Here is a 57,671-nt window from a genome sequence, read left to right on the forward strand (position 1 = left end):
CTTTTACGTGCTTAATATAAAATTTCAAAGTACCAAGCTCACACAAAAGTAAATCTTTATTACCTTGTTCAAGTAGCTCTTTTACCCTTGCTATCTGCTCATCTATATTATCTATTTCCTGATGCTCTATCAACATCGCCCACTTTTTCTTATACCCTTCCCATTCTTTAATAGTATTACAAAAACTTGACTTTGCAAGTTTATAGTTGTTAATTTTTATATAATCGTATGCTTTTGTTAAATTATCTTCTATGTGGTGTGTAGCACCTATTATTATATTAGTAGAGACAATAGTTAAAGTAATAATCAAAACTATAAATCCAACTACAATATACCACACCTTCATTTAGTTTATCCCTCCTTTTTTTGAACAAACCAATTGCCTTCTGGATCGATGCAAGCAAAAAATACCTCCTCTGGAGTATCAATACCTCTTTTATTAAGTTCTACCAAAACCTCTTGTTCACTGAGGTTTGCATATTTTAAGACATCCTTTTTAACCTTGCCGTCCACAACTACACTTATAGGAAGGCCTTCGTATTTTGTCTGAATACCCAAATCTGCAGGCGTTACAGGCCTTTTTTGTGACTTTGGAATCACTGATATGTCTCCATCTGTCTCTAATATAGCGTATTCAATATCATGAATATTGAAATATCCTTTAATTCTCAGCTGCTCCATCAAATCGTTTAAGCTATATCGTGTTTTTCTAAGAGCATCTTCCAATACTCTTCCTTTAGCAATCAATATTGTAGGACTCCCGCACACTAATTTTTTCATCAGGTCAGATTTCAATGTGCCAAAGGTAATCAGGGTTTGTAAAAATAGTAATGTCAGAATAGGAACAATTCCGTTGAGAAGTGGAACACCTGTATTTTGCATGGGCACAGCAGCAAGTTCAGAAATCATTATTGTAATTACAAGTTCAAATGGTTGAAGCTCGCCCATCTGCCTTTTTCCCATTAGTCTCATAACTAATACAACTAATACATATAAGATAAGTGTTCTTGTAAAGACTGTGATAATCAAAAAAAGCCTCTCCTTTGGAGTTTTTCCTATTTACTATTTTTCCAAAGAATGAAGCATTTATTCTTATTTTCTTCCAGACAATCTTTTAAACCTCACATACTGAGAAAGTTTCTTGAGTTTACAGTTACCTGTTGCCACCATGTATTTTTTATACATTTTCTTTTTGTACTTTTCGCTACTTATCCCACTTTTCATTGTCGCTAAACATTTATAAAGGTAGAACATCTTCTTCGCTGTATCAGCATTATGATAAGAAGTATGTGTACCTCTTACAGTAAATTCTCCTGTCTTTACTAATTCCATGATTCCATTAAAAAGAATGTATCCAATATCGTACTTTTTATATTCTAATGTCAAAAGAAAAATATAAACAAACACCATTCTTGTAAAAGAAATTTTGTAACGTTTTGGTTTCTCAATTATCTTAAGAATGTATTCTTTAGCTTCTTTTTTTGGAAATTCATGTGTACTTTTTAACAAATAAATTGCAAAGGTATCAAATTCTTCCTTAACCTGAGAGTAGAAAATATGATCCTTTTCAAAAAAAGCAAATAAAATAATATAAAATTCTAAGATCGAAAGCAGCTCACTACTTTTTGCTGAATTTTCATGAAAGATTATATATGAAAGCCTATCTAAAATCCCAATCAAATCAGACTTTGATTTATCACTTATGTTTATTTGTTTTTTTAAAAGGGTTTCAAAAATCCTTTTCAAATGATTTACTATATGCAAAACCTGCTCATATTTTAACCTTTGAACATTGTGGAAGATAAAACTGTAATAACCTGTAATCAGCTTTTCAAAAATATAAATCGTTGTGTCCTGAACCTTATCAACAAAACTATCTAAAAAATCAACTGCTTCTTTAAATTTCTCTGCCCTTTCCGATGAGATAGCACTTTCCATATTCTTGAACAATATTTCCACTATCTCCTCTAAATAACCATTATTTTTCTTCTCTCCTTCAATGAAAAGTTGAAAAGCCTTCGGACTATTAAGTATAGAAATTAGTAGTTCTAAATCTAAAAACAGATTTGCTTTTTGAAAAAATTCCTTTATGAGCAAAAGCTGTTCATTAACTCGTTCTTTTTCACCTGCTTTTAAAAAGCTATTTAAGTCTTTTAGCATTTTTTTAAAAAGCTTCTTCGGTTGAGTTATTGCGTAAAAGATATAAAAATAGAGAGTTATTACCAAAATATTAGTAAATGAAATCACTATATCAAAGTTAATTCCCTTGATAATCCATTGAGAAGAATAATCAATTACATTTACTGAGGCAAGCATAAAGGCAGTATGAAGTACAGATACACTTGAAAAAACTGCCAAAACATCATTCCAGCAAAGACTTAAGATATAATTTGAGACCTTACGAGAATACCTCATACTCAAAAATCTGACCAGTAAAGAAATTGTAATTGCCGAAGAGAAAAAGATAAATATTTGATATAACAAAAGCCAGCTCAAAAGCCTATTTGCACTAAGCCTATCATGTGAAAAAATATTTGGCGCAGAATAATAAAGAGCTATTACAATTAAAATAGAGGAAAGCATTCGCCTTCCTCTTAAAAGCTTTGTCTTTACCATTATTCTATCATCCTCGCAAATCAAATATACGCTTTGTTTTCTTTTCACTTCGTGGAAGTTCACCAATTCTACATAATATTATCTCAGCAGACACTCCTATTTTATTCTTAAATTCATTAGAAATTAAGTCCTTCATTGAACTTGTATAAAATTCATCTTCAACTTCAACTTTCAGGGTCAATTTATCTCGAAAACCTATTCTTTCAATAACAACTTGATACTCGCTGCCAACACCCTTTATATCTTTTAAAAACGTATCTATCTGAGCAGGAAAAATATTAACGCCTTTTACTTTAACCATATCGTCAGTTCTGCCAACTATTCTATCAATTCTCGGATATGTAGACCCACATTGGCACATTCCTGGAAGTTTTCTTGTAATATCTCTTGTCCTGTATCTAATAAGAGGTGCACCTTCTTTTTGCAGGGTTGTTATGACAAGCTCGCCAAACTCACCATCTGGAACCTCTTGTCCTGTTTGCGGGTCGATTACCTCAAAATAAAGATAGTCATCAAAATAGTGAAGTCCATCATGGTACTTACAATCAATTGCAATACCAGGACCATAAATCTCTGTCAGACCATATATATCAAATGTCTCTATTCCTAAATACTCCTCAATTATCTTTCTCTGTTTTTCTCCCCATCTTTCAGACCCAAATATTCCAACTCTTAGGTGAATTTTGTCTTTAAGTCTTTTTTTTATTACTTCTTCTGCAAGCAAAAGACCATATGACGAGGTTGCAACAAGTACTGTGGATTTCAAATCCATCATCATTTGAAGCTGTTTTTCTGTATTGCCTGGACCCATTGGTATTACCATCGCACCTAAGTACTCAGCACCAAGCTGAAATCCAATTCCGGCTGTCCAAAGCCCATAAGCTGGTGTTATCTGCACCCTGTCAAGCTCAGTCACACCAGCAAATTGATAACATCTTTTCATCATCTCTTTCCAGTCATCTACATCCTTTTGTGTGTATGGAATTATCACTGGAACTCCTGTTGTACCTGAGGAAGAGTGAATTCTTACTATTTTCCTCTCATCAGTTGACGCAAGTCCGAGAGGATAAGCTTGTCGGAGTTCCTCTTTGGTTGTAAATGGAAGCTTTTTTATATCTGCCAAGCTTTTGATATCATCTACATCAATCCCTAACTCCTGGTATTTTCTTCTATAAAAAGGGCTATTCTCATAGGCATTTTTAATTTGCTGCAAAAAAAGCTCCTCTTTGACCTCTCTCATCTCAACTCTTTCCATTGCTTTTTTCTCCTCTCTTCTCTTCTTTCAAGTTATTTTTATTTTAATATTTTTCATAAATCTTTTCAACCAAAAATTTATTTATGCCAAACATCTTTTGCGGTAGCAGCTCACTCAAGGCTCTCAAAATCTCCTCTTTTGAAAAAGGCAATAAAGAACTTTTGCAAATCAAAGAGAGCATCGCAATGTTCTCTGCTTTCGGCACACCAAGCTCTATTGCTATGTTGTGTGCATCAAAATGATATACATGCTTAAAATTTTGCTTAAAAAACTCTACAATCTCTTCTTTCTTTATCTTTGTCTCTTTTGGTTTTATATACCTGTTATTCAAGATTATCTTTGAATGAACATTTAGTTTGTGCACATTTCTCAGCGCCTCACACATCTCAAGCCCTATTAGCACGTCACTTAAACCATCTGGGATGATAGGACCAACGTCACTACCTATCCTTACAAAACTTACAACAGACCCTCCCCTTTGGCTCATACCTATGTTCTCTGCTGTTTTGACACTATAGCCCCTGTTCATGTAAAGCTGACAAATTACCCTTGAGAGAAAAATATTTCCTTGACCACCTACTCCAGCTATAAGAATATTACTCATTTTCTCCCACCTTCTCAATTGCCATCCTTGGGCAAAAACTTGCACAAAGCCCACATCCACTGCAAAGAGTTTTGTCTATGAAGACATTTTTCTCTTCATCCTCACTAATTGCCGGACAGCCCGTAACATTTATACAAACTTTGCAATTTATACATTTTTCATTTATTCTATAATAACCATTATAACGCTCCAAATTTGCACATTTTCGTCTGAATACAATAACAGAAAGCTTATCTTTTTCTATAAATTCTCTCACCTTTTGAACACACAAATTAAAATCTTCATAAGGGTCAATTATCAAAACCTCTTTGATACCGATTCCCTTTACAACCTCAGCTATTTCAACTCTTTGACCCTCTTGCCCCGTCGCTTTTTGCCCAACACCAGGATGAGGTTGAAACCCCGTCATTCCAGTTGTTAAATTGTCCAGGATACAAACTGTTATGTTGTGTCTATTATAATATGCGTTTACAAGGCCTGTAATCCCACTGTGAAAGAATGTAGAATCTCCAATAAAAGCAACCACTTTCTTTTTTTCATCAGCAAGTTTTAATCCCTGTGCCATTGTAATACTTGCACCCATACAAAGGCAGGTGTCTGTTGTTGAGATTGGCTTTGCGTATCCAAGGGTATAGCAGCCTATATCTCCTGTATATATCACATCTTTACCTTTGCATGCATTTTTCACTATCAAAAATGAACTTCTATGAGGGCACCCCGAACAAAGCTGAGACTGTCTTCTTGGTATCTCAGGAGCATTTACAAAGCTTTTTTGCACTAAGAGTCCTTCCTTTTTTGTTACGTTGTATATTATTTGTTTTACTTTGTCAACATCAAGTTCTCCAGCAAATGGAACATAGCCATTTCGTTTACCATATGTTAGAATATGCATTCCATTTTCAAAAAGCACAAGTTTTGTCTCTTCTTCAATCACAGGGTCAAGTTCTTCTATAAATATTAACATTCTTTTCCCTGCGGCAAAATCTAAGATTGTTCTGTCATCTATAGGATGTGCTACAGTTACTTTCAGGATAGAAAATAAATCTTCAAATTCTCTTATTGCTTCTTTTACATAAAAATATGAGATTCCTGATGTAACAATCCCTATTTGTCCATGTCCTTCAATAATATTTAATCTTCCCAGTTCTGATCTCATTTTGGTGAGTTTTTCCTCAAGTTCAATGTGTTTTTTATAAGAAAGCCCTGGTAATATCACCCACTGAGGTCTTTTTTCAAAGCTTGAGAGCTTTCTCTTTTCTCTTTTGAATTCAAATTCCAATGTCTCGTTTGAATGGCAAACGCGAGTAGTCATTCTAAAGATAACAGGTAGTTTATACTTTTCTGATATCTCAAATGCTACTCTCACAAGAGAAAATGCTTCTTTCGGAGATGATGGGTCAAGAACTGGTAGATTGCAAAATCGAGCAAAATTTCTTGTGTCCTGCTCTGTCTGCGAAGAATGTGGTCCCGGGTCGTCTGCCACAAACACAATCATACCGCCTTCTATGCCGATAATTGATAGTGAAAGAAGTGGGTCTGCTGCAACATTAAGCCCGACCTGTTTCATTGTCGCAACACTTCTTGCACCAGAAAGACTCGCACCTGCTGCAACCTCAAGTGCAACTTTTTCATTAACAGACCATTCAACATAAAAGTCATCATCTGAGAACTTTTTGAGGGTTTCTATAACCTCTGTTGAAGGTGTTCCAGGATAACCAGTAGCAACATTTACACCGTTTATGAAGAGAGAATAAGCAACAGCTTCATTGCCCATTAACACCTTTTTCATTTTCTTTTCATCACCTTTTCAAAAGCATAGTCTTGTTTTTTATTATACAGCAATCTTGATAATCTGAAAAATGACTTTTTTGAATATTATTTAAGAGTAAAAATATATAGATTTGCAAAAAATACTAAGTAGAATATAAAAGAAGGTGAAAAGATGAGAGAAGATTTACATCTTAATAAACGCCGATTTTTACATTTAAAAAACCTTGTCGAAAATTATACAAGAACTCAACGCCATCTTGAAGAGTATAGCCAGTTTCTACCATATGAAAAAATTCAGCAGGTAGTTCAAAAACAGAGGAGAAGAGAAGAGCAGATAAACAATATTCAAAAAGCAATTTTAAAAGAACACGATAAAGAAGCTGAAGTGAGAAATCTTGTAAAAAATTATCTATACACAGAAGGATATTTGCAACATTACAAAGAAAAACTTCCAAAACACATCATAAACAATATCTTAAAGCGTCAACACTACAGAAAAATCCAGCTTGAAAATTTAATTAAAAAAGCTGACGACGAGTAATAAAGATTTTTTAAAGAATAACAAATAGGAGAATTATAAAAACTAATTATAGAAAATTTAAAAAGGAGTTGAAAGTAAAATGAAGGCAACAGGAATTGTAAGACGCATTGACGATTTAGGTCGAGTTGTAATTCCAAAAGAAATAAGAAGAACTCTTAAAATTCGAGAAGGTGACCCACTTGAGATATATACAGACAATGAAGGTGAGGTCATCTTAAAAAAGTATTCACCAATTGGTGAGATGGGAGCTTTTGCAAAAGAATACGCAGACACCTTGCATCAAGTAAGTGGGCACATTGTAATCATAACTGATAGAGACAAAGTTATTGCTTTGTCAGGCGCCTCAAAAAAGGATTATATGGATAAAGCCTTGAGCCAAGAACTTGAAAGGGTTATGGAAGAAAATACTATTGTGTTTGTAAAATCTGAAAATGACATGAGCAGCATCCCAATTGTTGAAGGAGACACAACAAGGTATACTGCTCAAATTGTCAGCCCAATTCTCTCTGAAGGCACCGTAATTGGAAGTGTTATTATGTGTTCAACCGAATCAAATGTCAAGATGGGAGACTCAGAGTACAAGCTTGTTCAAGCTGCAACATCATTCTTTGGCAAACAACTTGAACAATAGTTGTTTTGAACAAACTTTTGGGTTTTGACTGTAGGTTTTAATGCCTACAGTTTTTTTTAATGCAATAATAGAGTATAATAGACAATGTGACCTTTGCATCAGGTTTTGCAGCTATAGAACATTAAAGTACCAAATAATAAATTGGTTGGGGGTCATTAAATGTTTGGCTTAAACTCTGATTTGACATCAGACAGGTCTTTGCAAAGAAGCCTTAACTTTGTCATTCTTGGAATAACTTTTGGAATCGTATTCTTTAATGTTACAACAGGCTCACCAGTTGCTGGTTTTGCCAAAGCTATTGGTTTTGGAGATTTAATGTATGGAATCATGTTAGCATTACCCGTATTAGGTGGAGTTGCTCAAGTTTTTGCATCGTTTGTCTTAGAAAAATCAAAAAAGAGAAAATCTATATTTTTGATAAGTGGTTTTTTACATAGGCTGCCATGGGTGTTTATAGCAATTTTACCATTATTTTTAGGTAAAGGCTCTTATACATTGTTATTTTTACTGATTGCATTTATGACAATTTCTTCAATTTCAAACTCATTTACTAATGTCTCATTTTGGTCGTGGATGGGTGATTTAATACCAGAGCATATAAGAGGACGATTTTTCTCAAGAAGAGCTACTATTTCAACAATTGTTGGAATGCTAAGTGGCTTGGCTATTGGCAAATTCTTAGACTTACATAACAATTTGCCAGGTTTTTCTATAATATTTGTCTTTGCTGCAATAATGGGGATGTTGGATATTAGCTGTTTCTTTTTTGTAAAAGACCTACCAATGAAAAATGAGGAAACTCAATTAGATTTGAAAAAAATGTTTTTTTCCACACTCAATAATCATTACTTCAGAAGATTTATGATGTTCTTCGTAATATGGAATTTTGGACTTAACATTGCAGGTCCCTACTTCAACATGTACATGATAAAAGATTTGAAAATGAGCTATTTTGAGATAATATTGCTAACCCAAATTGTCAGCAACGTTGTCACCATAATAACACTACCGTATATTGGAAGAATAGTTGATAAAATTGGGAATAGACCAATGCTTCTTATAGCAACAGGCTTTATATCCTTGCTTCCTATAATATGGTGTTTTACTAGTGTAAACAATTACAAAGTTTTGGTCACAATTATTAGTATATTTGCAGGTCTTTTATGGCCAATAATTGATATGGGGAATAACAATCTCATTTTAAAGTTGTCTGACCAAAGCCAAACATCTATGTATGTAGCTGTAATTAATTTGTTCAATGCTATATTTGGAAGTGCTATTCCTATTATACTGGGAGGATATTTTATTGAAGATATAGCACCAGTTGTAGTAGCTTTTTTGAAAAACCATATAGGAATAAATGTTGCCACATACCATGTAGCTTTTTTTACATCGGGTTTGATTAGGTTTTTAGCCGTAATTTATCTGAAAAAGAATGTAAAAGAACCTGGTGCAAAGAGTCTGAAAAATGTAATAATCAACAAGATAAAAGTAAACTAAAAACACAAATAAAAATGCCCAGTTTTCTTTTCCAAGACTGGGCATTCTCGATTTTAGGTATATAAAAGTACGACCAGGTCTGTAAGCCGAGTTCTGTCGAGAACGGCTATTTCTCTTTTGGTCTGATGTTACCATCAGACTCATAAGCGACCAACCCGGGAACGCAGCGGGCCACTGCATTGTTCCCCTATTTGGTCTTGCTCCGGGTGGGGTTTGCACAGCCAGTTAGTCGCCTAACTGCTGGTGAGCTCTTACCTCACCTTTTCACCCTTACCACCCACCAAAAATGTGGATGGCGGTTCTTTTCTGTTGCACTTTCCTTGGAGTCGCCTCCACCGGGTGTTACCCGGCACCCTGCCCTGCGGAGCTCGGACTTTCCTCACAAGGTGAAAAACTTTCACCTTGCGCAGCCGTTCGACCTGCTCGCATACATTATTATAATTATTTTGCGTTTTATGTCAACCGTTATTTTTCTCTATTTATCAAATAATTTGTGAGCTCAATAAAAAGACCCATCCTGTCGTACTTTTCTACTATCTCAATGGCCTTCTTTGAAAAGCTCTCTACATAGTTCTGAGCCTTTTCAATTCCATAAAAAGTTACAAACGTATTTTTTTTCTCTTTTATATCCTTTCCAATGCTTTTGCCTACTTTTTTACTGTCACCTATAAAATCCAAGATATCATCTCTAATCTGAAAAGCAAGCCCTAAATTTTTTCCATACTCCTCAAAATCCAATATCACCTCTTCTTTTGCCCCTGCAACATATGCTCCACAAACACAAGAAGCTTGAATGAGCTTAGATGTCTTCTTAAGATGCATCTCATAAAGCAAATTCTCTTCTGTTATTTCTTTTCCTGAATTTACCACATCTATTACCTGTCCACCTATCATTCCTTCTGTCCCAGACGCTCTAAAAAGATATTCTGCTGCTTTTATAAAATTCTCTTTAGCTTTGTTTCTGAGTATCCAATTAAAGCATACTTCTGCTGCTTTGTTCAAAAGTGCATCTCCTGCCAGTATAGCTATTGCCTCGCCAAACACCACATGATTTGTAGGTTTACCACGGCGTAAAACATCATTATCCATTGCAGGAAGGTCATCATGAATCAAAGAATATGTGTGAATCAGCTCTATTGCACAAGCAATATCCAGTACCTTCTCATCAGCTTCTTTACCGCTCAAAAGTTCATAAGAAAGCAAACACAAAATGGGTCTTAGGCGTTTTCCACCTGCAAAAACACTATATCTCATCGCTTCATATATAACATCAGGAGAATTTTTTCCAAGCAAGCTGTCAAGGTGCTTGTCTATCTTTTCTTGAGCGTATTTCAAGTATTCTGTTAACCTCTCACTACTCATTCTTTTTGCCCTAAGCCTCCATATATATCATTCGTTATATCATTTTCCACATATTCGCCATTTAATTTTTCAATCAAAACAATCCTCTTTTCAACCGAACGCAAAATGTCATTGCATAGCCTTGAAAGTTTTATCCCTTCCTCATAAAGCTTTATTGCCTCATCTAAATCGAGATTTTCTTCTTCCAAACTCTTTACAATTTCTTCTAAACGCTTCATTGCATCTTCAAATTTAATTTCATTTCTTACCTCTTCACACACCTATTCATCCTCCCCTTCTTCTGTCCAAAACACCTTAGATTTGATAATCCCATCTGTGATGCGTGTAACTATCTCATCACCAATACTTACCACTCTTACAGTTGTAAGTACTTTTGAGTTATGTATCGTGACCGAGTAACCTCTTTTTAGAATATTAAGTGGATTTAAAGCAATCAATTTTTCCACCTTGATTTTAAACTCAAACTCTTTTTTCTGACAAAAGTTCTTAAAAGCTATATTTAGTCTTTTAAGGAGCATTTCATAGTCATTCTTTGCTTTTGCAAATCTTACATAAGGACCTGAAACTGACAATCTCTTTCCCAAAATCTTTAGGTTACTTGATATATGATGAAGTTTTTTATTAAGCAGAAACGTAAGTTTGCTTGAAAGTAAATCCGCATCTTGTGCAAGCTTGGTAAGTTTGTTTGATGGCGAGTTTTGATATAGTCGATAGAGCTGAAGTTTTAAATCTTCTCTGCTTGACTCTATCTTCTTAGAAATCAAATTTTTCATTTTTCGGCGATATTCATCCTGTTTTTCTAAAGCTTTGTTTTGAAAACTAACAACAATCTCGCCCGCATTTGTTGGAGTAATGGCACGAAGGTCAGCAACAAAATCTGTCAACACATAGTCTCTTTCATGTCCAACAGCTGATATTACAGGAATTTTTGATTCAAATATCTTTCTTACCACCATCTCATCATTAAAAGCCATCAAATCCTCAAACGCGCCGCCACCACGTCCTACAATTATAACCTCCACAGGCAAAATGTTATTAAAATACTCTATTCCCTCACATATCTCATAAGGAGCGTTTTGTCCTTGAACAGAACAGTTGAATATATAAACTTCTATATTTTCAAATTTTGAATAGATTGTATTGAGAATATCTCTCACAGCTGCACCATTTTTGGAAGTAACAATACCAATCTTTTTGGGATATCGAGGTATTTCTTTTTTATGTTTTTGATCAAAAAGCCCTTCTTGTTTTAACTTTTCCTCTAATTGTTTGAGTTTTACAAACAGCTCCCCAAGACCAATATCAGTTATTTCACTTACCTTTATTTCAATTATTCCTTCTTTTTCATAAAAGATAACACTACCTTTGACTAAAACTTTAGTACCATGTCTTACCTCAATCTTTTTGTCAAACCAAAAATAGACGCATTTTACTTTTGCGTCGTACTCTAAATCTTTAAGTTCAAAATACAAATGTTCACCCGACAAAGTGGGTCTAATAACCTCTCCTTTTAGGTATATGTTCTTTAGCAAGATGTCCATTTCAACTTTTTTTCGCAAATAGCTTGTTAGCTCATACACACTCCACTCTTTTTTAGAAACAATATTGTCAAAAAGCATCTTTTATTCTCTTTTCACCTCATTTGCAGCAATACTGCCAAGTATCCCATTTACAAAGCTTGGTGCCTTCTCTACACCAAATATACTTGACAAATCCACAGCTTCATCTATTGCAACAGATATGGGAATCTCCTCTTCAAACAAAAGTTCATAAATAGCAATCCGCATAAGTTCTAATTCCACCATTGGAATTCTGTTCAAAGGCCAATCCTTAGAGTATTTCTCAATAAGATTATCTATAAGTTGCTGATTCCGAATAACGCCTGTCAAGAGCTTTTTTAAATACTCTTCATCTATCTCTTTAAAATTCTCATCTGGATTTAATTCTTTGAATTTGTTTAGAAACTCGATGATATCATATTCATTATTTTGAAATCTATATGCATATAATATCTTCATACAAAGCTCTCTTGTTTTTCGTCTTTTATGCATCGTCCTTCTCTTCCAACCCCTTTTTTACCATGGTAAATGTTTGTCTAAAAACTCTAACAATTTCTTCTTTTCAAAATAGCGACCACCAATAAATACTCCTATTGCTATGCATAAAAATATAAATAATGTCTTCCAAAAACCAAATATTAGAACAAATATAGCAAAAACAAGTCCTATAATTCCGCCAACTGTTTCACCTATATGTTTTAAAACAAATTCTAATATTAATTTCATATCAACACCCCTACCTCAAATGAGTAATGGATGTTTGAGGGGCAACCATATCTTTAACATGCAAATTCACACTTTTAACCGGAATACCTATTGAGGTTTCAACATGATTCTTTATAGCATTTTGAACCTCTTTTGTCAACTCAGGTACATTTACATCATTTATCACAAGTGCATCAACATGGTATTCAACACCACTTTCATCAAACTCTATCTCAATGGTTACATCTTTAATCCCTTTTATATCCTTTATAGCACAGTAACCAGCAGACTCAAATGTCTTTGGTGATATGACAAGATTGCCAAGCTCGTTGGTATGAATTATTCCAAGTCTCACCTTTTTCTTTTTAATCCCAATAAACATTACAGCAAAGCCCATTACTACAATTACTAACGGTACAAGCCCATAAATGGGATTGTTTACATATTCATAAACTGCACTCTGTATTGTATCAATGCTAAATACATTAAGAGGTAATAATATTGCAAAAATTGCAGCCACAATAACTATTAATGTAAATATTGTTAATAATATTCTCTCACCAATCTTCATTTGTATAATTCCTCCTCGCAAAAATGAGAGTAAATCTCTAGATGACCAGAGATTTACTCTTCTGATCCTTCTTTTTGCTCTTCTTTTTCAAATTTTATTCCTTGAACGTGGATATTTACTTCAACAACCTTTAATCCCGTCATGCTCTCAACTGCATTTTTAACCTTTTCTTGTATCTCCCAGGCAACTTCAGGAATTCTGACACCATACTCTACTGTTATGTAGATGTCGATTGCCGCTTCCTTTTCTCCAACTTGCACTTTAACCCCTTTTGCCAAGTTCTTTTTTCCAAGCGCTTCAGTAATATTACCTGTCCATGAACCAACCATTGAGGCAACACCTTTTACCTCTGATGCTGCAACTGCCGCAATAATTGCCACAACCTCTTCAGCAATCTTTACAACTCCACCAGTGGTCTCATTAATAATATTTTCTGACATCTCAAATAGTACCTCCTTATTTGATAAAAGTTTTTTCTTTACTATTCATATTATACCCTACAGTTTTTTATTTTAACAGATTTTATTATTTTCATTGAGAGGCAGATGTTATCCTAATCTTATTCACCGCTACTTTAAAAACATTCATAACCACATTTTGTACTTGAATTGCTTGTTGTTTTGATAGTCTCTTTTGCGTTACCACATAAATAATATCACGAGAGGATAGTACTATACAATCACCTATACCTTTTGAGCTCAAGATACTTTCACATATCATCTCTTTATTGTTGTTGTCAACTATGTCGGAAATTTTCTTATCAATCAACTTTTGACTATCTTCATCCAACTTTTCACTAAGAAGACTTCTCAGAGTATTTACTTCTTTTGAACGCTCAACTTCACGCTTTAATTTTATCTCGCTCAGAACATTTTCACTACTCCTCTCAACTTCTTTACTTACCTCTATTACAGAGGGATTTAGCTTTTTCTTGTTACTATTTTCTATTCTTGAGTTGATAATGCCAACAACAATTACTAATATAACAAGCAAAACTAATGTTATCTGTCTTTTGTTATAAACCTTTATAAAAATCTTTTTATTCATTTTACAAACACCTCAACTTTATCAGGAGTTATTCCTAAAACCGTTGATGCAGCTTTTATAAGACCTATGTAAACCTTCTTCTCCCTTGCTCCTTCAGAGACAATTGCAACACCTCTCACTTTCGGATATATCTTTTTTACAATAAATGGTTTTGACTCATTTCCCTGTTGGACCAGCACCACTTTGCTATCAACCTCTTCCTCTGTTGAAATTTTGTTTTCATCCTGTTTTTCACTTCTGACATTTTTGCGTGTTTCAGTTGCAACAACATATTCATAGCAGTCATCAAATGTTATCATAACAGAGACATTCTTTGTAGGATCAATTTCTTTTAAAATCTTTTCGAGCTTTTTCTCTACTACTTCCTCATATTTTTCTTCTTGTTGATTTTTCTCGCTTTCTTTTACCATTTGCTTGGGGGCTGTGGAAAATGTTGCAGAAACTACAAGTATCAAAAGTCCACAAACTCCCAAGAATATTAATACATCTTTGTTCTTTAAGGTTTTTTCTATTACAGATTTTAACCTATCTGGATTGATTGTCATCTTTAACCTTCACCTCTTCAAATTCTATTTTATCTTTACTCATACCATATTGGTTCTTTAAAATGTTAACAATTTTCTCATTGTAATCACCTTTAATTTTTATTTTCTCTACTCTGCCAAACTTAGGCATATTCAAATCTTCACAGATTTTAAGCAAGACAATCTCAACATCCATACCTGTCTCAGCTTCTATTTTCTTTTTGATATCTTCTTTCAATCTATCCTTATACTCATCTACCAAGCTTTGCTTGTACAGGTCTTCAGAATATATCTTTTTTTCTTTCATTTCATCTTCAAGTTTATTTATGCTCTCCATAAATTGAAACTTTAGATTTTCTGATTTTTCTAAAATTGGGGTGAATATAATCAAGACTATACAAATGCCCAAAAAAATATCAATATACCTTCTATAATTTTCCGGAATCAAGACTTCAATAATTAAAATCACTATCACTATATAGAACAAGTTTGTTACAGTTTGATTTATAAAGTCTTGCACTATTTCACCTTCCAACCTGAATAATAAACAAAACTGTTGAAAATGTAACTACAAACACCAACAGAGAAGCAAATACAATTGAAAAAATCAAAAGGATATTGTCGGCATAATCATCCAAAAACTGGGCAAAACGCGAATCAGAAATAATTCCAACAAAGGCTGCAGTTAGCCTAAATAAAAGCGAAATAATTAAGATTTTGAGAAGTGGAACTCCAACAATGAACAGCAAAGTAAGAAGCCCTACTACACTTATTGTATTTTTTATAATTCCAAGGCTGCCAGCTAAGGTATCTGCTGCATCAGATAAAATCTTACCAACAAAAGGCACAAAATTCCCCACAGTGTATTTAATTGACTTTGCAACAAGGTTGTCCACTGTAACTCCGGTAAAACCTTCTATAGAAACAATGCCAGTGAACACTACAAGTCCAATTACAATTGACCAAAGAAGAACTGTCTTTAAAAAACTAAGAAGTCGCCTCAGATTAAACCTTCCACCATCTATATTTGAAAGGATACTGATTACAATATAAACATTTACAATCGGTAATATAATATTCTTTAAAAACTCGGATGAAAATACCAACGCAAATACTATCTTGGGGCTGAGAGAAGCAGCATATGTAGCATATCCCATTGTTGCTAAAGTCGAGATGAGAATAGGAAATATGGCTTCTACAAAGCTATTCCCTTTTTGGATAACCTCATTTGCATATAAAAGTACATCCTTTAGATTTTGAAGCACTATTGTAGATAAGGTGAGGAAAAAAGCTAAAAAGGTTGTTTTTCCGAGACCTTGATTTTTTAAGCTGTTTTGTACACTATAGATTAGAGTATATATCAGTGTTACCACCAAGATTGTAGCTATTTGTTTTAATGTTGCATCTATTTCTGAAAAAAGCTTGTCTTTTATAAGTCTAAATATCTCTATATTGAGTTTTCTCCCATTCAATACACCATCTATGTAATCTTTAACATCATTCTCAGCAGTTTTATTTACTATATGTTTAGTTTTTTCGATATAACTCTGTGATATTTTCGAGGCTTGACAAAATTCACATCCCAAAATCAAAGATATAAAAAACGCAAGTGCTATAACCTTTTTCATATCCATTTTTAGATTTTCCTTTTACTTATTTTAGAAACTTTAATATTACCTCAAACAAACCCAAAATTAAAGGTAGAGAGAGAAATAGTATCAAAATCTTTCCTGCAAACTCAAGCTTTCTCGCAATTGCTTCTTCTCCACTGTCTTTACAAACACTTGCTGTATATTCTGAGATTAAAGCTATCCCTGTCATCTTAAGCAAAGTTTTTATATAGGTATTTGCATATGAGATTTTTGTGCTCATCTCTGTTATCTTTTCTACAATATAGGCAAGCTTGTCAACAACCAAGATAAACACCAAAACGCCAAATATCACAGTTATTACAATTGCAATTTCTTTTTGAGTTCTTCTTAAAATGCTCACTATAAGCATGGAAACTATGCAAAGTACGACTATATTAAATATCTCCATCTCTACCACTCAACCTAAAAGAGATTAAATACAGACTTTACTGTATCAAAGAATCTTTTAATGAGGTCAATAATTAGAAAAAGTACAATTATAACTCCAACCAAAGTTGTCATCATTGCAAGTTCTTCTTTTTCTGCCTTGACAAGTACCTGATTTACAAGGTAAAGTATTATTCCAATTACAGCTATTTTAAATATCAAGTCTATTCCATTCATTCAAAGCCACACCTCAACATCTTATAAAAGTAATATACAAATTGACACTCCACAAAAAAGACCAAGCAAAGTAAACATTTTCGAGTTTTTGTTGTACTTTTCTTTGTGAATTTCATAATATTCCCGCAGCTCCCTAATACCCTCATCTATTATCCTGTCTATCTCACTAATAGAAGAGTAACTAATTGAGTTAAAAAGGTTTAGTATAAGCTTGTGCACATTTTCATCAAGCTGGTATACATTTTTCACATCTAAAAGAGCCTTTCCATTCTGCTTATAATAATATTCCAAAATAGTGGTATGTGCAGAAAATACTTTTGATTTAAATCTATTTAAAATTTCAAAAAGTGTGAGGCGCGTTGTTAAAATATCAGCCCTTGCAAAACTAAAAAAGTTTATAAAAAGGTTTATTATCCTGAGTTGTTCTCTTAACTTTAAAGTTTTAGAATACCCAATGAGAAGTGAAGAGAAAATTATTAAACTTGAACCAATTAACTTTAACATCATCTTATTTATCACCCAATGTTATTATTTCTTCTACTGTACCTGGACCATCCTTAGAACTTAAAAATATCACCTTTTCAAAAACATTTTGTTCAAGAACCCTTTTTGAATACGTCCTTTTTTTAAGTTCATGCAGATTTTCCCCATGCATTGTTGCAATGATTTTTACACCCATCTTAGAAGCTTCGGCTACTGCTAAATAGTCTTGAGGACCGCCAAGCTCATCCATAGCAATTATCTCGGGATTTAAACTTCGGATCGCCATAAATACACCGTTTAATTTGTCCACACCATCTAAAACAAATGTTCTAGTACCAAGCTTGCTTTGTTCTTGTGAGTATGTGCTTATCTCAGACCTCTCATCAATTACAACAACTCTGAAACCACCAAAAGATAGATTAATTTCTCCATTGCTTAAAATCCTTACAATATCCCTCAAAAGAGTGGTTTTACCACAGCCAGGTGGTGATACTATGAGAGTGTTATATATGGATTTTGATGGATTTAAAATATGCTTTATCACCTTAATGCCAATTCCTTCAATGCTTTTTGCAACTCTTATATTAAGACCTGTGATAGAATTTAGCGAAATTATTCTTTTGCCATCTGAAGTAAATTTCCCAGCAACACCTATTCTATGTCCACCCTCTATAGTAAAATAGCCTTGAAGAATTTCTCTTTCATAACTAAATAAAGAGTTGTTAGTAAGCGTTCTTATAGCTGAGTGGAGAAGTTCTTTTGTTATTATCAAATTCTCAAAGATATACTCATCATTTCCCAAAACAATAAGAGGACAAAATAAATTTATCCTTATTTCATTGATTTTGGAAGTACCTTCCTGTTGAAATCTTTTCTGTATATTACTGTAAATCTCACAAGGGAGTTTTTCTAAAAGAGTATGTATAGAATTAGTCTTGAGTTTTACAATAGTAAATCACATCCTTATTCATTTGTTTTATAGTAAATAATTATTATGTTACCTGCAATTTTATGAAAAAAAATTAAGAGGCTACAAAACTCTTTTCCCTGCAGCCTCTTTTTTTCAATTATTCTTCTAAAGTGAAGCTAATTCTGTCAATAGAAATGGCTTTGCCAGTTGAATCATCAATTTCAAATACAATTCCATTGAACTGAGCTTTTCCTTTGGCCACTTCAAACTTGACAGGCAACATAGTAACAAATTTTTGAATTACAATCTCCTTATCAACCCCTAAAACTGAATCACAAGGACCAGTCATTCCAATATCTGTGATATACGCTGTCCCGTTTGGAAGAATCTTTTCATCGGCTGTTTGGACATGTGTATGTGTACCATACACGCAAGAAACACGTCCATCAAGGTAAAAACCTAAAGCAATTTTTTCAGACGTTGCTTCAGCGTGAAAATCTACAATTATTATATTTGTGTCAAGCTTTTTCAAAATCTCGTCACTTTTTCTAAACGGGCAATCAAAGTTGTCCATAAACACACGTCCACACAGATTTATCACTGCAAACTTAATATTGTTTTTTTCAAAAATGTTATAACCTCTACCAGGTGTTGTACCTTCCGGATAGTTTGCAGGCCTTATGATACGCTGCTCACTGTCTATAAATGAAAAAATCTCCTTATTAGACCATACATGATTGCCCATTGTCATAATGTCAATTCCTATATCAAATAGCTCATCAGCAACCTTTTTGGTAAGACCATTTCCACCTGCTGCATTTTCACAATTTGCTATAACAACGTCTATTCTATAATTCTCCTTGACCTTTGAGAGGGAATTTTTGAGAACATTTCTTCCTGGTCTTCCAACAACATCGCCTATTGCTAAAAATCTCATTCCAAACCTCCAAATTCTTTAAACTAAAAAAGGATTTATAAAAAGCGTGTTCTGTTCAAAAGCTTGAACAAAACACGCTTTTCTTTCTCACTTTGCATATTCAACAGCCCTAACTTCACGAATGACATTTACCTTTATCTGTCCAGGGTAATCAAGCTCACTTTCAATTCTTTTCACTATCTCTCTTGCCATTATGACAATATCATCGTCACTGACATGATCTGGTTTTACCATAATTCTTATCTCTCTACCTGCTTGAATAGCATATGCTTTCTCAACACCATCAAATGAGTTTGCAATTTCTTCAAGCTTCTGAAGTCTCTTTATATACGACTCAAGAGATTCTCTTCTTGCCCCTGGTCGTGCTGCTGAAACTGAATCAGCAGCTTGAATTAACACATTGTAAATTGACCTTGTTTCCATCTCACCGTGATGTCCACCAATCGCTTCCAGAACATCAGGGTTTGTTTCTTTATACCTTTTTGCAAGGTCATAACCAATTAAAGCATGAGAACCTTCAACCTCATGGTCAACAGCTTTACCAATGTCATGCAAAAGCCCTGCTCGTTTTGCAATGCTCTGGTCAAGTCCAAGTTCTGCTGCCATGATACCTGCAATGTTTGCAACCTCGATAGAGTGAGCAAGTACGTTTTGACCATAACTTGTTCTGTATCTAAGCTTACCAATCAACTTTATAAGCTCTGGGTGAAGGTTGTGAATACCAAGTTCAAATACAACTCTTTCGCCTTCTTCACGAATCTTGTTTTCAACTTCACGTTTAGCTTTTTCATACATTTCTTCAATTCGCGCAGGATGGATTCGACCATCCAAAATCAGCTTTTCTAAAGTGAGTTTTGCAATCTCACGCCTTATAGGATCAAATCCTGAAAGAATCACAGCCTCTGGAGTGTCATCGATAATTAGATCAATTCCAGTGACAGTTTCAAATGTCTTGATATTCCTTCCTTCTCTTCCTATTATTCTACCTTTCATTTCGTCATTTGGTAACGTTACAACAGATACAGTGTTTTCTGCCACATAATCTGAAGAGTATCGTTGGATAGCAAGTGCAATGATTTCTCTGGCTTTTTTATCAGCCTCTTCTTTTGCTTGTTGTTCTAACTCCTTAATCATAAGTGCAACATCGTGTTTTACATCCTGCTCAACACTCTTTAGGATAATCTGGCGTGCTTCTTCTTGGGTAAGTCCAGAAATTCTTTGAAGCTCTTCCTGCTGCTTTTGTTTTAATAGTTCTATCTCCTCTTGTAGTTTTTGGACATCCTTTATTTTTTGATTCAACTGCTCTTCTTTTTCCTCAACAGCAGCCATTTTTTTATCAAGCATCTCTTCTTTTTGGATCAGCCTTCTTTCAAATCTCTGAAGCTCTGCACGCCTTTCTCTGACCTCTCTGTCAAACTCGCTTCTTGCTCTGTGAATCTCTTCTTTTGCTAAGAGTGTTGCTTCTTTCTTATATGCCTCGGCTTGTTTTTTTGCTTCCTCGACAATTCTTTGGGCTTCTTGTTCGGCACTTTTTATAGTCTTTTCTGCAATCTTTTTTCTATATAAATAGCCCAAGAAAAAGGCAACTATTGCAAGAGCTATACTGACTCCTGCAGTAATTATTAACTTTAATGTATCACTAATCTTTTGCACCTCCTTCTTTTTAGCTTGGAAGTCTTAAAACTGTCACAATTAAATTTTATTACTTTTTGCACAGAGTGTCAACAACAGTGATTTTTCAATAATTTAAGTATTCCCTAATTTTTTCTACTATTGTATTGTAATCATATCCTCTTGCAACAAACCATTTTATTAATTTCAAAATCTCTTTATTGTCAGGCTTTTTGAGATGTCTTAGCTTTCTTTGTAAAAGTTTATCAAGAAGCCGTAAGTCACTTTCAGGGCTGAGATTTAGCTGAGAGATTGTAGAATTTTTAAACCCATTTTTCTTAAGAATATTTATTATCTGAAGATTGGATTTAGATCTTTGATACTTTGCAACAAGTTTTTTAGCGGCAGAAAGCTCATCTATATACCCTATCTTAACAAAATAAGCTACCGCCTTAGCAGCAGTAGCTGAATCATATCCTTTGCCAAGCAGATGTTTATAATACATGAACTCAGACCTCATTGGATACCTTGTAAGATAGCCAACAAGATCTTGTTTTGCCTTTTTTAGATTGTCCTCAAAAATAAGTAGACTAAGAGTTTTTTCATCAATATCCTCCAATTCATATACTCTTTTTTCAAAATAGATATCCTTGTCTATCGCAAACTCTCTTCCATCTTCGAGGATTATCAAATACCTTTCACCATGTAACTTCTTATCCAATATCCTCATTTATTTCACCACTTAAAAGAAAGTCATCTTCGGGTATTTCAGCTGTTGTCTTTATCTTCTCAAACGCAAGATTTGCATTTTGTTTTATCTTTTCAATTATCTCTTGCATAATATCAGGATTTTCTTTTAAAAACTGTTTTGCATTTTCTCTGCCTTGTCCTATCTTTTGACCATTGTAAGTATACCATGCCCCACTCTTTTGGATTACGTCAATATTGACTGCAACGTCTAACACATTTCCTTCTTTTGATATTCCTTCACCATATATCAAATCAAACTCAGCTTCCTTGAACGGAGGCGCAACCTTGTTTTTGACAACCTTTACTTTAACTTTTGTTCCAATTGGTTGACCTTGCTGTTTTATAATCTCGCCTTTTCTGACCTCAAGCCTGACTGATGCGTAGAACTTCAGTGCTCTACCACCTGGTGTTGTCTCAGGATTGCCAAACATCACACCAACCTTTTCTCTTAGTTGGTTAATGAATATAACTGTAGTTTTTGTTTTGCTTGTAATCCCTGCAAGCTTTCTTAGTGCTTGTGACATAAGCCTTGCTTGAAGTCCAACATGAGCCTCTCCCATCTCTCCATCAATCTCTGCTTGTGGCACAAGTGCTGCAACCGAGTCGACAACAATAACATCAATCGCATTACTTCTCACAAGTGCTTCAACAATCTCAAGCGCCTGCTCACCACTGTCTGGCTGAGAGACAATGAGATTGTTTATGTCTACCCCCAGCCTTTTTGCATAAAATGGGTCTAAAGCGTGCTCAGCGTCAATAAACGCTGCTTCACCACCCATCTTCTGCGCCTCTGCTATTATGTGTAGTGCAATTGTTGTTTTACCAGACGACTCAGCACCGTATATCTCTACAATCCTTCCTCGTGGAACTCCTCCAACACCCAGCGCAATGTCCAAAGAAAGTGCTCCTGTTGGAATTACGTCAATGTTTTCTTTGGCCATCTCGCCAAGTTTCATAATGGCACCTTTGCCATATGCCTTTTCAATCTCCATGATTACCCTGTCTAAGGCTTTCTTCTTATCTAAGTTTTCCATTTTAAACCTCCAACTTTTCGAACAAATGTTTAGAATTATTATATAATTTTGAAGCAAACTTTTCAATAATTAATTATGGTCTTTCTGAGAATGTCTAAAGCAGCCTTTGAAGCAGTCTCTTTAATCCTAAGTCTATCACCTGAAAATCTAAACTCAAAACTGTCAATATAATTTTTTGTAGCAACTCCAATATATACAAGCCCTACTGGTTTTGTCTTTGTTGCTCCAGTTGGTCCTGCAATTCCAGTTGTTGATATTGCAACATCTGCCAAAGAATTTCTTAGAGCACCTTGAGCCATCTGCTTAGCTACTTCATGACTCACAGCACCAAAATTCTTTAATGTTTCTTCTGATACTCCCAGCTCTTTTACCTTTGCTTCATTTGAGTATGTTATAAAACCTCTGTCAAAAACATTTGACGCACCAGGAACATTTGTAATTTTGTTACATATGAGTCCACCTGTACATGACTCTGCTACAGAAACCTTAAGACCTTTTTGCATAAGCATCTCAACTACAACCTCTTCTAAAGTCTGATTATCTATACCATAGATATACTCACCAAGCAAAGCTCTTATCTTGCTTTCCATTTGGTCAAGTATATCTTTTGCCACTGCTTCGTCACTTTTTTTCGTTGAGATTCTCAGTTCAACCTCAAATGGTTTTGCGTACAAAGCCAAACTCGGGTCTGACTGGTTGTGTATAAGTTCACTTAACCTCTCTTCAATAGATGATTCACCAATTCCGATGAATTTTAAAACTCTTGAATATATCTTCTCTTTAGAGAATTTTTCTAAATAAGGCACAACATACTCTTCGAACATGGGCTGCATCTCAAATGGTGGACCTGGCAGTAAAATTGCTATTTTACCATCTTTCTCAATTATAAGTCCCGGTGCAGTACCATGCCTGTTTTCCAATATAATACTACCCTCAGGAACATATGCCTGTTTTTTGTTAATTTCTGGCATCTTTACACCACGGTGTTTAAAGTACTCTTCAATCTTATTCAAAACCTCTTGATTTAGTATAAGCTTCTTTCCAAAATATTCGCACACAGCTTCCTTTGTAATATCATCAGATGTTGGTCCAAGTCCACCAGTAAAGATAAGTATATCTGATCTTTTGAGTGCGATGTCGATAGCACTTTTGAGCCTATTTAAATTGTCACCAACTGTTGTCTGAAAATATAAGTCTATTCCTAAGCTTGCTAACCTTTGCGAAAGATACTGTGCATTTGTATTCATTATCTGACCAAGCAAGAGCTCTGTACCAACACAGATTATCTCGGCCACCATCTTGAAAAATCGCCTCACTTTTTCGTAAAGTCTATTACTCTCCAATTAACCCGTATATAGTCAATACCTGAATAGATTGTGAGTATCACAGCAACCCATAAAGCTATCTTGTCAAAAGGAAAATTTAGAAATCTAAAAGGATAGTTGTCAACCAAAAGTAACACTATTGCAATAATCTGACTTATCGTCTTTAACTTTCCCCAAATGTTAGCAGAAATTACTATACCTTCTGCAGCAGCAACCATTCTAAGCCCTGTTACAATAAATTCTCGTCCAATTATTATCATAGCTATCCAAGAAGAAATCTTCTGAAGCTCAACAAGTCCAACAAGGGCTGCTGTAATCAACAGCTTATCTGCAAGCGGGTCAAGAAATTTTCCAAAATTTGTTACAATCTTTTTAGAGCGCGCAATGTACCCATCCAGACTGTCTGTAATAGCTGCAACTATGAAAATAGCTGCAGCTATTAATTTCGAGTATGAAATGTTAAAATTAAGTAAAAAGAACATAAATATAGGAATCAACAATATCCTTATACTTGTAATTATATTGGCAATATTCATCAAATTACCTCTCCTACCAAATCATACTCAAACGCATCCAAAATTTTTACATTTACAAACTCACCAGACAAAAGTTTTCGTTTGGAAAATACTATAATCTTTCCGTCAACCTCAGGAGCTTCAAATTGGCTTCTTGCAATGTAAAAGTTGTTTTTATCTCTGCCTTCTATAACAACCTCATACTTTTTGCCAATTCTCTTTCTATTTCTTTCCAGTGAAATCTTCCTTTGAAGATTTAAAATCCTTTCATATCTTTTGACCTTTGTCTCATTATCTATTTGTGGCAAGGTTGCAGCAAAAGTCCCTTCCTCCTGGGAGTACATAAATGCACCAAGCCGATCAAACTTTGCCCATTTGACAAACCCGCAAAGCTCTTCAAACTCCTTTTCTGACTCTGTTGGGAACCCAACCATAACTGTTGTCCTTATTACAACCTCATCAAATGCTGACCTTATTCTTTGAATGAGCTCTTTAATACCTTCTGATGAGGTTTTTCTGTTCATCAGTTTCAAAATTCTGTTATTAATGTGTTGAATTGGTATATCAAAGTATTTAACAACCTTTGGAAGACTCTTTACAATATTTAAAAGCTCATCGTCAATGTCTTCTGGATAAGAGTATAAAAATCTAATCCATTTTATGTTATCAATCTCACTTAATTTTTGAAGCAATGTTGCTAACATCTTTTTTTGATATATATCTATTCCATATTTTGTTGTATCCTGAGCAGTGAGTACAATCTCTTTATAACCATCCTCAGAAAGCCTTTTTGCCTCCTGAATTATATCATCTATATATCTACTTGTGTAATTTCCCCTAATCAACGGTATTGAACAATATGAGCATCTATTGTTGCAACCTTCTGCTATTTTTATGTAGGCATAAAACTTAGGGGTTGCAATAAGGCGTGGCGTTGAGCTTGTATAGATAAATGTAGGTTTGTCGTCAAATACTTGGAGTTTGCTCTCCCCCTCATAAAGTTTTTTGATTACATCTGGAAGTTTCAACATCTCTTTTACACCAAGGATTGCATCAACCTCTGGCAGCTCTTTTAAAATCTCGTCTTTATAGCGTTGTGATAAACATCCTGTGACTATCAAAAATTTGCATTTCTTGTTTTTGTAGTCAGCCATCTCTAATATGGTGTCAATCGACTCTTGTTTTGCATCATTTATAAACCCGCATGTATTAATAACAATGACATCAGCATCTTCGGCATTTGGTGTTATCTCAAACCCAGCTTCTTTGCATGCCCCCATCATTATCTCACTGTCAACAAGATTCTTGTTACACCCAAGCGATACAAAACCAACCTTCACCAAACCAAACTCCTCCATTTTTTACTATCTTCTACACAAGCCCGTTTTGAAGCAGTGTTGCAAAAAGTGTATTTTTCATAAGCATTGCAACTGTCATTGGTCCAACACCGCCTGGTACTGGTGTTATGTAAGATGCAACCTTTCTGACAGTTTCAAAATCTACATCACCTACTATCTTTTTTGTGGTCTCATCCCTGTTTATTCCAACATCAATTACAACAGCCCCCTCTTTTACCATATCAGCAGTTACAAATTTTGGCTTGCCCACTGCCGCAACCAGTATATCTGCAGTCTTGCATATATCTTTTAAATCCTTTGTGTAAGAGTGACATATTGTGACAGTAGCATTTTCCCTCAAAAATAAGAGAGCCAAAGGCTTTCCTACTATATTGCTACGTCCTATCACAACTGCATGTTTTCCTTTGATTTCTATATTCTCCTGTTTCAAAAGCTCTATTATCCCAAATGGTGTACATGGTTTTATTGCAAATTCAAAATCTATACCTGTTGTAACCATTCCGACATTCATAGGATGAAAACCATCAACATCCTTTTGAGGCAAAATCTTTTTACAAACTCTTGACTCATCCAAGCCCTTTGGTAATGGAAGTTGCACTAAAATACCGTTAATCTTTGGATCTTGATTTAGCTTTTCAATGAGGTCTTCAAGTTGCTCTTGAGTTGTAGTGTTATCTAACGCATACTCTATCGAATTTATTCCAAGCTCTGAACATGTTCTTTTTTTTGAATTGACATAACTTCGTGAAGCCGGATCACTGCCGACAATTACAACAGCCAATGTTGACTCTATTCCCTTTTCTTTTAACTTCTCTATCTCACTTTTAACCTCCTCTTTTATTCTCTGTGCTATCTTTTTGCCGTCGATTATCTTTGCTGACACTTCTCTTACCCCCGTCTTGTTTTTTTGGAGCAATTAGGCAGTTTTTCCCATAGCCAATCAAATCTTCTCTTTTTGCAAGTTTTAATGCTTCATACACAAGGTCGTAATTCTTAGGATTATGAAAATGAAGCAAGGCCCTTTGCATCATTTTTTCTTTCAAAGTTTTTGGTACATACACCTTCTCTAACGTAAAAGGATTTAAACCAGTATAATACATAGTAGTTGAAACAGTCCCCGGTGTTGGATAAAAGTCCTGAACTTGCTCAGGAATAAAACCATTTTTCTTCAAGTAAAGAGCAAGTTCAATTGCATCGTTTAATGTACACCCTGGATGCCCTGACATCAAATAGGGAATTATGAACTGTTTCTTTTTAAGTTTCTTGTTAGTTTTAAAATATTCTTCTACAAACCTCTCATAAACTTCTTTTGATGGTTTACCCATATATTTTAACACATTATTGCAAATATGTTCAGGTGCAATTTTTAACTGGCCAGAAACATAATAGCGACATAGCTCTTCAAGATATTTTTCATAATTCTTGTCAAGTAAAAGATAATCATACCTTATTCCCGAACGAATGAACACTTTCTTTACACCTTTTATTTTTCTTATCTTCTCAAGCAGTTCAAAGTACTCCCTATGGTCCACAATCAAATTTTTACAAGGTGTCGGAAATAAACACCCTCTATTTTTGCAAGCACCTCTTTCAAGCTGAAGACTGCAAGCAGGATTCCTAAAGTTTGCAGTTGGTCCACCTACATCGTGAATATACCCCTTAAAATCAGGAAGCTTGGTGAGCTTTTTTACTTCTTCTAAGATTGACTTTTCACTTCTCTTTTGAATTATTCTTCCTTGGTGAAAATGCAGAGCACAGAAATTACATCCACCAAAACATCCTCTGTGAGAAACAATACTAAATTTTACCTCTTCAAGAGCTTTAATTCCGCCATCTTTTTCGTAGATTGGATGGTAATTACGTTCATATGGCAAAGAATACACATAGTCCATTTCTTCTGTTGTAAGAGGCTTTGCAGGTGGATTTTGAACAAGATACAGGTTTTTGTGAGGCTGCACAATTATCCTACCGGTAAAAGGATTCTGTTCTCTGTACTGAGTAGCAAATGCTTCTGCATATGCCACCTTGTCTTCTTTTACCTTTTCATAGCTGTCAATAACTATATAATCCTTTCCTTCAAGATGAGAAAGGTCTTTTGCAACATAACACGTTCCTGGCACATCTTTAATTTGTCTTAAATCCTCGCCTTTTTTTAGCCTTGGTAAAATTTCAAATAACGGTTTTTCCCCCATGCCAAATATCAGAAGGTCAGCTGCACTGTCAATTAAGATAGATGCTCTTACCTTATCAGACCAGTAATCATAGTGAGCAAACCTTCTGAGTGATGCCTCGATTCCTCCAATTATAATGGGAATATCACCATATTCCTTTCTTATGAGATTACAATACACAATTGTAGCCCTGTTAGGACGCAAACCCATCTTCATCCCAGGTGAGGAATAATCCTGACTTCGCGGCTTTTTGAATGATGTATAATGTGCAACCATTGAATCAAGGTTTCCACTTGATACCAAAAAGGCAATACGTGGTCTTCCTAACACTGTAATACTCTTCGAATCTTTCCAATCTGGTTGAGGGACAATTCCTATTCTGAATCCAAAATCCTCAATTATTCTTGAGATTATAGCATGTCCAAAAGAAGGATGGTCTACATACGCATCACCACATACAAACACAAAGTCAAGCTCATCCCAGCCGCGTCTTTTCATGTCCTCTTTGCAGATTGGCAAGAAAGCCACAATACCATCACTCCATATTCATAAGCATCTCGTCAAACTGCTCTTTTGTGATTAAAACTTGACGCTTTCCACCGCTATCCATTCTGCTCACAATTCCTCTTTCTTCCATTTGGTCAAGAAGGCGTGCAGCCCGTGAATACCCAATTCTAAGTTTTCGCTGCAAAAATGAAGTTGAAGCATTTTGTGACTCAACAACAATCTGTATAGCTTTTATCAAAAGTTCATCTGTCTCTTGTTCTTTAATACTTGAAATCTTATTGTTTATCTCATCGATTACCTCTTGGTTGTACTCAATTTTAAAATTCTGTTTTAAAAACTCAACAACTTTCTCAACCTCAGATTCAGAGACATACGCACCTTGAACTCTTATTGGTTTTGCTAAACCCATTGGAAGATAGAGCATATCCCCTCTTCCCAAGAGCTTTTCTGCACCTGATTGGTCCAATATAGTCCGTGAATCAACCTGTGATGAGACAGCAAACGCAATTCTTGACGGTATGTTCGCTTTTATAAGTCCTGTTATAACATCAACAGATGGCCTTTGGGTTGCCACAACTAGATGCATTCCAGCTGCTCTTGCCATCTGTGCAAGCCTGCAAATTGCATCTTCAACTTCAGCTGGAGATACCATCATAAGGTCAGCAAGCTCATCAATCACAATCACAACAAAGGGGAGCTTTTCCTGACCATTTTCCTCGCACCATTTATTGTAACCTGAAATATCTCTTACTCCTGCTTGGGCAAAGAGCTTGTATCTATTTGTCATCTCAGACACAGCCCACGAAAGTGCATTTGCCGCTTTTTTCGCATCTGTTACAACAGGTATCAAAAGGTGCGGTATTCCATTATAAAGGCTCAATTCCACAACTTTCGGGTCAATTAAAATGAGTTTCACCTCATCAGGTCTGCACCTATATAAGATGCTTATAATGAGCGAGTTTATACACACACTTTTTCCAGAACCAGTTGCCCCAGCAATTAAAAGATGAGGCATTTTGGTTATATCTCCTATAATAGGTGCACCTGCAACATCTTTCCCTATTGCAAAAGGAATCTTCGTAGCCTGTGTATAAAATAGCTGGTCTTCTAATAGCTCTCGGATTAAAACAGGTTGTGGTTCTTTGTTTGGAATTTCTATTCCAATTGCAGACTTATTAGGAATAGGGGCTTCAATCCTCACAGAGGGCGCTGCCAAAGCCAAGGCTATATCATCTGAAAGACTGACAATTCTGCTTACTTTCACACCTTGGCCAGGCTGAATTTCATATCGTGTTACAGTAGGTCCTACATTTACCTCAGTAACTTTGGCCTCTATACCGAAATTCTTTAACGTTTCTTCGAGTTTTCTAATGTTCTCGTTTATATCCTTTTTAGAGACAGAAATACTCTCACTTGGCTTTTTTAAGTATTCAAGTGGCGGATATAAATACTCTCCATTTTCTAGTCTCTCTTCTTTTTTATCCACAGATTTTGTTCTATTTCTTGACTTTGGCAGGTTAACAACTATCTCCTCAGTTTTTTTTTCTTGGATTCCTACATCCTCTTGATAATTATAAAAGCTCTCCATTTTTTGCTTGGTATTTTTTTCACTTTTCTTATCTTGGTTATTAATATGCTCATTCTTTGCTTTTTGGTATTTTATAAACTTTCTTATTGAAAAACTAAAAACAACCATACTCAGGATTACTAATATTGAGATGCACACTATAAGCGTACCGGTATAACCAAATAAGGTAATAAAAGGGTATGTAAGTACGCTTCCAAAAACTCCAAACCCCTTAAATTCTAAGCCTTTAAAATAAGAGTCTTTTAAAACCTTTACAAAAGAATTAGACATTGAATATAGTGACGCTTGTAAAAAGGTTGTCCCTAATATAAACGCAAGGATTATGTAAGTAAAAATTGTGACATCAGTTTTTGAAAAAACTTTAGGTCTTCTAAGAATAGAATCAAGAGAAACATAAAGTAAAAATCCAAGTATTATAAAGACTCCTATTCCAAAACACCCAAGAAGTATCTTTTTGATGAACTCACCAATTATCCCTACTTTATCTGTAAAAATTGAAAATGTGCAAAAGACAAAAATAAAAAATAAAAAGGTGCCGAAAATCTCAGCATTCAATCTATCAAAAACCTCTTTTTTTATTCTATATCTCTTTTTTTTCTCCACTGTCTTTGCTCTCATCAAAAACTCACTTCACCTTTTGAATAATCCTCATAATTTTCTAAGTATATTATAGCCCTTTTCCAAAAAAATAAAACCCCTAAAATTGACAAGGGGTTCTTTACACCTTTTAAACATTTGAACCAAGCAAAAGAGGTTGAATTTGCTTTCCAGAAAGTGCTTGAACTATCGTCGGTATTAAAAGGTCATACTCAGCAACAAGCGAATTTGGCTTTGAAATTGGGTCATCTTGCCTAAAAGGCACAAAATATATATTTTTGCTATTTATAAGAGTTGCAAGGTTTTTGCAATTTAGCCCAAGTGCATCATTTGTAGATATTGCAATCACTACAGGTTTTTGATTTCTAAGTTGCGCTTTTGCACACATAACAGTTGTCTCATCAATAATACCATTTGCAAGTTTTGCAATGAAATTACCAGTTGCAGGGGCAATCACCAATATGTCAAAAAGATCCTTAGGTCCAACTGGCTCTGCTTCGACAATACTGGTTATTGGCTTGTTTCCACAAATACTTATTATTTTGCCCATAATCTCTGAAGCCTTCCCGTACCGAGTATCAGTTGTCTGTACTTTCTCACTAAAGATTGGAGTTATAAAAGCTCCTTGTTCTTTGAGTTTTCCTATAATAGGTATTATTTTATCAAATGTACAAAACGACCCTGTAAGAGCAAATCCAATCTTGACATTGTTAAGACTCAATTTTCTCTCCCTCCAATTCATCTAACAAATTTAAAAGAACCTCAACTATATACTGGGCAGCAGTTTTTGGTGCAACTTTGCCAGGAAGAGAAAGCGCATGAACAGCCTCTATTCCCTTTTGTTTTGCATATTCAAAGTCAACACCACCTGGTTTTGAAGCAAGGTCAATGACAAGAGTATCTTTTCTTATATTATCTATAACTTCTTTGTCAATTACCTTTGCCGGAATGGTATTTACAATCAAATCCATTTTAGCAACATATTCCTTTAACTCTGATAATTCAACAGGTACATAGCCTAATGCCTTGCACCATGTTAAATCTGAAATTTTTCTGGCAGCTACAAACAGACTACACTCAAAAGCTTTTAATATCTTTGAGAGTATCTTGCCTATTCTTCCGTATCCTAATATCAAAACATTTGAAGAATGAAGAGCTATTGGCATTTTTTCGATAGCAATACCAATAGCACCCTCAGCTGTGGGAATAGCATTTAGAATTGCCAGTTCCTCTTTTTCATATAAATCGTAATATTTCACCTTTTTTAGTTCACAAAATCGTTTTGTATTCTCTGGTATTACACTTGCAATGAGTGGAATACCCTTTTTGCACAGATTCTCAACAAGTTCTTCTATTTCTAATAGTCTTTCTGAAAGAGGCGAAAATATATATTTTCCATCCTGTGAAAACGGAATAGGTCCAACTATTACATCTGAATTCTCTACAATTTCTTCCAAATTCCTTGCAATATTGAATTTTGGTGTCTGACTTTCTTGCTCTTGGTCGATTGCACACACCCAAATATCAAAGCCCTTCTCAATTAGATTTTCAGCCACATTTAAAATTCTCTGATCACCACCCACAAATCCTATATGTTTTTTCATTCCTATTTTCCCTCTTAACTTTCCAACAAAGCTAATATAATCTATGTCTCTTGATAAAAAATGGTGCTTGTCTAAATAATTAAAAATAAAAAGCCTCCAGCATAACCACTTCCATTAACAAAAGTTATACTGGAGGCATTTAACACAACAACTTTATTTTTGTATTGTAATCTTTCTTCACTTACCTTTTTACAATCTCCTTGCCAAGCTCAAATGTCCTTTCCAAAACCTCTTTTCTTTTTTCACAGCTTCTAATTCATTTAACCCATTTCTTACAATAATACCCTTGACATCCCTCGCTAATCTTCATTAGAGCAAAAAGCCTGTCTAAGACCAATTTGGTCTGAGCTGAAACGTAATCCACAATACCACCTGCCTGATGTAATGTATCATATAGTTTTTTCATATCATCTTCTTGCCGACAAACTCAATGTTGGTGACAATAGCTACAACTTTGACAACTGCTAATATCTGCTTTTTTTAGTATTTTTTAAAAAGCATTTTTAATTAAATTTATATCTAATACTTCATTTTTGGCATTCATATACACTTCAACAACATCAAATCTATACATACAATTTTTTGCTTTTTGCCTTTGAACAAAATACTCAGCAACTCTTTTTAAATGTCTTTGTTTTGTCATAGTAATAGCTTCAGAAGGATAGCCAAATTTAAGACTCCTTCTTGTCTTTACTTCAACAAAAACAATGGTATTCCCTTCTTTTGCTATAATGTCAACCTCTCCAAGCTTGCACCGAAAATTCCTATGTAAAATTTCATAGCCCATTTTCTTCAAAAACTCTACTGCCTTTTCCTCACCACTATTCCCCAGTTCTCTTTTGTTCATGGGTTTTTATCTCCATTTTGAGTTATTTTGTCTAAATATCCAATAAAGACTAAGATTTGTGCTACTACTTCATAAAGGTCTTCAGGAATATATTGCTGCAGTTCTAAATTGAATAACCTCTCTGCTACATATTGGTCATGGTAAATAGGAATGTTTTTCTCTTTTGCCTTCTCTAAAATCCTTTCTGCAACAAGTCCTTGACCTTTTGCTATGACTTTAGGCGCTATTTCCTTGATATCATACTTTATAGCAACTGCTTTCTTTTTTTTCTTTTCTTTCATTATTTTACACCTTCATATCAATTTTTTGAATAGGAGCTTCACACATCAAAAAATCTAATATTACATTTGTTGTTGAAGTATCTTCCATTTTATAGTCAATTTCGAGCTTATACCCTCTTTCTTTCAAAGCAGAGATGAGTTCATTTGCTTTGCTTTCAATTAATTTTAAAGTAAAGAGCCTATCTGAGGCAATCATTGCTTTAAAGGTATTTTGTGAAATCTTTTTTACATAAACACCTATACAGCCCAAAGTTTGTGTGTTTATTCTTATCATTACTGAGTTCACTTTCATATTAATACCCTTTTTCCTATTAACAAAAAATTGAAGTTCAAAAGGCTTTTCATTTATGTTTAGCTTGAAATTAAAAATGTTTAAATAAAAGCTACCAAAGTCAAACTGGACATTTTCTTTCTGATTAAATCTCAAGTCATTCAATATCTGAACTACCTTTTGCTCAAACGCTTTATCATCTCTACTTAGAAGTTTGAATATAAAAAAGCCTTCTTTTGTGTTTATAATCAAATTTTCTTTATCCAAATCCTGACCTTGATGCTTGTTGGCAAATACCTTATTTAGGCTGTCCAAAAATTTGTTAAGCTGGGCTCTTTCCATCATAAACTCATCTTTTGTAATTGGCCTTTTTGCAAGTATCAAACTCAGAATAGCCAAAAAATCCTTTTCTTCTTTTGGCTCGATTCGGTTATTTGAAAAAATGGACAAAATAATGTCTTTAAACTCCTTGTTTACGACCGTCTCTTTAGGAATCAAAATAAGCCCTTTTTCCTTATCAAATACGAACAGAAAAAGATTGTTATCACCACTAAAAATTTTACCTTCCTTTATTTTCCCTTGTAGATAAAATGTATTCAACTCATTCTCTATTTCAAATGTCTTCTCACCAACTTTTATAATTAGCTTTTCCGATTCACCTTCTTTTTCTATTGTAATAGTCCCTAAAAATACTTTGTTTCTCTTGGCAAATTCTAAAAGAGAGCTTGGAATTTTATCTTCTTTAATAAAAAGAAAGCTTTCTGGTTTTGTAAATCTAATCAAATTCTCTATTTTATTCGAAATATCTCTTTCAACATCTGAATTTTGAGATTTTGCAAACGTAATATTACTTAAATTGTCATTCGAGCTTACATCTGAGTTGGTTTTGGTATTTTTGGGTAACAATTCGACAATCTTAAAAGTCAATTTACCATCTTGGTACTTAGGACTGCTCAACCAAACTTTATCACCCTCTTTGAAAGAAAATGAAGAGAGGTTTTTTGCCACAATGGTTTGAGAGTTTATATTAAGAATTAAATTGTCACCATTTACTTTTATAATCTCACCAGTTATCTGTTGATTGGAATTGTCAATAAGATTCAATATTTCATTTATAAGATTTTGCCTATAAAGTGTTATATAGTTATTTATCTCATTCATTTTTAATCACCTGAGAATATTTTTCAAGAAGGATTTCCTGTGAATTTCACATGGACCATATTCTAAGATTAGCCGTATATGCTCTTTTGTGCCATATCCTTTGTGCTTTTCAAACTTGTAAACAGGATATAAAGAAGAAATTTGAGTAATAAACCTGTCTCTTGAAACCTTTGCCAAAATAGAAGCACATGCAATAGAATATGACCTTCTATCTCCTTTTATCAACGCTTTTTGAGGAAGATTTAAGTCAGGAATCTCATAACCATCAACCAAAACCATGTCAGGGACAAGCTCCAAAGCTTCTATTGCATTTTTCATTGCTAAAAATGTAGCGTTGTTTATATTTATCTCATCAATTGTTTTGTTGTCAACCATCGCCACCGAATATGTGATACTCTCTTTCAAAATTTCTTCAAAAAGTTTCTCTCTTTTTTGGGGAGTAAGCTTTTTTGAATCTCTCACACCTTCAATTATTCTCTTTCTATCCATTATGACAGCAGCAGCAAAAACAGGTCCTGCCAATGGACCTCTTCCTGCCTCATCAACTCCACAGATGAATCTATATCCTTCTTTTAGCAAGCTCTCTTCAAGTTCAAAATAATTTTCATCTATCCCCAATTTCATCAAGCGTAATCCTCCCAATTTTAGCCTTCCTCAAATCTTCTAAAAACAAATTAGCAGCTTTTAAGGTGTCAATCTTGCCTTCTTTCAAAACGCAGCCTCTTTTCTTACCAATCTCAATAAGGTACTCATCTTCAGACATATTCAAAAAGTCAAGAGAGTATTTTTTATTCAAAAGCTCGCAGTAATCTTTTTTGATAATCTCTATAGTTTTTTTTGCGACAAGTTCCTTATCATATAGCTCATCCTTGATACTTCCTATAGCACAAAGCTTTATAGCAACCAAATCATCTTCAATCTTTGGCACCAAGATACCAGGCGTGTCCAACATCTCAAAATAATCATTTATCTTTATCCACTGCTTAGACTTTGTAACCCCCGGCTTGTCTCCAGTTTTTGCCTTAGAGGAATTTGTTATTTTATTTATAAGTGTAGATTTTCCAACATTCGGAATTCCAAGAACACCAAATCTTATTATTTTTCTTCTTTTTCCTTTTTGCCTTGCCTCTTCAATTTTATCTTTTAATAAATTTTCGGCAATTTTGAATATATTCTTTACGTTTGTACCTTTTAAACAATCAACACAAAGTGCTCTTTGGTTGATTGATTCAAAATACTTCAAAAATTGATTATTTTTCTTCTCATCAGCTAAATCAGCTTTGTTTAAAAGAAAAATCTTGGGTTTGTCTTTTATAAGTGATTCTAACTGCTCATTTCGGGAACTTAAAGGTGCTCTTGCATCAAGCAAGATGAGATACAAATCTACGTACTTGTTAAGCTCAGAAATTTCTCTCTTTGCCTTCTGCATATGCCCCGGGTACCATTGAACAATCAAACTATAAAGCCTCCTTTTTCCCTAAAAAATATAAAAAAGAGACTAAGCTTAAATTTTAAGCATTAGTCTCTTCTTGGGTATTATCCTCTTTTTGAGGCGCTTCAATAAGCTCTTTTATCTTTGCGGCCTTACCAATCTTCTCTCTGATATAGTAAAGTTTTGCTCTTCTTACCTTACCTCTTCTTACAACTTCAATCTTTTCAATCCTTGGTGAGTGAAGAGGAAATACTCTTTCCACCCCAACACCGTAAGAGATTCTTCTAACTGTGAATGTCTCTGAAAGTCCCTTACCTCTTCTTTTTATAACAAGCCCTTCAAAAGCTTGTATTCTTTCTCTTCCACCTTCAATAACCTTAAAATGAACTCTTACTGTATCACCTGGTTTGAAATCAGGAATATCCTTTCTTAGCATTTCGCTTTCAATTTCTCTAATGATATCCATCTTTTTATTTCCCTCCTTCCTGTATAGATGTTCATGCAATTTGAGAATATTCAATTGCAGTGGATCATTAAATTTAAAGAAAAAAGCTTCAAAATGAACATGTGTAATTATAACACAATTTTTTGACTCTCACAATATTTTATTAAAAATTCTATATCCTCCTTTGTTAAATTAGCAGCATTTATAAGATCTGGCCTTGATTTAATTGTCTTTAAAAGGCTTTGATACCTACGCCACTTTTTTATTTTTTCATGATTCCCTGAGAGAAGAACCTCAGGAACTTTAAGCCCTCTGAATTCATATGGTCTTGTGTAATGTGGGTATTCCAAAAGACATTCAGAGAAACTTTCTTCTTCTACTGATTTCTTTTCAATAACACCTTCAACAAGTCTTGATATAGAATCAATTAAAACAAGGGCTGCATACTCTCCTCCGCTTAAAACATAATCTCCTATCGAAATTTCATCTGTCACAATCAAATCAATAACCCTTTGGTCTATCCCCTCATAATGTCCACAAATGATGACAAGCTCCTCTTCTTTTGAAAATTCCTTGGCAATATCCTGCGTATACTTTTTACCTTGAGGTGTGAGATAAATTACTCTGTGAGGTTTAGAGGACTTTATACTCTCATATGCGTCAACTATCGGCTGGGCAGTCATAACCATTCCAAACCCGCCGCCATAAGGATAATCATCTGTCCTTTTGTGTTTATCTTTGGTATAATCCCTTATATTTATTGCCTCAATCTTTATTAAGCCCCTTCTGTTGTGCCCTTTTCAAAATGCTAAAGTTTGTTGCTTGCAAAATCACTTCTGGAAACAGAGTCAAAACCTTAAATACCATCTTTAATCTAACAACCCTTCAATAACCTTTATTTTCATATACCCTTGTTCGATATTCACTTCTTTAACAATATCTTTTAAAGCTGGGATTAACAAATCTTTCTTGCCTATATAGCTTTGGCAGATATACACATCATTGCTTCCCGTCTGCAAGACGTCTTTCACCTTGCCAAGCTTTCTCCCATCTAAATCATAAACCTCAAGCCCAATTATGTCGCATATAAAATAGGTATCTTCTGGAAGTTTTTTAGCCCTTTCTCTTTCTATCACTAAAAAACGATTTTTTAGTTTTAGCGCTTCATCTATGCTTGAGATTTCTCTAAATTTCATTATTACAATATTATCCTTTACCCTGTACCTTTCGATTGTAAGCTTTTGAGAAAGATTGTCTTCCAAAAGAACATAATTAAGCTCAGAAAATCTGTCAGGACTGTCTGTAAGAGGTATTACTTTCACTTCACCTTTGAGACCAAAGGTGTTCACAATTTTGCCGACTTGGAGGTACTTATACATCTTTTCTCACCTTTTTAAAAAAGAGTTAGGCAAAACTACGCCTAACTCTTTTATTGTAAAATCTCAACAATGACTCTTTTGTTGTCCTTGCTTGCTGCAGCTCTGACAACTGTCCTTATAGCTCTTGCAATTCTACCTTGCTTACCAATTACCTTGCCCATATCTTCAGGAGCAACTTTTAATTCTATTATTACAGATTGCTCACCATGGATTTCACTAACCTTTACTTGGTCTGGGTTGTCAACTAAAGATTTTGCTATGACCTCAACTAAATCTTTTAGCATGTCAAGTTCTCCCTCCTCATAAAATGGTTTATTCAATTACCCCAACTTTTTTAAGCAAAATTTTTACAGTGTCTGTTGGCTGAGCACCATTTGAAAGCCACTTTTTTGCTTTTTCAACATCAACTTTGATATCAGCAGGGTTTTTGAGAGGATTATAATATCCTATTTCATCAATAGTCTTCCCGTCTCTTGGACTTCTTGAGTCTGCAACAACAATTCTATAAAATGGATTGTTTTTTGCACCCATTCTCTTAAGTCTAATTCTTACTGCCACACATATCACCTCCCCTATTCAAAAGTTTTTTATATATTACATGAAAGGAAATTTAAATTTTCCTTTCTTAGCAAAGCTGGGATTTGAAAACTGCTTCATCATCCTTTTCATGTCTTCAAACTGTTTTAAAAGCCTGTTCACATCCTGCACAGTGGTACCTGACCCCATCGCAATTCTTCTTTTTCTGCTGGAATTAATAATGCTTGGGTCCTGTCGCTCTTCTTTTGTCATGGAATTTATAATTGCTTCTATCTTCTTAAGTTCCTTCTCACCAGCATCAAAATCCACATCGCCTTTCAATTTAATGCCGGGTATCATGGAAATAATCTGAGATAAAGGTCCCATCTTCTTTATTTGCTTTAACTGGTCTAAAAAATCTTCAAGAGTAAACTGCATGCTTCTGAGCTTTTTCTCAAGCTCCTCAGCCTTTTTCTGGTCAATTGCTTCCTGAGCTTTTTCAATTAATGTCAAAATATCTCCCATTCCAAGTATTCGGGAAGCCATCCTGTCAGGATGAAAAGCCTCTAAATCTTCCATCTTCTCACCAACACCGGCAAACTTTATAGGCTTTCCTGTTATAGCCTTGACAGAAAGAGCAGCTCCACCCCTTGTATCACCATCAAGCTTTGTCATAATTATACCATCAATACCAAGTTGATTATTAAATGCCTCAGCAACATTTACGGCATCCTGTCCAGTCATAGCATCTAATACAAGCAAAATCTCTGTGGGTTTTATAGCACTCTTAATTGCAACAAGTTCGTTCATAAGCTCTTCATTTATGTGAAGCCTTCCTGCTGTGTCTACAATTGCAATATCAAATCTGTTTGACTTTGCAAAGTTCACGCCCTCAACAGCGATTTTTACAGCATCTTTTTTATCATAATCTGCGTAACAGCTGACTCCTACTTTTTCTGCCACCACTTCTAATTGCTTAATGGCTGCTGGTCGATATATGTCACACGCGATGAGAAGTGGTTTTTTCCCTTGCTTTTTTAAAAGCGCTGCAAGCTTTCCTGCAGTTGTAGTCTTACCTGAACCTTGCAACCCTACCATCATATAGATTGAAAAACCGCTCGGAGAAAATGTAAGTTTTGTGTCATTTCCTCCTAAAAGGCTTACCATCTCATCATACACAATCTTTATTACCTGTTGGGCAGGAGTAAGGCTTTCTAAAACCTCTTTCCCAATAGCCTTTTGCGTAACATTGTTTATAAAATCCTTTACAACCTTATAATTTACATCTGCTTCTAAAAGAGCAAGCTTTACCTCTTTCATTGCCTCTTTGATATCTTTTTCTGTAAGCTTGCCCTTGCCCCTCAGCTTTTTAAATACATCCTGCAGTTTTTCAGAAAGACTACTAAACATTTTCTTGCCACTCCTGAATACTATTTATTATGCTCATAATCTCTTCATCTTTATATCTCTCGTATATTCTCCTTAGTTTCTGTAGGACCTCTTCAATTATGCTCCTGTTCTTATAGTACTTGTCTGCCAGTTTCAGCTTTGCCTCATACCTTTTCAAGGCTATTTCTGCTTTTCTAAATGCATCAAAAACACCCTGCCGTGATATGCCAAGTTCTTTTGATATCTCTCCCAAGGTTAAATCTTCATTTACATACAGCTCTATAATCTTTTTTTGTCTTTCGGTCAAAAAGTCCTTATAAAAATCGTAAAGAAGGCTCAAATATACCTTATTTTCTTGCTGCATTTTTAATTTCATCTCTCTGTAAAGCTTAAAAACTTGACACTATTATATGATAATAAACTTCTGCTCTTTTGTCAAAAATTTTTTGTGATTAGATAGTGTCAAGAGTTTGTAGAAAATTTTTTTATAAATTATATTATTATTTAAAATAAAGCTTGACATGATTTTCTTATTTTGCTATTTATAAATTATAATTTGTGTAAAATCTTTGCTATTAGAGGCAATAGTAGATGAAAAGAATTAAAATAAGCATTTCAATTCTTTTTGTTTTTTTGTTAATTATGCTGCCTTACATGCTTATCAGATTTAAAAATACACACACAACAATTCAATATGAGAAACCTAAAATTTATATTGATCCTATGTCTTCTGTAAGATTTCTTAATTTTGAATTTTGCGCAAAATATTCAGAGCTTATTATCGTTGGAAAAGTTATTAAAAAAGAACAAGTAGAAGAAACAATAACTGCACAACCTGGTACAAATGAATATGGAGTTGCGAAAGCAGCAGGCATACCTTTTGTTAAGACCCTGCCAAGACTTTATGTTACAGTTGAAGTTGAAAAGGTTCTCAAAGGCAAATTAGATGAAAAACAAATCGATGTAGGCTTTGTAGTCTTTGATCCGCAAAATCACTCTGATCTTTTTGCAATGAATCCTGGTGAAAAATTCGTATTTGTTTTGACAAAAGGAAAAAACACAAGGCCTAATACCTGGTATGTAAATTGTCCCAATAGGTTTATATTCAAAGTGAACAGCAACAATACCGTATATCCTGCTTGTTGGTGGTATGATGAAAGATATAAGAAGAAATATTTTAATATAACCTTAGATCAATTATCAGAAGAGTTCAAAAGAATAGATAAACTTGAAAATGTTCCTATGTATGATGATGTCCCAAAAGAGGTATGGGAGAAGTACTACGAAGCAGAATCTGAATCGCAAACTAAAAGCTCTTCAGAAAAATAAAATATCTAAAAGGTGGGAAGTTAAAACTTCCCACCTTTTTGTTAGCCTTAAAAACACAATTTTATATTAGTAAGAATTGGAAGAGAATACAAGGAATATTGGCAGAAATTTTTTAATGGCTATGAACAATCTTTGTAACTTTATCCTAAGATACAAGAGCAAAGTGAGCCGAACATTTTCAGTTATTTTAAGGTATATTATACAGAATTTAAATCTGTTGTTTGGTAGTAACCACTTTTAATTTCCTGCATACCTTCCGTTCCTCTTAAATATCCAATTATAATTTGATTTAATCGGGGATATTCTCCCATATCCTTCTCAGTTCTTACTAAAACCTCACCGTCAAGCAAACCTATAACTTCTGCATCCTTCAAGTTTGCCATTGAAGAGACTATTCTGTGTTTTTGTTTAGCATCATCAATTGAATCGCAGTACAAAATTCTGCCATTTTTGATTATCGCAATATTTGTTGCATACTCTTCAAGTTCAAAAATCTCGTGTGAAGACACAATAACTGCTATATTTTTCTCTTGAACATATTGTTTTATAAGTTGTATCAACTCAAATCTTACAGTTGGGTCAAGGTTTTGAGTAGGTTCATCTAAAAGCACCAGCTCTGCATTTGTTGCCAACGCCAAGATAACAAGTATAAGCGTTCTTTGACCCATTGAAAATTTAGAAAGTTCTTGATTTAAGCTAAACCCATAGCGCGAAAGAAAATTTTTGAAAAATAAATCATCCCAATTTGGATACAAGGCTTGATACATTTTATAGTAATCACCTAATGTCAACCTTGAAAAAACTTTTCTGTGCTCAGAAACAAATGCTATGTTCTTCTTTAAAGAAGGCTCAAAAGGCTTGCCAAAAATCAAAACTTCTCCGGTATCTCTGGAAGCTGCATTTATTATACACTTTAGAGTTGTCGTCTTACCAGCCCCATTTGGTCCAACAAGAGCCAATATCTCACCTTTTTGAACTGAAAAATTCACGTCGGCTAAAATCTGTTTCCCGCTTATTCTTTTGCTCAAATTTTTGACTTCTAATACTACCATCTCAGTACTCACCGCCTTCTCTTTTATTAAGACCTCGCTACATACTTCTATTTTTTTGTAATTCTATTGCATTATCAAAAAATTCAACTATTTGCTCCATCATGTCTTGATCAATCTCAGACATTAATTTGCGGTTTATACTAGCTTGAAAGTCCTTAAGTATTTTTTTAGGAATTTTTTTGTAGCTGCCATACTTACTTGTTAACTCTTTAAATTCATTTCTTTTTTGTCGAATATATTTCAAGGCATTGTCTGATAAAAAAATATCATGTCCTTTATTATCAAATAGTTTTAAACTAACATTAGTTTTATTTAAATGTTTGCACGCCTCAAAAATACTATTTTCCAATTTCACTGTATCATCATCCTTACTATGTATGACCAACACAGGTACTGAACTTTTCTTTATCCCATCTATTGCAGATACGTTTGCTAATTTGCCAAACTTTATTTTTTCAAGCAAACTTAAATAAGGCAAAATAACTTTCCCCCATCTTCCATAAGAGTCCATTGCAGTTGTTTTTATCATTTCATCCGGGGAATTGAAACCAGCACACGAAACAACACCTGCAATTTTATGAGAATAGGATAAAACAGCACAAACAGCATAACCACCCCAACTATGTCCAAAAAGCAATATGGGCATGTTTTTAAATTCATTATTCTTTTCAATAAAACGTAACGCATAATCAAGATCAGCAACAGCTTGTGGAAGCCCAATCATTGAATCCCTTTCACTTTCACCACATCCAGTATTATCGAATCCAAGAACGTAATATCCTTTGTCCGTAAAATAATTTATTTCATCTAAATAATTGATATGGGTTCCGCCAAATCCGTGTGATACAACAATTAAACCTTTTTTAGCTTCGATATTATTTTTCTTATAATAAATATAACCTCTTAACACTTGTCCTGCATTTGATTTGAATTGTACTCTTTTGTAAATTAAATCAGGATACTTTTTCACAAGAGAATACACTTTATCATCTTTGGAGGTACATCTCTTAAAAGCTTGACTATATAAAACAGTGGTAATTAGTAAACAAATTGAAAAACTTATTAAGATAATAAAAAGTATTGCAGCTATAATCTTGTTTTTATTTTTTTGAGTCTTTGCTATTAAATTCATCTTTCTATCCCTCCTTTTTGACATATGCAATGTATGCTAAAAAGCAAATCAGAGCAGCATACAAAAAGGCTAAAATCATGCTTCCCTGCTTTGTAAAGCTTATTAAACTATATGGATTAAAATCAGCTACATTCAGATTAGTTGAGCCTAAATCTCCCAGCAAAGCATCTGCAATTGTTATTACAATACTCCAAATAAAACCATCATGTCCTAATGTCGTGAATAACATACTTATCCCGTAAATTGCTAAAAGCGCAATGATTGTTTTTAAAATAACCAATAACCCTTCTAAAATGGTCAGGTTATAGTATATTTTATCAGCTGCCGATGTTATTGAAATTATAAGAACTAAAAACATTAGATTATATAGGAAAAGCTCTCTTTTTGAGAACGGCAAAAAATACAAAAGCTCAACATTTTTATTCTTAATATCATTTACAAGCATTGCAGAACATAGAAGTATTATGCCAATAACTCTTATGGTAAAACTCGGTATAAACAATATTAGCGTGAAAAATAGTATTTGACCTGTTTTTTCTTTTAGTTCTTTTCCAATGTAAATATCCATTTTTGTTAGACTTTCTTCGATGTTAAAATTTAAAATTCTTGAAAATTCAAACCTCTTCATTTTTCCACACCTCCTCAAATAAAATCATGGCTGTGTAAAAATCTATTTGATGACTTCTAAGTTCCCTAACACACCCTTTTATTATCTCTATTATCTTTTTATCAACATCAATATCCTTCTTCACAAAATACCCAATCCCCTGTTCTGCTTCAATAAAACCTTCAGCTTTTAGTTTTTCAAGTGCTTTTAAGACAGTGTTTATATTCACATCAAAAATTGCCTGAAGTTCTCTTACAGTTGGAAGCTGTAAACCTTGCTGAAGATTTCCAAGTATTATCTCTGATTTAATCATGTTGACAATCTGCACGTATGCAGGCACACCGCTGTGTTTATCAACTTTTCTCAGCATTTTAATCATCACTCTCTTATAAGTTTTACATAACCTGAAGTTTTGGTTGTAACAGGTGCACTGTAAAGGTTATTGATTTTTACAATACCACCTGTTGCTTCAATGTTCAAAATGCCCTTTTCATTTTCGCTATTTAAAATATTAATTGATCCATTCAATCCTGTTGCATTAATATCAAAATCCTCAAACCTTGCTTTTGCCCTGATATTCAATCCTGTTGAATCAATCTCAATTTTATCAAATATCAACTGTGAATTTATATTTGCCCCAGAAGAATTAACCTTCAAATGCTTCCCCTTAAAATCAGCTCTCAGCTCAAGCCCTGCACAGTCTAAAGAAATATCATCTGTTGCTTCAATCTGCCCTTGAATAAAGCTGCCAGTTGAATTTACTGTTAGATTTTTGAACTTCCCATCACCTCTTGTTTTTAGCCCTCTACAGGAAATTTTTACATTTCTCAAAGATTTTGTACCAAGTCTTATTTCATATGTTGTATTAAATTCTTTATTTCTGTCAAAGACTTTCAAAGTTTTTCCTGAAACATTTGTTTTGAGCACTGAAGGAAAATAGATGGTATCTTCATCATCAATGAGTTCTAAATCTATTCCGCCTGAACAGGTAATTACAATTTCATCAAAATTCTTAATTGACATATCCTGGTCTGGAGAATAAGTAATTGAATGATAAACCTCAATAAAGTCGCTGCTGGTAATCACATCAGAAATTATTTGTGAAATACTTTTTGATAACCCAGAAAACTTATAATCTTGCTTATCAGAAGAATAGTAGTGAAGTTGAGATATAATTAAACCAACAATAACCAATGTGACTAAGGCTACAGCAATAACCATTCCAAAAGAGGTTTTCTTTATTGGAAAAATACTAAATAAAAACAAAATGCAACTTAGTACAAACAAAACCTTTAATGCAGTCCATGGAAAAATCCATGCAAATAAAATTGAAAGCAGTGATAAAACAAGTCTCATTGTTTGGCTTGTGTGAAATTTTTTAATCTGAAATATGTTAGAGCCATCTTTGGATACAAGATAGAAAAGTCCAAGTGCAATGAAAAAGATGACCACCAGCAAACTAACAAGTCCTAAAATATTTTGATTGTAATGCATAACCTACCCTCCTGTTTGATTTTTATAGTGTTATATAATTATATAACACTAAAATTTGATTCTGTCAATTGTATTTTTCGATGATTTTTAAAATTTTTAAATTATATATTCCGAGTACTTTTGATATGGATAAACGGAATTCTAAACTAATATTTCTAATAAATGTAATTATGATATAATGTATTATATGAAATTATTTCTATCCTGAGGTTGTTGAATAAAAGAAATAACCATGTTATAGTAAACGTAGCAACAAAAGAAAATACCCCTCTTGTGTTATAATTTTAATTTAAGAGAAAATCACAACAAAACACAAGGGGGAAAAATTTCAGAGAATTAAAATATCGAATAAACCAAGACACAGAGTTTAAAAGAGCAATAGGTATGGAAGAAAGTCCAAACTATTCATATTTTGCAAAGTTGTCAAGAACAATATAGAAAGAATACATGCAAGATATAAAGGACATAGTAATAGCTGAAATAAAACCTGATATGAGTATAGCAAAAGTTGACTCGCCGTCGCTGAGAAGTGCCAAAAATGATTTAGAAGCAAAAATAGGTATACATATTACAATAGGATTTTTCAGGGGATACAAATTACATCTTTTGTGTGCAGGTAAAGAAGAAGTAATACCACTTTTCTGAATTTTAGCAACAGCAAACGAACATGACTCAAGACAAAAAGAGCTTTTGTATAGGGCATGGGGCTTGAGCTGTGAGATTGTTTTAGCAGATGCGGGATACGATTGTAGCAGCTGATTTAATATAGCAAATAAGCTTAAAGTTAAATTTGTTGCTGGGATAAATAAAAGAAACATGAAAAATAAAAACAATGTTAGCAATAGTTTTAGAAGCAAGAACATAAGATTTTTAGAAACTGAAGAGGGTAAAAAGCTATACAAGCAGAGAACAAAGATTGAAAGACTATTTAGCAAATTAAAAGGAGAATATAATCCTGAGAATGTGAGGCTCAAGGAATTTAGAAATCATAAAAGATTTATTGATTGGATATTAATTACTTTTCTATTTGAGCAACTTTTTAGAAAATTAGAAGGTAAGAAGTTTTCTTTTACTTATGAATGGAATCAAAAACTTTTGTTTATTTTATGTATTGTTGGTAATATTTATTATTCAACAACCTAATTGATTGTCCATAATAAATATCTACAACATTTTGTACAATAACATTTAACAAACTAATTTTGGTACTATAATCAATTATTCTTATCCCCCAAAATTCAGGACTTATTGCAGGGATTCTTCTGTCTATTAAGTAATAATGAATTTTGTTTTCAGGTATATTTCTTTCAAATTCTAACACATCAAAAGTACAAATATTGTCCATTGATTTCTTAATTCTTTTAATTCGTGAACCATAGACTACTAACAATTTATATTTATTACTATCCACCTTTCTCAGTTTTTCTAATAGTTTCTGGACACGATAGCTTTTATTTTTATCATACCCTAACACTAACAACATATTAACCTCATATTCTACAAAACTGTCTCGCTAAATAATTTTTTCTATTTCTTTGTCACTCTCTATCCAACCAACATAATAAGTTTTAACTTCAAAAGGTATAATAGGATATATATACCACCAAAAAATAAACATACCTACACTGATTGTTAATATTGCCCAACAACCCATCCCTTTTTTGCTTTCACTCTTTTCCATCATAATTACCTATCACCTCTATCTCTACTAAAAATTTATCACACTTATATGAACATTTCGTCTTTCCATTTCTATCTTTAAAATATATGACCTTCCCAACAGGTAATACTTTTATTCCGAAAGGATTATACGAAAGTCCAACCGGCCTTGGAAAATTTTTGTGCCTTTTATAATTCTCTAATTGCTCAAGCTGTTCGTAAAAAGAACTCTGGTCTAAAGCAATTCTTGGAAAACATGTGCCCCCGAAAAAACTCAATGAGCCATCAAACCCCTCTACTTTCTCAACATCCTGCGTTTCTAAAAATGCCTGTGCCACGTTACCAAGGGTAACTAATTTTTTATCTTTTTCACTTATTGTTGCTTTAGTGTCTATAGCATCAAGCAGACCATTATTACAACTTAGCAATACTAGTTCCTTTATTTTCTTTTCCTTTAATTTCCTTATTTCAGTTGCTGAATCATCGTGTAGTGTCTTCCCATCTGGATTGACTGTTAGGTTTTCTTTATCTGTTTTTTTATCACCATCAATGTCTCTATCATTATTTATCATTATAGCATAATACTTACCGTGAAAAAACAAAATTACATCGTCAATCCCATCATCTTTCATATTATTCCATTCTTTACCAAATACTTCCTCTGTTTCTACTTGGATGGCTTTAACCTGTTCTATACTCTTGTATCCATTTTTAAATCTAACCCATTTTCTCGCAAACTCTGCTTGTGATTTAAAGTTTTTTGGATCATAAAATATATAACTTATTCCCTTTGTGTTATTAAAAATACCCCTGCTAAAATCTTTGCTAAACATCAGTGGATCAACTTCTACTGGTCGCCCTGAATATCCGTAATTTACATCAAATCTAATATTATCTATCAACACAGCTGTCGTATATATGGTATCAACCACATCTTTAACGCTAAATTTCAAAACTGCATTCTGCCCTCTGAATGGTGTTACATCAAATTCTGTGGTCTGCCAGTCTGTCATCCATACATCGCCTTTATCAAACACTATCTCAGGTGAAACATTTATTAAATTCCCACCGTTAGTTTCTGTCGCATTAAACATTGAAGCTATTTTATTTATGTCCAAATCTAAAATCTTAACCTCCTGCCCATTTTCACCCTCTAAGGTTATTGTTACAACAAATGGATCATTGTAGCGTGAACCTATCCATTCTAAAAATTCTTCTGATAAAACATTCCAATCAAATATTAACTTGTTGGCATATTCAGGTATAAATATTCTTTGCTTTAGCTCACCATGTTCTAACGTATAGCCTAAACCTGTTGAAATAATCCCCATCTTGCTTCCATCTGTCGGCTTTACAAAGCCAAGCCCAGTTGTTGCTCTCCCATCTCCGTCCGTTTGCCACCCAATAAGGTCATTTTCAAAACTACCATTAATCTTATTGTTAGCGTAATTGATTCATTCATACTATCCGAAATAACAATAGTTGCTCTTCCATCACTATTGGTCGTAACAGAACTTGGTGCAGTTGCATTGCCTGTAACACTTATTGAACAGATAACATTCGGTACTGGTTTGCCAAACTTGTCCACTATCGTAAATGATATTTTATGTTCAATATTGCATTCATATTCATTTCGAATTTGATCAAAAATTATATCTGTTTCTCTGTAAATTAAATCTATATCCTCTTTGCTACTCTGTACATTTAAAGTACTTCCTCTAAAAATTATTTTATTTCCCAGTATCTTCCCTTTCAAAGTAAATATTCCCGAATAAATAGTAACAGTTCCTTTGGGCGCATAAATGATACCCTTTATATTAACCCAGAACCATTAAATGTAATATTACCTGTTTCAGAACAAATAACACTCCCATCTTTAAAGCCAATTTCACTTTTCACCACATTAATTGAAATATCTTTCGTTGCTATTATATAGTCATTAGTTGTAAATTTCGAACCATTTACAAAAATACTCCCATTAGCAACGATAGATTTCTCGAATACTATACTGTTCCCATGATATTTCAGGTCAGCTTCAAATACCTCAGTATTTTCACTTGCTATTGTTTTAATCTCAGTAGTATAATCTGACATATCAATAATGGGTGCACATTCAATTTCTTTGGTTATTAAAGCTTTTGCATTCTTTGCACTCACTTTACCTGAAGCTTCACATACACCGTCAATAACAAGCTCTGAACCTTGATACACAAAGTCCGCATTAGTATGCACATCACCCTTTATGCTGATTCTTGAACCATTCAGTAATAATGCGCTCTCTCGACTTGCAGAAAACAAAGCATAATCAACAGCTTCCCGTCCAGACATCTGAACTTCTCCATCAGCAGCAAACATATTGAACGGTAAAAATTGGAGTACCAAAAACATTGCTAAAATCATACTTAAAAACTTCTTATTTCTTGCATTCATTACACTTTCCTCCTCCAAATTTTAAAATTTAATTTAGCCTTTTGCAGAACGCTCAATATGAGCGTTATCAAGCTTTAGAAAGATTCAAAAAAGTCTGGTCACCCTCCTCATAGTTGTAGTAAAATATGATTATATAAAACAAATTTTCTACTATGAGGAGGGTACAAAATGTTCAACAACAAACCTAAACAACTTTCTTTCCTAGATCTATTCTCCCACCTAAAGGCTTCGGCTCTCTACAAGCCTGAAAGCCTTTTAGGCTTGTTCAATAAATTCATCAACTTATCAAACTACATACCTTCTTCTTTCTACAATGCTTACTATAAACACTTTGGCAAGCATAGATGTTTCTCCTTAGAATCTATGCTTCTCTGCTTCTTTGTCCAAAAATTACTCAAACTCAATACCCTTACTCAGCTTCGCGCTGTACTTCTTAACTCCTATGAACTTCGTTCATTCTGTAACCTAAATGGCAATGTTCCCTCTATTTCCACTTTCTCGCGCTTCAGAAAAATCTTTAACAGCGAAATCCATAAACTTTTCCAAAATATCTCTATCCATGCACACAATATTTCTCTCCAACAATCCCCTGAACTTGCTTCAATCTTAATCTTCGATACAACCGGTATTGTCCCAAAGGTTCGTGAAAACAACCCTAAATTCATTCAATCTCTCTTGAAAAATACCTCAAAAGCTAACCCTGAGCTGTCCTCTGATAAAATCTATTCTATTGTCTATTCTTCCTTGCCTAAAACTGCTAATGCTAATTCTAATATCCGCCTTATGTTTGTAAATGGCCATTTCTGCTGGGCTTTAAAATTTGCTGTCATTACAAATGCTCTTGGTATACCCTTAGCTTTATTACCTCTGTTTAACTCTGATTCTACTTCTTCTGATCCTATAGAACATAAAAGTATCTGCGACTCTAAAGCTTTAATTCCTTCGCTAAAAACTTTATTCTCTTATATTCCCAAAAATTTCTCCACTTTCATTGCTGACAGCGCCTTGGATTCACATAACATCTACTCCACTTTAAAAAACACCTTCAACTTCTCCAAAATCGTTATTCCTCTAAATACAAGAGCCTCTAAAAATACTACACCTACTTCAGACCCTAATATCGTTATATCTGAAGATGGTGTCCCTATCTGCAAAAAGTTTTTAAAATTTAATTTAGCCTTTTGCAGAACGCTCAATATGAGCGTTATCAATCATTTAAAACATCTAAACAGTCTGGTCACTTTCCTCATATTTGTAATATTTTCTTGCTTCCTTGATACATAAACTAAATCTTCTTATTTGTCCACTTTCTGGACTTAATTTTATGCTAAGATTTTATTCAAACATTTCATACTATGTCAACATCCATTTTTCGCTTTTTTTTTACTCTTCATTTTTTAAATCTAGCTCCTACACGCTTTAATTTGCTCTTTATTTCTTTAAATTTCTGTGCAGTTTATGAAATTGAAAGTAAAAAATATTTATTTTCTTTCTCAAAAAATCAGCTCTCTAAGCAGCATTTTTGTGTTATAATACAATCTGTTATAAATTAAACAACTTATAATGCCAAACCAAAACGCAACTTAGCATGAAAGGAGTAAAAAGATGGTAAGAGTTAGATTTGCACCAAGTCCAACAGGTCAGCTTCACATAGGCGGTGCAAGGACAGCACTTTTTAATTATCTATTTGCCAAAAAACACAATGAAAAATTTATTTTGCGTATAGAAGACACCGATTTAGAAAGGTCAAGGGAAGAATGGGCAGAAGGTATTATGAGAAGCTTGAGATGGCTTGGAATTGAATGGGATGAAGGAAAAGCTTATTATTGTTTTTGTAGCCAAGAGGAAATAGAAAAAGCAAGAGGGTTGGTTGGTAACTTTACCTCAACCCTCTTATTTTTTACTGTATATTAATTATCAATAATTATTGTCTTGAGACATCCCTACATAAACAACCAGTCCGAACTTTTACTCTATAGCCGGAACAATCGCATCAAATTTTTCCACCTTTCCATCTTCTGTCACTGCCTCACCAACAAATACCCAAACAGGTTGCAAATATGGCTGCTCTTCAATTGTACCTGCATCTTCCCAGTAAGCAAGAACAACTTCTTTGATTGTTGCAGACTTTGCCATAGGATTGATATTATTCGATGCTTCTCTATTTTTAACTTTTTCAAAAGCTTTCTCTGCAGGCACTATCTTTACCTTATTGTATTCTTCAAACTCCTTATACCATTTATAAACTTCTACTATCTTACCATTATCACCTACAACCACTATTATCCTCGAAACACCATACACAGGCTTTCCTTCTACCACGGGATAAAAATATACACTCTTGTGATGAACCTTATAATCATTTGTAATTTTATCGCCAGAGGAATCGTCTGTAACTGCACAATAAATAAATCTTTTATCATAAATACCATTCTTTTTCAAAAAGTCAAGTGCAATTTTTTTTGCTTCTTCATCAGAAGGTAGATTTTGTGGATCATCATTATTAAGTTCTTTTCTATCTACATAATGCCATCTCCCTGTATCAATTTCATATTCAAATTCACGATAATACTTTTCATCTATTTTCTCCTTTATCGAATAAGCTCTCCATATAGGTTGATATTCCACTTCACCTTTTAGTCCAAATATTTTAGCTAAAGATTTAATCTCTGTATCTATGTTTTTTGGCTTTTTAAATTTGTATACCATAGCTTCAACAGGCAAATTGTCAAATTTGGCTGTCACTTTATAGTCTATGTCAGGTATTTCATTTCCTGGCATAGGAATATTAAGCGGCGGTATCCTGTTTGCTTTAATATACAAAAAATAACCCGTTATAAAAGCAATTATTAGCACTATAAAAGAAATTTTTAATATACTTTGCATTTTAGCATTTTTTATTTTCATTTAGCTCAACCCCTCTCATTTACCTAATAACTACCCCAGTTGCAGGTATTTTTACATCTGCTATTATACTATATCCTTGCTTGTAATTTCTATACCATTCTTTTTCAGGTCGACAGCCATAAAAACTATAAAGCGAATCATTCGCTGCTAATTTATATCCCATTATACGAACAATACTGCTTTGACCATCTTGCCTTTGTGGCTGATAAATTCTTGCAGCTTGCACAAATGCATCTTTAAAACTTAATTTATCCGCTACCAAAAACTGCGCAAATTTAATTGCTTCACGACTGTCTAAATACATGGTAGATGCAAAACCCATAACAAGTGTTGCGCCCTCAAATGTTTTATAAATATTCTCTAATTTTTCTTGATCCCCGTTGTTGGTAAGCCAGTTACATGTATACATTATAATCCATTTTAGATTACTGCGCCCAAATCGAACTTCGTTTGTTCTTGCATTCACCTCATCATTATATTCCATCGAACTGTTATGCCAAGTTTCACCTGTACTTCTTGCAAAAAAGTGAGCAGTATTCTCTTTAGAAAGACACAGTCCATGTCCAGAATAAACTAACAAATCAGCCTGTGACGTAAGTGAAGTATCCTTCAAATAGGATTCATTCGCTTCACTATTGAGTTTTATAAGATAAGCAGTTACCCATGCATTTCTCCATAAACTATCAGCTAAATTATAAACATAATGAGCACCTGCTCTATCGCCATATGTGCATGAGCCATTTGGACTACTGTAAGTGCTAACGCCAAGGTAAATACCTTTTAAATCTGCCGAAAAAGCTACACAAAAGTTAAATATCAGTATTATAATTAAAGCAAGAGAAATATAAAATTTATTTTTAATCAATTCTACTTAGCCCCCTTGCTTTTGTTAAATTTTTTTTTACAGTAAAAACTCAATATGTGTGTTATTATAAGAACTTTCTAAAAGTTTTCCTTTGTCTATATTCCATTAAAGCAATTTAAGAAGAACAAGGTAACAGTTATTACTAATAGTTATTAATATCAGAATTGTAAAAATAAACCTTGTCAGAATAATAAATTTTTAATGTTTATTAATCAACTTTGAGTCCTTTTTGACGGGAAATAGGTTTGAAGTATTTAAAAGGTGTCATATATACAAACAATCATCAACTCCTTTCATTGGATAAAGTAACTGTAAATAGTTATATCAAAAAAAAACATAATGCAATGGGCAAATTAGATAAATTTTTTATGTTATAATTGGAAATTTTCATAAATTAAAATTAATTTTTTATTTACAAATCCCAAACAGTTTTTTGCAAATGTAATATATTTTTGCTCTATCATGAATTATAAGGTAGATAAAAAGATAAGATACTCTTTCATTAACATTTTTATGTTATAATACAATCTGTCACAAAACTAACACTGAACCAAAATAAAGCTTTAAATGAAAGGAGTAAAAAGATGGTAAGAGTTAGATTTGCACCAAGTCCAACAGGTCAGCTTCACATAGGCGGTGCAAGGACAGCACTTTTTAACTATCTATTTGCCAAAAAACACAATGGAAAGTTCATTTTGCGTATAGAAGACACTGACCTTGAGAGGTCAAGAGAAGAGTGGGCAGAAGGTATTATGAGAAGTTTGAGATGGCTTGGAATTGAATGGGATGAAGGACCTGACATTGGTGGAGAGTTTGGACCATATTTCCAATCTCAAAGGAAAGACATTTATATGGAGTACATCAATAAACTATTAGAAGAAGGTAAGGCTTACTACTGTTTTTGCTCCCAAGAAGAGATTGAAAAGGAAAGGGAAATTGCAAAGCAAAATAAGGTATCTTACAAATACAGCAAAAAATGCAGAAATATAAGTTTAGAGGAAGCAAAAAGAAGAATAAAAAATGGTGAAAAGGCAGTTGTCAGAATAAAGGCACCACAAGATGGTATTACAGTAGTCCATGACATAATTCGAGGAGATGTTGAGTTTTCAAATGACCAGTTGGATGATTTTATAATATTAAAATCAGACGGCAATCCAACGTATAACTTTGTATGTGTGGTTGACGACTATTTTATGAAAATCTCACATGTAATAAGAGCTGAAGAACATCTTTCAAACACGCCAAAACAGCTTATTATTTATCAGGCTTTAAATCTAACCCCGCCCCAATTTGCTCATGTTCCAATGATTTTAGCGCCAGATAGAAGCAAATTGAGCAAACGCCATGGTGCAACCTCTGTGGAAGAGTTTTTTGAAAATGGTTATTTAAAAGAGGCTATTGTGAATTATCTTTTGTTGCTCGGCTGGTCACCTGGAGAAGATAGAACAATAATTGGACTTGATGAAGCTATTGAAAAATTTGAGCTTGAGAAAGTGTCCAAAAATGCTGCTATATATGATATAAATAAGCTCACATGGATAAATGGTCATTATCTGAAAGAGATTCATATTGAAGACTTGTATGAAAGAATGAAATATTTCTACTCTAAAAAAGGCATCGAAATTGAGAGGTTTGACAAAGAGTATGTAAAATCTGCTTTGAAACTTGTTCGTGAAAAGGTAAAGACTTTAGTCGAGGTTGTGGATGCAAGCACATACTTTTTTGATGATAGCTACGAATATGATCAAAAAGGAGTTGAAAAATACCTAACACCTGAAAATCTCAATATCGTTAAATCTCTTTCAGATGAGCTAAAAAACTTAGAACCTTTTTCAGCTCCTGAGATTGAAAGTCTTGTTCGCAAAAAAGCCGAAAGCTTAAATGTAAAGGCGGCAAACATTATTCATACAATCAGAGTTTGTATAAGTGGAAGAACAGTTACTCCCGGGCTTTTTGAGATGATGGAGGTACTTGGTAAGAAAGAGGTTGTAAAAAGAATAGAGAGAACTTGTGAAAAATTTTTGAATAAGTAGAATAAAATTGGCTTTGGTAAATGTTTTGCATGGTAGTAATAGTTATTTTTATTACTCCAAAAAATAAAAACCTCACCAGCTTTGTTCCCTGGTGAGGTCATTTTTTATATTTTCTCATCTGGTGCGGATGGGGGGATTTGAACCCCCATGGGGAGAGCCCCACAAGATCCTGAGTCTTGCGCGTCTGCCAATTCCGCCACATCCGCAAAAGCTTATAAATTCTTCTTTACATTATAATATTTTAAGCCAAACTCCCACCAGATGTCAACCAAAAAGATTTTCAATTTTTCCAAGATGCTTAAATCAGTCAAGCCTCTTTGAAAATCTCTTTATTGAAATAAAAAGAAGTACAAGCCCTAAAAATATCAACACCAAGACCTCATCCCACAGATATTCTATCCCCACACCTTTGAGAATGATCCCTCTTAATATTATCAAAAAGTAAGTAAGAGGAACAAAATTACCTACAAACCTTATCACAGCTGGCATTGCTTCGCGGGGGAACATAAAACCTGAAAGCAGCACACTTGGCAACAAAAACAAAAGTGCAAGCTGCATTGCCTGAAGCTGTGTTTTCGAGACAGAAGATATGAGCATTCCTATCATGAGCGCACAAATGACAAATTCCATCCCCAAGATAAACAGCAAAAGAATATTGCCTCTCACAGGTACCTTAAACCATAGTATTCCAAACAGGAGCGCAACTAAAAAGTCACCCAGTCCAAGAAATGTATAAGGAACAAGTTTCCCTAAAATTAGCTCGATAGATTTTATTGGAGTTACTATTAACTGTTCCATTGTACCTTTTTCTCTTTCTCTTACAATTGCGAAGGCTGTAAGTATTATGGTTATATTTTGCATAATAAGTCCCATAAGACCAGGGATTGTAAAAAGTTCGCTTTTCATAGAAGGATTGTATTTTACACGTGTTCTGACATCAACAATAGGTTTTACAAAATAGTTTTTCTGTGCAAAGTTTTGCATTGTCAAAATACCGCTTGAAAATACTGTCTTTGCAATTGTGGGGTCTGTCCCATCTACTATGAAAAGTACCTCAGGACTTTTGTTTTGTTTAAGAAGTTTTGTAAAGTCAGAAGGGATAATCAAAGCTGCTTTGATTTTTCCACTGTCAAGACTACTTTCTATCTCTACCTGATTTTGTGCAAAAAAGGTTGGCTTAAAATACCTTGTGTTCTGAAGCTTTCTTATAAGTTCTCTACTCTCTTGTGTCTTTGCCATGTCAAGTATTCCTATGCTCACATTTTCGACATCCATCTTGACAGCATAGCCAAAGAGCATAAGCATAATAAATGGTGCTACAAATGCTATAACAAAACTTGCCTTATCTCTTTTAATTTGAATAAACTCCTTTTTCGCAATGGCAACAAATCTTCTTATTGAGAAATCATTCATTTTAAATCTCACCTCTATCTTAAAGCAATCTTTTTACTGTGAGAATACCTTCACAAACACATCTTCAATACTATGTGACGAATACTTTGTCTTGACATTTGCAGGTGTGTCTACCTCTTTCAAAATCCCATTGAACATAAAAGCGACATAGTCACACCTCTCAGCCTCATCCATATAATGGGTGGTTACTAATACCGTCACACCACTTTGAGAAAAAACTCTTATCATCTCCCAATACTCTTTTCTTGAAATAGGGTCAACTCCAGCTGTTGGCTCATCTAAGATTAAGATTTGTGGATTGTGAAGTGTAGCACAGGCAAAGGCAAGTTTTTGTTTCATTCCGCCAGAAAGCGTGCCGACAAGCGATTTTTCTCTGCCTTCAAAACCAAAAAATTTAAGTAGCTTTGCCTTTTTCTCTTCAATCTCATCCTTAGAAAGGCCATATATCGCACCATAAAATTCTATGTTCTCTACAATTGTTAAATCCTCATATAGACTAAACTTTTGAGAGACATAGCCTATATTTTGCTTTACTTGTTCTGGATATTTTGAGACATCCTTTCCAAGTACTTCTACATATCCTTTTGTAGCTCTTAAAACACCGCAGATTATTTTAATTGTGGTTGTCTTCCCAGACCCATTTGGCCCAAGCAAGGCGAAGAGGCTACCTTTGGGAATACTAAATGATATGTCATTTAC

The 57,671-nt window shown here is 34.0% G+C and carries 63 protein-coding genes, 1 tRNA gene, 1 other RNA gene and 4 pseudogenes (2 of these 69 running past the window's edge); 8 read left to right on the forward strand and 61 right to left on the reverse strand.

Features of this window, described 5'->3' with window-relative positions:
• The 6 genes from H964_RS02900 to iorA form a co-directional block, all read right to left on the reverse strand.
• A protein-coding gene (locus tag H964_RS02900) for a DUF4363 family protein (protein WP_039764458.1) crosses the window boundary here: on the reverse strand, positions 1-346 show its 5' portion. 35 nt of this gene lie to the left of the window's left edge; only the first 346 of its 381 coding nucleotides appear in the window; its start codon is at positions 344-346; its stop codon lies off the left edge, out of view.
• Positions 347-351: 5 nt separating this feature from the next.
• Complete coding sequence (locus H964_RS02905) at positions 352-1,029, reverse strand: DUF421 domain-containing protein (protein WP_083931430.1); 678 nt, start codon at positions 1,027-1,029, stop codon at positions 352-354.
• A gap of 63 nt (positions 1,030-1,092) precedes the next feature.
• On the reverse strand, positions 1,093-2,664 hold the full coding sequence (locus tag H964_RS11920) for a hypothetical protein (protein WP_051109293.1): 1,572 nt from the start codon (positions 2,662-2,664) through the stop codon (positions 1,093-1,095).
• Positions 2,624-3,871 carry a phenylacetate--CoA ligase family protein gene (locus tag H964_RS02915; RefSeq protein ID WP_051109294.1) on the reverse strand — a complete coding sequence of 416 codons (1,248 nt, stop codon included), beginning with the start codon at positions 3,869-3,871 and terminating at the stop codon, positions 2,624-2,626. The genes H964_RS11920 and H964_RS02915 overlap by 41 nt, the downstream gene beginning before the upstream one ends.
• A 43-nt stretch (positions 3,872-3,914) precedes the next feature.
• Positions 3,915-4,475 carry an indolepyruvate oxidoreductase subunit beta gene (locus tag H964_RS02920; protein WP_039764459.1) on the reverse strand — a complete coding sequence of 187 codons (561 nt, stop codon included), beginning with the start codon at positions 4,473-4,475 and terminating at the stop codon, positions 3,915-3,917.
• Positions 4,468-6,264, reverse strand: a complete 1,797-nt coding sequence (iorA, locus tag H964_RS02925) for an indolepyruvate ferredoxin oxidoreductase subunit alpha (RefSeq protein ID WP_039764460.1) — start codon at positions 6,262-6,264, stop codon at positions 4,468-4,470. The genes H964_RS02920 and iorA overlap by 8 nt, the downstream gene beginning before the upstream one ends.
• 153 nt (positions 6,265-6,417) lie before the next feature.
• On the opposite strand from iorA, the gene H964_RS02930 reads away from it, so the two are divergent.
• From H964_RS02930 to H964_RS02940, 3 genes are all read left to right on the forward strand, one after another.
• On the forward strand, positions 6,418-6,786 hold the full coding sequence (locus H964_RS02930; RefSeq protein ID WP_039764461.1) for a hypothetical protein: 369 nt from the start codon (positions 6,418-6,420) through the stop codon (positions 6,784-6,786).
• A gap of 79 nt (positions 6,787-6,865) precedes the next feature.
• Positions 6,866-7,417, forward strand: a complete 552-nt coding sequence (gene spoVT / locus H964_RS02935; protein WP_011917632.1) for a stage V sporulation protein T — start codon at positions 6,866-6,868, stop codon at positions 7,415-7,417.
• Positions 7,418-7,576: 159 nt separating this feature from the next.
• On the forward strand, positions 7,577-8,917 hold the full coding sequence (locus H964_RS02940) for an MFS transporter (RefSeq protein ID WP_011917633.1): 1,341 nt from the start codon (positions 7,577-7,579) through the stop codon (positions 8,915-8,917).
• 66 nt (positions 8,918-8,983) lie between these two features.
• Here H964_RS02940 and rnpB read toward each other — a convergent pair.
• The 41 genes and pseudogenes from rnpB to ylxM all read right to left on the reverse strand — a co-directional run bounded on the left by rnpB (position 8,984) and on the right by ylxM (position 40,415).
• Positions 8,984-9,343, reverse strand: an RNA gene (rnpB, locus tag H964_RS11930) — RNase P RNA component class A.
• Between the two features lie 39 nt (positions 9,344-9,382).
• On the reverse strand, positions 9,383-10,279 hold the full coding sequence (locus tag H964_RS02945; RefSeq protein ID WP_039764462.1) for a polyprenyl synthetase family protein: 897 nt from the start codon (positions 10,277-10,279) through the stop codon (positions 9,383-9,385).
• A complete protein-coding gene (gene xseB, locus H964_RS02950) occupies positions 10,276-10,539 on the reverse strand; it encodes an exodeoxyribonuclease VII small subunit (RefSeq protein ID WP_039764464.1) in 264 nt (87 codons plus the stop codon). Before xseB ends, H964_RS02945 begins: the two co-directional genes overlap by 4 nt.
• Complete coding sequence (gene xseA / locus H964_RS02955; RefSeq protein ID WP_039764466.1) at positions 10,540-11,898, reverse strand: exodeoxyribonuclease VII large subunit; 1,359 nt, start codon at positions 11,896-11,898, stop codon at positions 10,540-10,542.
• Positions 11,899-11,901: 3 nt separating this feature from the next.
• Positions 11,902-12,330 (reverse strand): transcription antitermination factor NusB, encoded by a 429-nt coding sequence (nusB, locus tag H964_RS02960; protein ID WP_083931432.1) that lies wholly within the window; start codon positions 12,328-12,330, stop codon positions 11,902-11,904.
• A 24-nt stretch (positions 12,331-12,354) separates the two neighbouring features.
• Positions 12,355-12,564 carry a DUF2273 domain-containing protein gene (locus H964_RS02965; protein ID WP_039764468.1) on the reverse strand — a complete coding sequence of 70 codons (210 nt, stop codon included), beginning with the start codon at positions 12,562-12,564 and terminating at the stop codon, positions 12,355-12,357.
• 10 nt (positions 12,565-12,574) lie between these two features.
• A complete protein-coding gene (gene amaP / locus H964_RS02970) occupies positions 12,575-13,114 on the reverse strand; it encodes an alkaline shock response membrane anchor protein AmaP (protein ID WP_039764469.1) in 540 nt (179 codons plus the stop codon).
• Positions 13,115-13,167: 53 nt separating this feature from the next.
• Complete coding sequence (locus H964_RS02975; protein WP_011917640.1) at positions 13,168-13,554, reverse strand: Asp23/Gls24 family envelope stress response protein; 387 nt, start codon at positions 13,552-13,554, stop codon at positions 13,168-13,170.
• Positions 13,555-13,645: 91 nt separating this feature from the next.
• On the reverse strand, positions 13,646-14,161 hold the full coding sequence (locus H964_RS02980; protein WP_039764471.1) for a SpoIIIAH-like family protein: 516 nt from the start codon (positions 14,159-14,161) through the stop codon (positions 13,646-13,648).
• Positions 14,158-14,706 (reverse strand): hypothetical protein, encoded by a 549-nt coding sequence (locus H964_RS02985; protein ID WP_039764472.1) that lies wholly within the window; start codon positions 14,704-14,706, stop codon positions 14,158-14,160. The genes H964_RS02980 and H964_RS02985 overlap by 4 nt, the downstream gene beginning before the upstream one ends.
• Positions 14,687-15,205, reverse strand: a complete 519-nt coding sequence (locus H964_RS02990) for a stage III sporulation protein AF (RefSeq protein WP_011917643.1) — start codon at positions 15,203-15,205, stop codon at positions 14,687-14,689. The genes H964_RS02985 and H964_RS02990 overlap by 20 nt, the downstream gene beginning before the upstream one ends.
• Positions 15,206-15,209: 4 nt before the next feature.
• Positions 15,210-16,319: a stage III sporulation protein AE gene (locus tag H964_RS02995; protein ID WP_039764473.1), complete on the reverse strand. Its 1,110-nt coding sequence runs from the start codon at positions 16,317-16,319 to the stop codon at positions 15,210-15,212.
• Positions 16,320-16,338: 19 nt separating this feature from the next.
• Positions 16,339-16,725, reverse strand: coding sequence for a stage III sporulation protein AD (gene spoIIIAD / locus H964_RS03000; protein ID WP_039764474.1), 387 nt, complete (start codon positions 16,723-16,725; stop codon positions 16,339-16,341).
• A 14-nt stretch (positions 16,726-16,739) separates the two neighbouring features.
• Positions 16,740-16,940 (reverse strand): stage III sporulation protein AC, encoded by a 201-nt coding sequence (gene spoIIIAC / locus H964_RS03005; protein ID WP_039764475.1) that lies wholly within the window; start codon positions 16,938-16,940, stop codon positions 16,740-16,742.
• Positions 16,941-16,961: 21 nt separating this feature from the next.
• Positions 16,962-17,444: a stage III sporulation protein AB gene (locus tag H964_RS03010; protein WP_039764650.1), complete on the reverse strand. Its 483-nt coding sequence runs from the start codon at positions 17,442-17,444 to the stop codon at positions 16,962-16,964.
• 4 nt (positions 17,445-17,448) lie between these two features.
• Entirely contained in the window at positions 17,449-18,372 is a 924-nt protein-coding gene (locus H964_RS03015; RefSeq protein WP_039764476.1) for an AAA family ATPase, read from the reverse strand.
• Between the two features lie 118 nt (positions 18,373-18,490).
• Positions 18,491-19,270 carry a TIGR00282 family metallophosphoesterase gene (locus tag H964_RS03020; RefSeq protein WP_039764477.1) on the reverse strand — a complete coding sequence of 260 codons (780 nt, stop codon included), beginning with the start codon at positions 19,268-19,270 and terminating at the stop codon, positions 18,491-18,493.
• A gap of 87 nt (positions 19,271-19,357) precedes the next feature.
• A complete protein-coding gene (rny, locus tag H964_RS03025) occupies positions 19,358-20,923 on the reverse strand; it encodes a ribonuclease Y (protein ID WP_011917650.1) in 1,566 nt (521 codons plus the stop codon).
• 85 nt (positions 20,924-21,008) lie between these two features.
• Positions 21,009-21,611, reverse strand: a complete 603-nt coding sequence (locus H964_RS03030; RefSeq protein ID WP_039764478.1) for a regulatory protein RecX — start codon at positions 21,609-21,611, stop codon at positions 21,009-21,011.
• Complete coding sequence (recA, locus tag H964_RS03035; RefSeq protein WP_039764479.1) at positions 21,595-22,665, reverse strand: recombinase RecA; 1,071 nt, start codon at positions 22,663-22,665, stop codon at positions 21,595-21,597. The genes H964_RS03030 and recA overlap by 17 nt, the downstream gene beginning before the upstream one ends.
• 62 nt (positions 22,666-22,727) lie before the next feature.
• Positions 22,728-23,963, reverse strand: coding sequence for a competence/damage-inducible protein A (locus tag H964_RS03040; protein WP_039764480.1), 1,236 nt, complete (start codon positions 23,961-23,963; stop codon positions 22,728-22,730).
• Between the two features lie 14 nt (positions 23,964-23,977).
• A complete protein-coding gene (gene pgsA / locus H964_RS03045) occupies positions 23,978-24,526 on the reverse strand; it encodes a CDP-diacylglycerol--glycerol-3-phosphate 3-phosphatidyltransferase (RefSeq protein WP_039764481.1) in 549 nt (182 codons plus the stop codon).
• Complete coding sequence (gene rimO / locus H964_RS03050; protein WP_039764652.1) at positions 24,526-25,848, reverse strand: 30S ribosomal protein S12 methylthiotransferase RimO; 1,323 nt, start codon at positions 25,846-25,848, stop codon at positions 24,526-24,528. Before rimO ends, pgsA begins: the two co-directional genes overlap by 1 nt.
• A gap of 28 nt (positions 25,849-25,876) precedes the next feature.
• The gene (folD, locus tag H964_RS03055) at positions 25,877-26,746 is read right to left on the reverse strand and encodes a bifunctional methylenetetrahydrofolate dehydrogenase/methenyltetrahydrofolate cyclohydrolase FolD (RefSeq protein WP_039764483.1); all 870 of its coding nucleotides are present in this window, start codon (positions 26,744-26,746) and stop codon (positions 25,877-25,879) included.
• Positions 26,688-28,562 carry a YgiQ family radical SAM protein gene (locus H964_RS03060; protein WP_039764484.1) on the reverse strand — a complete coding sequence of 625 codons (1,875 nt, stop codon included), beginning with the start codon at positions 28,560-28,562 and terminating at the stop codon, positions 26,688-26,690. The genes folD and H964_RS03060 overlap by 59 nt, the downstream gene beginning before the upstream one ends.
• A gap of 7 nt (positions 28,563-28,569) precedes the next feature.
• On the reverse strand, positions 28,570-30,747 hold the full coding sequence (locus H964_RS03065) for an FtsK/SpoIIIE family DNA translocase (RefSeq protein WP_039764485.1): 2,178 nt from the start codon (positions 30,745-30,747) through the stop codon (positions 28,570-28,572).
• A gap of 109 nt (positions 30,748-30,856) precedes the next feature.
• Entirely contained in the window at positions 30,857-31,447 is a 591-nt protein-coding gene (locus H964_RS03070; RefSeq protein ID WP_039764486.1) for a dipicolinate synthase subunit B, read from the reverse strand.
• Positions 31,437-32,330, reverse strand: a complete 894-nt coding sequence (dpsA, locus tag H964_RS03075) for a dipicolinate synthase subunit DpsA (protein ID WP_039764487.1) — start codon at positions 32,328-32,330, stop codon at positions 31,437-31,439. The genes H964_RS03070 and dpsA overlap by 11 nt, the downstream gene beginning before the upstream one ends.
• A gap of 256 nt (positions 32,331-32,586) precedes the next feature.
• On the reverse strand, positions 32,587-32,736 hold the full coding sequence (locus H964_RS12330) for a hypothetical protein (RefSeq protein ID WP_156823657.1): 150 nt from the start codon (positions 32,734-32,736) through the stop codon (positions 32,587-32,589).
• A gap of 84 nt (positions 32,737-32,820) precedes the next feature.
• Positions 32,821-33,177 (reverse strand): YraN family protein, encoded by a 357-nt coding sequence (locus H964_RS03080; protein ID WP_039764488.1) that lies wholly within the window; start codon positions 33,175-33,177, stop codon positions 32,821-32,823.
• A complete protein-coding gene (locus tag H964_RS03085; RefSeq protein WP_039764490.1) occupies positions 33,174-33,458 on the reverse strand; it encodes an EscU/YscU/HrcU family type III secretion system export apparatus switch protein in 285 nt (94 codons plus the stop codon). Before H964_RS03085 ends, H964_RS03080 begins: the two co-directional genes overlap by 4 nt.
• 4 nt (positions 33,459-33,462) lie before the next feature.
• On the reverse strand, positions 33,463-34,890 hold the full coding sequence (locus H964_RS03090) for a hypothetical protein (protein WP_039764492.1): 1,428 nt from the start codon (positions 34,888-34,890) through the stop codon (positions 33,463-33,465).
• A 6-nt stretch (positions 34,891-34,896) separates the two neighbouring features.
• On the reverse strand, positions 34,897-35,514 hold the full coding sequence (locus H964_RS03095) for a ribonuclease HII (protein ID WP_039764494.1): 618 nt from the start codon (positions 35,512-35,514) through the stop codon (positions 34,897-34,899).
• The gene (ylqF, locus tag H964_RS03100; protein ID WP_039764496.1) at positions 35,495-36,346 is read right to left on the reverse strand and encodes a ribosome biogenesis GTPase YlqF; all 852 of its coding nucleotides are present in this window, start codon (positions 36,344-36,346) and stop codon (positions 35,495-35,497) included. Before ylqF ends, H964_RS03095 begins: the two co-directional genes overlap by 20 nt.
• Positions 36,347-36,401: 55 nt before the next feature.
• Positions 36,402-36,788: a 50S ribosomal protein L19 gene (gene rplS / locus H964_RS03105; RefSeq protein WP_039764499.1), complete on the reverse strand. Its 387-nt coding sequence runs from the start codon at positions 36,786-36,788 to the stop codon at positions 36,402-36,404.
• Between the two features lie 107 nt (positions 36,789-36,895).
• Positions 36,896-37,634, reverse strand: a pseudogene (gene trmD / locus H964_RS03110) (tRNA (guanosine(37)-N1)-methyltransferase TrmD).
• 2 nt (positions 37,635-37,636) lie between these two features.
• Positions 37,637-38,146: a ribosome maturation factor RimM gene (rimM, locus tag H964_RS03115; RefSeq protein ID WP_011917668.1), complete on the reverse strand. Its 510-nt coding sequence runs from the start codon at positions 38,144-38,146 to the stop codon at positions 37,637-37,639.
• Positions 38,147-38,196: 50 nt separating this feature from the next.
• Complete coding sequence (locus H964_RS03120) at positions 38,197-38,430, reverse strand: KH domain-containing protein (protein WP_011917669.1); 234 nt, start codon at positions 38,428-38,430, stop codon at positions 38,197-38,199.
• A gap of 28 nt (positions 38,431-38,458) precedes the next feature.
• Positions 38,459-38,704: a 30S ribosomal protein S16 gene (rpsP, locus tag H964_RS03125; RefSeq protein WP_011917670.1), complete on the reverse strand. Its 246-nt coding sequence runs from the start codon at positions 38,702-38,704 to the stop codon at positions 38,459-38,461.
• A gap of 36 nt (positions 38,705-38,740) precedes the next feature.
• Entirely contained in the window at positions 38,741-40,072 is a 1,332-nt protein-coding gene (gene ffh / locus H964_RS03130; protein ID WP_039764501.1) for a signal recognition particle protein, read from the reverse strand.
• Entirely contained in the window at positions 40,065-40,415 is a 351-nt protein-coding gene (ylxM, locus tag H964_RS03135; protein WP_011917672.1) for a YlxM family DNA-binding protein, read from the reverse strand. The genes ffh and ylxM overlap by 8 nt, the downstream gene beginning before the upstream one ends.
• 227 nt (positions 40,416-40,642) lie before the next feature.
• Here ylxM and H964_RS03140 point away from each other — a divergent pair, with 227 nt between their 5' ends.
• A complete protein-coding gene (locus H964_RS03140) occupies positions 40,643-41,380 on the forward strand; it encodes a hypothetical protein (protein ID WP_039764505.1) in 738 nt (245 codons plus the stop codon).
• A 197-nt stretch (positions 41,381-41,577) separates the two neighbouring features.
• On the opposite strand, the gene H964_RS03145 is transcribed toward H964_RS03140, so the two are convergent.
• Genes H964_RS03145 through H964_RS03165 form a run of 5 tightly spaced genes read right to left on the reverse strand, consistent with a single transcriptional unit; the run spans position 41,578 to position 45,665 of the window.
• Positions 41,578-42,432 (reverse strand): ABC transporter ATP-binding protein, encoded by an 855-nt coding sequence (locus tag H964_RS03145; RefSeq protein ID WP_039764507.1) that lies wholly within the window; start codon positions 42,430-42,432, stop codon positions 41,578-41,580.
• A gap of 37 nt (positions 42,433-42,469) precedes the next feature.
• Positions 42,470-43,564 carry an alpha/beta hydrolase gene (locus tag H964_RS03150; protein ID WP_039764510.1) on the reverse strand — a complete coding sequence of 365 codons (1,095 nt, stop codon included), beginning with the start codon at positions 43,562-43,564 and terminating at the stop codon, positions 42,470-42,472.
• 4 nt (positions 43,565-43,568) lie between these two features.
• On the reverse strand, positions 43,569-44,192 hold the full coding sequence (locus H964_RS03155) for a hypothetical protein (protein WP_039764511.1): 624 nt from the start codon (positions 44,190-44,192) through the stop codon (positions 43,569-43,571).
• A complete protein-coding gene (locus H964_RS03160; RefSeq protein ID WP_039764512.1) occupies positions 44,179-44,541 on the reverse strand; it encodes a GntR family transcriptional regulator in 363 nt (120 codons plus the stop codon). The genes H964_RS03155 and H964_RS03160 overlap by 14 nt, the downstream gene beginning before the upstream one ends.
• Positions 44,542-44,549: 8 nt before the next feature.
• Positions 44,550-45,665 carry a tripartite tricarboxylate transporter TctB family protein gene (locus H964_RS03165; protein WP_039764513.1) on the reverse strand — a complete coding sequence of 372 codons (1,116 nt, stop codon included), beginning with the start codon at positions 45,663-45,665 and terminating at the stop codon, positions 44,550-44,552.
• Between the two features lie 321 nt (positions 45,666-45,986).
• On the opposite strand from H964_RS03165, the pseudogene H964_RS13480 reads away from it, so the two are divergent.
• Positions 45,987-46,808, forward strand: a pseudogene (locus H964_RS13480) (transposase); the annotation flags it as partial.
• A gap of 370 nt (positions 46,809-47,178) precedes the next feature.
• On the opposite strand, the gene H964_RS12795 reads toward H964_RS13480, so the two are convergent.
• Genes H964_RS12795 through H964_RS03190 form a run of 4 tightly spaced genes read right to left on the reverse strand, consistent with a single transcriptional unit; the run spans position 47,179 to position 49,754 of the window.
• Positions 47,179-47,346, reverse strand: coding sequence for a hypothetical protein (locus H964_RS12795; RefSeq protein ID WP_237738177.1), 168 nt, complete (start codon positions 47,344-47,346; stop codon positions 47,179-47,181).
• Positions 47,333-48,655 (reverse strand): choice-of-anchor L domain-containing protein, encoded by a 1,323-nt coding sequence (locus tag H964_RS03180; RefSeq protein WP_039764515.1) that lies wholly within the window; start codon positions 48,653-48,655, stop codon positions 47,333-47,335. The genes H964_RS12795 and H964_RS03180 overlap by 14 nt, the downstream gene beginning before the upstream one ends.
• A 20-nt stretch (positions 48,656-48,675) precedes the next feature.
• Complete coding sequence (locus tag H964_RS03185; protein ID WP_011917684.1) at positions 48,676-49,080, reverse strand: Ig-like domain-containing protein; 405 nt, start codon at positions 49,078-49,080, stop codon at positions 48,676-48,678.
• Positions 49,081-49,136: 56 nt separating this feature from the next.
• Entirely contained in the window at positions 49,137-49,754 is a 618-nt protein-coding gene (locus tag H964_RS03190; RefSeq protein WP_011917685.1) for a hypothetical protein, read from the reverse strand.
• 168 nt (positions 49,755-49,922) lie between these two features.
• Here H964_RS03190 and H964_RS03195 point away from each other — a divergent pair.
• Positions 49,923-50,921 (forward strand): annotated as a pseudogene (locus tag H964_RS03195) (transposase); the annotation flags it as partial.
• A gap of 438 nt (positions 50,922-51,359) precedes the next feature.
• Positions 51,360-51,617, forward strand: a pseudogene (locus H964_RS03200) (glutamate--tRNA ligase family protein); the annotation flags it as partial.
• A gap of 105 nt (positions 51,618-51,722) precedes the next feature.
• On the opposite strand, the gene H964_RS03205 reads toward H964_RS03200, so the two are convergent.
• A complete protein-coding gene (locus H964_RS03205) occupies positions 51,723-52,661 on the reverse strand; it encodes a hypothetical protein (RefSeq protein WP_039764518.1) in 939 nt (312 codons plus the stop codon).
• A 19-nt stretch (positions 52,662-52,680) separates the two neighbouring features.
• Positions 52,681-53,526, reverse strand: a complete 846-nt coding sequence (locus tag H964_RS03210) for a DUF6345 domain-containing protein (RefSeq protein WP_039764520.1) — start codon at positions 53,524-53,526, stop codon at positions 52,681-52,683.
• A 584-nt stretch (positions 53,527-54,110) separates the two neighbouring features.
• On the opposite strand from H964_RS03210, the gene gltX reads away from it, so the two are divergent.
• On the forward strand, positions 54,111-55,559 hold the full coding sequence (gltX, locus tag H964_RS03215; protein ID WP_039764522.1) for a glutamate--tRNA ligase: 1,449 nt from the start codon (positions 54,111-54,113) through the stop codon (positions 55,557-55,559).
• Positions 55,560-55,678: 119 nt separating this feature from the next.
• On the opposite strand, the gene H964_RS03220 is transcribed toward gltX, so the two are convergent.
• From H964_RS03220 to H964_RS03230, 3 genes are all read right to left on the reverse strand, one after another.
• Positions 55,679-55,765, reverse strand: a tRNA-Leu gene (locus H964_RS03220).
• 97 nt (positions 55,766-55,862) lie between these two features.
• Positions 55,863-56,972 (reverse strand): ABC transporter permease, encoded by a 1,110-nt coding sequence (locus tag H964_RS03225; protein WP_039764524.1) that lies wholly within the window; start codon positions 56,970-56,972, stop codon positions 55,863-55,865.
• A gap of 33 nt (positions 56,973-57,005) precedes the next feature.
• On the reverse strand, positions 57,006-57,671 hold the 3' portion of the coding sequence (locus H964_RS03230; protein WP_039764526.1) for an ABC transporter ATP-binding protein. The gene runs 57 nt beyond the window's last position; the window shows 666 of its 723 coding nt (coding positions 58-723); its start codon lies off the right edge, out of view — the gene reads right to left on this strand; it ends in the stop codon at positions 57,006-57,008.

Origin of the sequence: Caldicellulosiruptor sp. F32, from assembly GCF_000404025.1 — a bacterium.
Classification (GTDB): domain Bacteria; phylum Bacillota; class Thermoanaerobacteria; order Caldicellulosiruptorales; family Caldicellulosiruptoraceae; genus Caldicellulosiruptor; species Caldicellulosiruptor saccharolyticus.

Bases quoted from the DNA above. Each gene is read 5' to 3' on its own strand.
- H964_RS12330 (WP_156823657.1), bottom strand. From the start codon at position 32,736: ATGAAAAAACTATATGATACATTACATCAGGCAGGTGGTATTGTGGAT.
- H964_RS02995 (WP_039764473.1), bottom strand. From the start codon at position 16,319: ATGGATATGAAAAAGGTTATAGCACTTGCGTTTTTTATATCTTTGATT.
- H964_RS03155 (WP_039764511.1), bottom strand. From the start codon at position 44,192: ATGAAGAGGTTTGAATTTTCAAGAATTTTAAATTTTAACATCGAAGAA.
- ylxM (WP_011917672.1), bottom strand. From the start codon at position 40,415: ATGCAGCAAGAAAATAAGGTATATTTGAGCCTTCTTTACGATTTTTAT.
- H964_RS12795 (WP_237738177.1), bottom strand. From the start codon at position 47,346: ATGGAAAAGAGTGAAAGCAAAAAAGGGATGGGTTGTTGGGCAATATTA.
- H964_RS02975 (WP_011917640.1), bottom strand. From the start codon at position 13,554: ATGTCAGAAAATATTATTAATGAGACCACTGGTGGAGTTGTAAAGATT.
- H964_RS03040 (WP_039764480.1), bottom strand. From the start codon at position 23,963: ATGGTGGCCGAGATAATCTGTGTTGGTACAGAGCTCTTGCTTGGTCAG.
- H964_RS02915 (WP_051109294.1), bottom strand. From the start codon at position 3,871: ATGGAAAGAGTTGAGATGAGAGAGGTCAAAGAGGAGCTTTTTTTGCAG.
- H964_RS03085 (WP_039764490.1), bottom strand. From the start codon at position 33,458: ATGAAAGAAAAGAAAAAAAAGAAAGCAGTTGCTATAAAGTATGATATC.
- H964_RS03090 (WP_039764492.1), bottom strand. From the start codon at position 34,890: ATGAATGAGATAAATAACTATATAACACTTTATAGGCAAAATCTTATA.
- H964_RS03205 (WP_039764518.1), bottom strand. From the start codon at position 52,661: ATGAAAATAAAAAATGCTAAAATGCAAAGTATATTAAAAATTTCTTTT.
- H964_RS03030 (WP_039764478.1), bottom strand. From the start codon at position 21,611: ATGAGGATATTGGATAAGAAGTTACATGGTGAAAGGTATTTGATAATC.
- H964_RS03160 (WP_039764512.1), bottom strand. From the start codon at position 44,541: ATGCTGAGAAAAGTTGATAAACACAGCGGTGTGCCTGCATACGTGCAG.
- spoIIIAC (WP_039764475.1), bottom strand. From the start codon at position 16,940: ATGAATGGAATAGACTTGATATTTAAAATAGCTGTAATTGGAATAATA.
- H964_RS03140 (WP_039764505.1), top strand. From the start codon at position 40,643: ATGAAAAGAATTAAAATAAGCATTTCAATTCTTTTTGTTTTTTTGTTA.
- H964_RS03010 (WP_039764650.1), bottom strand. From the start codon at position 17,444: ATGTTAAAGTTAATTGGTTCAAGTTTAATAATTTTCTCTTCACTTCTC.
- H964_RS03165 (WP_039764513.1), bottom strand. From the start codon at position 45,665: ATGCATTACAATCAAAATATTTTAGGACTTGTTAGTTTGCTGGTGGTC.
- dpsA (WP_039764487.1), bottom strand. From the start codon at position 32,330: ATGAAAAAACATATAGGATTTGTGGGTGGTGATCAGAGAATTTTAAAT.
- spoVT (WP_011917632.1), top strand. From the start codon at position 6,866: ATGAAGGCAACAGGAATTGTAAGACGCATTGACGATTTAGGTCGAGTT.
- H964_RS02920 (WP_039764459.1), bottom strand. From the start codon at position 4,475: ATGAGTAATATTCTTATAGCTGGAGTAGGTGGTCAAGGAAATATTTTT.
- iorA (WP_039764460.1), bottom strand. From the start codon at position 6,264: ATGAAAAAGGTGTTAATGGGCAATGAAGCTGTTGCTTATTCTCTCTTC.
- H964_RS03180 (WP_039764515.1), bottom strand. From the start codon at position 48,655: ATGGGGATTATTTCAACAGGTTTAGGCTATACGTTAGAACATGGTGAG.
- rplS (WP_039764499.1), bottom strand. From the start codon at position 36,788: ATGGATATCATTAGAGAAATTGAAAGCGAAATGCTAAGAAAGGATATT.
- H964_RS03120 (WP_011917669.1), bottom strand. From the start codon at position 38,430: ATGCTAAAAGATTTAGTTGAGGTCATAGCAAAATCTTTAGTTGACAAC.
- H964_RS02980 (WP_039764471.1), bottom strand. From the start codon at position 14,161: ATGAATAAAAAGATTTTTATAAAGGTTTATAACAAAAGACAGATAACA.
- H964_RS02945 (WP_039764462.1), bottom strand. From the start codon at position 10,279: ATGAGTAGTGAGAGGTTAACAGAATACTTGAAATACGCTCAAGAAAAG.
- pgsA (WP_039764481.1), bottom strand. From the start codon at position 24,526: ATGAATATTGCCAATATAATTACAAGTATAAGGATATTGTTGATTCCT.
- H964_RS02940 (WP_011917633.1), top strand. From the start codon at position 7,577: ATGTTTGGCTTAAACTCTGATTTGACATCAGACAGGTCTTTGCAAAGA.
- rimM (WP_011917668.1), bottom strand. From the start codon at position 38,146: ATGTATAAGTACCTCCAAGTCGGCAAAATTGTGAACACCTTTGGTCTC.
- H964_RS02985 (WP_039764472.1), bottom strand. From the start codon at position 14,706: ATGACAATCAATCCAGATAGGTTAAAATCTGTAATAGAAAAAACCTTA.
- H964_RS03145 (WP_039764507.1), bottom strand. From the start codon at position 42,432: ATGGTAGTATTAGAAGTCAAAAATTTGAGCAAAAGAATAAGCGGGAAA.
- H964_RS02965 (WP_039764468.1), bottom strand. From the start codon at position 12,564: ATGAAATTAATATTAGAATTTGTTTTAAAACATATAGGTGAAACAGTT.
- xseA (WP_039764466.1), bottom strand. From the start codon at position 11,898: ATGCTTTTTGACAATATTGTTTCTAAAAAAGAGTGGAGTGTGTATGAG.
- H964_RS03150 (WP_039764510.1), bottom strand. From the start codon at position 43,564: ATGAATTTAATAGCAAAGACTCAAAAAAATAAAAACAAGATTATAGCT.
- amaP (WP_039764469.1), bottom strand. From the start codon at position 13,114: ATGAAGATTGGTGAGAGAATATTATTAACAATATTTACATTAATAGTT.
- spoIIIAD (WP_039764474.1), bottom strand. From the start codon at position 16,725: ATGGAGATATTTAATATAGTCGTACTTTGCATAGTTTCCATGCTTATA.
- H964_RS03225 (WP_039764524.1), bottom strand. From the start codon at position 56,972: ATGAATGATTTCTCAATAAGAAGATTTGTTGCCATTGCGAAAAAGGAG.
- H964_RS03190 (WP_011917685.1), bottom strand. From the start codon at position 49,754: ATGAATGCAAGAAATAAGAAGTTTTTAAGTATGATTTTAGCAATGTTT.
- H964_RS03065 (WP_039764485.1), bottom strand. From the start codon at position 30,747: ATGAGAGCAAAGACAGTGGAGAAAAAAAAGAGATATAGAATAAAAAAA.
- H964_RS02930 (WP_039764461.1), top strand. From the start codon at position 6,418: ATGAGAGAAGATTTACATCTTAATAAACGCCGATTTTTACATTTAAAA.
- nusB (WP_083931432.1), bottom strand. From the start codon at position 12,330: ATGCATAAAAGACGAAAAACAAGAGAGCTTTGTATGAAGATATTATAT.
- H964_RS03080 (WP_039764488.1), bottom strand. From the start codon at position 33,177: ATGAACAAAAGAGAACTGGGGAATAGTGGTGAGGAAAAGGCAGTAGAG.
- H964_RS03020 (WP_039764477.1), bottom strand. From the start codon at position 19,270: ATGAGATTTTTAGCAATAGGCGATGTTGTTGGAAGACCAGGAAGAAAT.
- H964_RS03095 (WP_039764494.1), bottom strand. From the start codon at position 35,514: ATGAAATTGGGGATAGATGAAAATTATTTTGAACTTGAAGAGAGCTTG.
- recA (WP_039764479.1), bottom strand. From the start codon at position 22,665: ATGGAAAACTTAGATAAGAAGAAAGCCTTAGACAGGGTAATCATGGAG.
- ffh (WP_039764501.1), bottom strand. From the start codon at position 40,072: ATGTTTAGTAGTCTTTCTGAAAAACTGCAGGATGTATTTAAAAAGCTG.
- gltX (WP_039764522.1), top strand. From the start codon at position 54,111: ATGGTAAGAGTTAGATTTGCACCAAGTCCAACAGGTCAGCTTCACATA.